The sequence below is a fragment of the Mesorhizobium sp. DCY119 genome, assembly GCF_003590645.1.
Classification (GTDB): Bacteria; Pseudomonadota; Alphaproteobacteria; order Rhizobiales; family Rhizobiaceae; genus Mesorhizobium_M.
Genome location: NZ_CP031834.1, coordinates 2,603,595 through 2,658,800 on the forward strand (window position 1 = coordinate 2,603,595; position 55,206 = coordinate 2,658,800).

The following is a 55,206-nucleotide window of genomic DNA, read 5'->3' on the forward strand; positions in this document are numbered from 1 at the left end:
GGATTGATCGCCGAGAAATTCCTTGAGGGTGGACCGGAAGCCGATTTCGAGGATGATGCTGGCGAAGCCAACGAAGCATAGGCTGCTTTGCGCTTCAGTTGTTTCGACAAGCCGCCGGCCTTTGTGCCGGCGGTTTTATTTTGAGCGGAAGTAACCTTTCGCGGATGCGGATTTACGGTACTTTGGCGTTCTGGACAGGGGTGGGTGCGAAGGCTAAAAGGCCATGTCCATTTTCCGCCTTCAGCACGGGCGGAATTCTCACAAAGGCAAAGACATGAGTGGCGTAAACGAAATCCGGTCGACTTTTCTCGACTATTTCCGAAAGAACGGGCACGAGGTCGTTCCATCGAGCCCGCTCGTGCCGCGCAACGACCCAACGCTCATGTTCGTCAATGCCGGCATGGTTCAGTTCAAGAATGTGTTCACCGGTCTGGAGACGCGTTCCTATTCGCGCGCCACGACCGCCCAGAAGAGCGTGCGCGCCGGCGGCAAGCATAACGACCTCGACAATGTCGGCTATACCGCGCGCCATCTCACCTTCTTCGAGATGCTCGGCAACTTTTCCTTCGGCGACTATTTCAAGGAGCGTGCGATCGAGCTCGCCTGGAATTTGATCACGAAGGACTTCGGACTCTCCAAGGATAAGCTGCTCGTCACCGTCTACCACACGGATGATGAGGCGGTGGGCTATTGGAAGAAGATCGCCGGCTTTTCCGACGACCGCATCATCCGCATCGCGACTTCGGACAATTTCTGGGCGATGGGCGATACCGGGCCGTGCGGGCCATGCTCGGAAATATTCATCGACCGCGGCGAGCACATCTGGGGTGGCCCTCCCGGCAGCCCGGAGGAGGACGGTGATCGCTTCCTTGAGTTCTGGAACCTCGTCTTCATGCAGTACGAGCAGGTGACGAAGGAGGAGCGCGTCGCGCTGCCGCGTCCCTCGATCGACACCGGCATGGGGCTGGAGCGCATGGCCTCGATCCTCCAGGGTGTGGAGAGCGTCTTCGAGACGGACCTGTTCCGCCATCTGATCGACGTCACAGCTTCCGCTCTCGGCCGGGCTCCCGATGCGGACACCGTTGCGTCGTTCCGCGTGATCGCCGACCATTTGCGCTCGTCCTCTTTCCTCGTCGCTGACGGCGTGCTGCCCTCGAATGAGGGCCGTGGTTATGTGCTGCGGCGCATCATGCGCCGGGCTATGCGCCATGCGCAGTTGCTCGGCGCGAACGAGCCGCTGATGTGGAAGCTGGTGCCGGCGCTGGTGCGCGAGATGGGCCAGGCCTATCCTGAACTCAGCCGCGGTGAGGCGCTGATCACAGAGACGCTGAAACTTGAAGAGACGCGTTTCGGGAAGACGCTCGCACGCGGCCTCGGACTGCTCGCCGACGCGACCGAGACGCTTCACGAAGGCGATATGCTGGACGGAGAGACGGCGTTCAAGCTCTATGACACCTACGGTTTCCCGCTCGATCTGACGCAGGATGCACTGCGCCAGCGGAACATCTCGGTGAACCTGGCCGGCTTCACCGAGGCGATGGAGCGGCAGAAGGCCGAGGCGCGCGCCAATTGGGCCGGCTCCGGCGAAGCGGCGACAGAGACCGTCTGGTTCTCCGTCCGCGAAAAGGCGGGGGCGACCGAATTCCTCGGCTACGAGACCGAGCAGGCGGAAGGCATCGTGCTGTCGCTGGTGAAGGATGGAGCGGTCGTGGACGCGGCCAAGGAGGGCGAGCAGGTCGCCGTCATTGTCAACCAGACGCCGTTCTACGGCGAGTCTGGCGGCCAGATGGGCGACACCGGGATTATCTCCGGTGAAGGCTTTTCGATCGAGGTTTCGGATACGCAGAGGAAGGCCGACGGCCTGTTCGTCCACAACGGCAAGGTGACGAAGGGCGTGGTGAAGACAGGCGCTGCCGTCGAACTGAAGGTCGACCATGCGCGTCGCTCACGGTTGCGCGCCAACCATTCGGCAACGCATCTCATCCACGAGGCGCTGCGCGAGGTGCTGGGCACCCATGTTGCGCAGAAAGGCTCTCTGGTTGCGCCCGAGCGGCTGCGCTTCGACATCTCCCATAATAAGCCGATTGCTTTGGAGGAGCTGGAAGAGGTCGAGCGCATGGCGAACGAAATCGTCGTGCAGAACAGCCCGGTCACCACGCGGCTTATGTCCGTTGACGATGCGATTGCCGAAGGCGCGATGGCGCTGTTCGGCGAAAAATACGGCGACGAGGTCAGGGTCGTTTCGATGGGTACCGGTGTTTCCGGCGCCAAAGCGAATCGGCCTTATTCGGTAGAGCTCTGCGGTGGCACGCATGTCAGGTCGACCGGTGACATCGGCCTTGTGCGCATCGTGGCGGACAGTGCGGTCGCTGCCGGCGTGCGCCGCATCGAGGCGCTGACGGGCGAGGCGGCACGCCGCCATCTCGATGAGCAGGATCGGCGGTTGAAGGCAGCTGCAGCAACCCTCAAAGTCGCGCCGGGCGACGTGCCTGCGCGCGTGGAGGCGCTGCTGGATGAGCGCAAGAAGTTGGAGCGTGAACTGACCGAAGCGCGCAAGAAGCTCGCCCTTGGCGGTTCCTCAGCCAATGGCGCTGCCGAAGAACGCGAGATCGTGGCCGGCGTCGGCTTCCTCGGCAAGTCCGTGTCCGGCGTGACGCCGAAGGATCTCAAGCCGCTGGCCGATGCCGGAAAAAGCACGCTGGGTTCGGGCGTTGTCGTTTTCGTCGGCTCCGGCGATGACGGCAAGGCCAGCGTCGTTGTTGGCGTCACGGATGATCTGACCGCGCGCTTCAGCGCGGTTGATCTGGTGCGCGTTGCATCTGCCGCACTCGGCGGGCAGGGCGGTGGTGGCCGCGCCGACATGGCTCAGGCCGGTGGCCCGGACGGCAGCAAGGCGTCCGAGGCCATCGCAGCCGTCAGGGCAGCACTGGCCGGCACCTGACGCAACTTTCATTCGGAATCAAAAAGGCCCGCGGCAGATGCCGCGGGCCTTTTTGATTGAGGGTGGAGCGTACCGGGCGTTTTCACGCCCGTTAAGGTCGAAAGCTCAGGCGGCCATTGCCTTCTTGAGGTTCTCGTCGATCTTGTCGAGGAAGCCGGTGGTCGAAAGCCAGGGCTGGTCGGGACCGATCAGCAGCGAAAGATCCTTGGTCATGTAGCCGGCTTCGACGGTCTGGATGCAGACGCGCTCCAGCGTGTCGGCGAACTTCTTCAGTTCCACGTTGTCGTCGAGCTTGGCGCGATGGGCGAGGCCGCGCGTCCAGGCGAAGATCGAGGCGATCGAGTTGGTCGAGGTCTCTTCGCCCTTCTGGTGCTGGCGATAGTGGCGCGTGACCGTGCCGTGGGCGGCCTCGGCCTCGACGGTCTTGCCATCCGGCGTCATCAGCACCGAGGTCATCAGGCCGAGCGAGCCGAAGCCTTGTGCGACCGTGTCGGACTGGACGTCGCCGTCATAGTTCTTGCAGGCCCAGACATAGCCGCCCGACCACTTCAGGCTCGAGGCGACCATGTCGTCGATCAGGCGGTGTTCGTACCAGATCTTCTTTTCCTTGAACTGCGCCTCGAACTCCTGCTCGTAGACTTCCTGGAAGATGTCCTTGAAGCGGCCGTCATAGGCCTTGAGGATCGTGTTCTTGGTCGAGAGATAGACCGGATAGCCGCGCAGCAAGCCGTAGTTCAGCGAGGCGCGCGCGAATTCGCGGATCGACTCATCCAGATTGTACATGGCCATGGCAACGCCGGAGCCGGGAGCGTCGAACACCTCATGCTCGATCGTCTGGCCGTCTTCGCCGACGAACTTGATCGTGAGCTTGCCCTTGCCCGGGAACCTGAAATCGGTGGCGCGGTACTGGTCGCCGAAAGCATGACGGCCGACGATGATCGGCTTCGTCCAGCCCGGAACCAGCCGCGGCACGTTCTTCATGATGATCGGTTCGCGGAAGATGGTGCCGCCCAGGATGTTGCGGATGGTGCCGTTGGGCGACTTCCACATCTTCTTCAGCTTGAATTCCTCGACGCGCTGCTCGTCCGGCGTGATCGTAGCGCATTTTACGCCGACGCCGTATTTCTTGATCGCGTTCGCTGCATCGATCGTCACCTGGTCGTCGGTCGCATCGCGATGCTCCACGCCGAGATCGAAATATTTCAGATCGATGTCGAGATAGGGGTGGATCAGCTTGTCCTTGATGAACTGCCAGATGATGCGGGTCATCTCGTCGCCATCGAGCTCGACGACCGGATTGTCCACCTTGATTTTCGTCATTGAGAAATGCCTCTTTCTGGGAGAGGAACAGAGTTGTTCCAAGGGCTTCGCGAAGGGTTGCGGCCCGTATAGCAAAGCACCGTTGGCTGCGCAAACGCTACATCGGGAAACGTTCGCTCGTTTGCCAATGATGTCAAAAGCCACCATCATTGGGTCAAGATGTTCGGCTGAAAACGGTTTGCGCGCCGTCCCTTGCAAGGTTTCGTTTCACTGAAAACTGTGCGAGAGAGGCCGAAAACAAACCGGTTTCAGATATGGCAGGCACTGATCGCGAAAAACCACTGATTGCCGAAGGCCCGGCGATCATTCTTGTCGAGCCGCAGCTCGGCGAGAATATCGGCATGGTCGCGCGCGCCATGGCAAATTTTGGCCTGTCCGAACTGCGGCTGGTCAAGCCGCGCGATGGCTGGCCAAGCGAAAAGGCGCGGGCGGCCGCAAGCAAGGCTGACCATGTGATCGACGGCGTCGTCGTCTTCGACGATCTGGAATCGGCGGTCGCCGACCTCAATTTCCTGTTTGCCACCACCGCGCGGGAACGTGACGGCTTCAAGCATGTGCGCGGACCGGTGGAAGCAGGCAGGATGCTGCGCAGCCGCTTCGTTGCGGGCGAGCGCACCGGCATACTCTTCGGACGCGAACGCTTCGGCCTGTCCAACGAAGAAGTGGCTATGGCCGACGAGATCGTGACCTTTCCGGTCAATCCGGCCTTTGCCTCGCTGAACATCGCGCAGGCCGTGTTGCTGATGTCTTATGAGTGGATGAAATCGGGCCTCGAGGATCTTGATGCGACGCCATTCACAAGCCCGGCACAGACGCCGGCCAGCAAGACCCATCTGAACGGCATGCTCGGCCATCTGGAAGCAGCGCTTGATGCGCGCGGGTACTTCCGGCCGCTGGCCAAGAAGCCGAAGATGCTGGACAATATGCGCGCCGTGTTCACGCGCGCCGCCTTCACGCTGGAAGAGATCAAGCTGTTGCGCGGGGTCATTTCCTCGCTCGATTATTTCTCGCCGAAGGTGCCGCGGGGCTCAGGCTACCCTGAGCGCAAGGCCGAGGCCGATCGCGCCACGCATCCCGCAACGCAGAAGGTAGAAAAGGCGCGTGATGACTGATCGCCCGGTGCTGATGTTCGATTCGGGTATCGGCGGGCTGACGGTGCTGCGCGAGGCGCGCGTGCTGATGCCGGATCGGCGTTTCGTCTATGTCGCTGACGATGCCGGCTTTCCCTACGGCGAGTGGGAGGAGGAGGCGCTCAAGCGACGGATCGTCGAGCTGTTCGGCCGCCTCATCGAGGAGCATCGGCCCGAGATCGCCGTCATCGCCTGCAACACGGCTTCCACGCTGGTGATGGCGGAGTTGCGTGCCGCCTATCCGCAGACGCCGTTTGTCGGCACGGTTCCGGCGATAAAGCCGGCGGCCGAGCGCACGCGCTCCGGTTTCGTCTCGGTGCTGGCGACGCCGGGCACGGTCAAGCGCGCCTACACGCGCGACCTGATCCAGTCATTCGCGGCGCAGTGCCATGTACGCCTCGTCGGCAGCCAGAACCTGGCACGCATGGCCGAGGCGCATATTCGCGGCGAGGCGATGGACGACGCGGCGATCCGTGCCGAAATAGAACCCTGCTTCGTGGAGGAAGACGGCAAGCGCACTGACATCGTCGTGCTTGCCTGCACGCACTATCCGTTTCTGGCGAATGTTTTCCGGCGGCTGGCGCCCTGGCCGGTCGACTGGCTCGATCCGGCCGAAGCGATCGCGCGCCGGGCGCTGTCGCTGCTCAACGGGACATCAAGCAACGCTGTCGAGCACGAACCGGACTGCGCCATCTTCACCTCGGCGAAGCCGGATTTTCCGACCCGCCGGCTGATGCAGGGTTTTGGGCTTAAGCCGGTCTGACCGAGGCTTCCCGGTGCATGCGCCGCACCAAACCGGATGCGGCGAGGATGATCGCAAGCGTTGCGACATAGGCGACGATCTGGATACCTTCGGGACGGGCAACGTAGCCGACCAGAATATGCAGCAGGAAACCGACAGGGTTGGTTTGCGGCAGAATGGCTGACGTGTTCCATATGTCGTAGCCGAGCGGCGGCAGAACGCCTGCCTGCACGAGGAAGGCCGCAGCCTGCGCCGCCAGACCGGCGGCAATGAGCAGAAGGATGGCGCCCGTTACCTTGAAGACATGCTTCAAGGGAATGCGAAGTAGCCCGCCGTAGAACAACGCCCCTACGAGTGCGGCTGCCACCACGCCCAGCGCCCCGCCTTGCAGCATCGACCTGGCGTCGAGTTCTCCGTCAATGGCAATGCCATAGAGGAAGAGCACTGTTTCGGAACCTTCTCTCAGGACGGCAACGGCGCAGATGAGGGCGAGCGCTGAGAGCGGACGCAGCCCTTCGCGGACATCCTGGCCGACGGACTTACTTTCGCTGGCCAGCTCCGCGCCATGGGTGCTCATCCATATCTGGTGCCAGCCGAGCATGACGACTGCGAGAAGCAGAACGACAGCGTTGAAGATCTCGGTGCCGTTGCCTTCGAACATGTCGGCAAGCCGGCCTGCAAACAGGGCCAGCAGTGCGGCCCCGGCGAGACCGGCAACTATTCCCGTTGCTACCCAACGGGTGCGACCGGCGATGCCGGCACTGGCGGCAAGCACGATTGCAACGATCAACGCTGCTTCCAGCGTCTCGCGAAAAACGATGATGAAGGTGGAGATCATGGCTTATTCGGCAAACATGTTGCCGAGGGCCGTGTCTTCATGGCGCTCGCCGAAGAAGCCATAGGAGCCTGCCGTCAGCGGGCCGACATGGAATGTCGCCTGCTTGCCGCCCTGGATGACCTTTTCGACGTGGAAATCCTGGCTCTCGAACTCCTCGGCCGTCGGATCGGCGTTCACCACGACAAGGTCGAATTCCGCACCCGCCGGCACTTTCAGCGTCGCGGGCGTGAAACGATGGTCCTTGATCGTAATGGTGAAGGATTGCTGATCGGTTGCGGCGGAAGCGTTTGCGGCTAACGAGACAAGGGCAGTGGCGCCCAGGGATAGGGCAAGCAAACGAGAAAGCTTCATATCGGGGTCCCTCCAGGACCACTCGGGCAGCGCAGGACGAGGGGAAGGCGGTTGCCGAGGGATGGCAGAATATAAAGGTGATGTACGCCGTCAAGTATAGCGCGGATCACTTCTCGTTGAAGTTAGAATGATTCCAATGTGTTAGGCCGGGCATGCAGAGCATGGGCATGGAAAACCATGGGAACCACCGCATTGAGGTGGCGTTATCCGACATCAATCCTCAAGGGAGATATCGAGATGCCAGCAACATCGAAAGCCCAGCAGATGGCAGCGGGCGCCGCCCTTTCGGCCAAACGCGGCGAAACGAAGAAGAGCGAGCTCAAAGGCGCATCGAAAGAGATGTATGAATCCATGAGCGAAAAGCAGCTCGAAGACTTCGCGGAAACGAAGCGAAAGGGCCTGCCGGAAAAGAAGAAATAATCCGACAGGCTGTGATCTGATCAGTAACCGACGGTGAAGCGCTTGCCGGTATGCTTGGCCGTTTCAGCCTCGTCGACCAGAACGACGGCGAGATCTTCAACCGAAATCTTGCTTTCGTTGTTGGCGTCGAAAACCGGCTGATCGCCGCCATAGCGGAATTTTCCGGTGCGTTCGCCGGGCGAAAGGACGAAGGCCGGTGACAGGAACGACCACTCCAGCCCGGTTTCGCTGCGTAGGGCCTTGAGCGAGTCTCGGGCAGCGAGTGCGCCGTCCTTGTAGGCCGCCGGGAAGTCGGGCGAGTCGACGAACTGGCTGCCATCGGGTGCGAGCAGGCTGCCTGCGCCGCCTACCACGATCACGCGGACCTTTGCGGCTTTTGCCGCATCGACAATCGCCTTAGAGCCATTCAGATGTTTGTTGTAGATGTCGGGGTCACCCCAGCCGCCGTTGAAGGCGGAAATCACAACATCCTGACCGATGATTGCCTGCGCGAGCGCTTTGGTGTCGGTCACGTCAACCTGCTTTGCGGTGACGCCGGCAAGCTTTTCCACCTTGTCCGGATTGCGCACGAGCGCCGTTACCGTGTGGCTGCGCGATGAAGCTTCCTTGAGAACGGCCTTGCCGACGAAGCCGGAGGCGCCGATGAGTGCGATCTTCATGATTTTCCTTTCCGCCCACTCTCACCGGATTGGCAAAGGCGGGTATGATCTGTAATCAGGTTACCAACGATAACTATATAGCTTTGATCGCAAGGCAGGAAAAGAACGCATGATTTGGTGCCCAGGTTACATGGAGAGAACCACGTGAATGCCCGCACTCAGACGAAGGAGCGCGTACCGTTGCTGCAGGCTCATCCCGGTTTCGACCGCGACGAGCGCGGCAGCTGCCCCATGCGCGATGTGCTGGACCGTATCGGAGACAGCTGGAGCCTGCTCGTCATCATCAATCTTCAGGAACGCCCGGTGCGCTTCAATGCGCTGAAGCGTTCGATCGAAGGCATATCGCAGCGCATGCTGACGGTGACATTGCGCTCGCTGGAGCGCGACGGCCTTGTTCGACGCACGGTCAAGCCGACGACGCCGCCGGAGGTGGAATATGCGCTGACCGAGGTTGGACAGTCGATTGCGGTGCCGATTGGCGCGCTTGGGCTTTGGGCAGCGCAAAATCGGCATCTTCTGGTGCAGGCAAGGGCAAGATTCGACGCCGAAAACGTCTGACGCGTTGACTTCTGGGAAAACTTCGCCTAATCACCCGCCAGCACCGGGCCGCAACGCCCGGTGTTGACTTTTATGCCGCAAGGTTGGGCTTTTAGCCTCTGGTGAATTTCCCCGCCCTGCATATTGACGTGTCCCGTGGATTTTTCCGGCAAGCTTAGCGGGAATATCCTGTCAGGTCTCGAAAACGGAGGCCAGAGGAGGGCGCGTTTCCTTCACTCGAAACACGAGGTTTCGGGTGCATCATTTTGAAAGGGAATGCGATGAGCAAGCGCGAATCCGCAAAGTACAAGATCGACCGCCGTCTCGGCGAAAATATCTGGGGCCGTCCGAAGTCCCCGGTCAATAAGCGCGAATATGGTCCCGGCCAGCACGGCCAGCGCCGCAAGGGCAAGCTCTCGGACTTCGGTCTGCAGCTGCGCGCCAAGCAGAAGCTGAAGGGCCACTATGGCGACATTTCGGAAAAGCAGTTCCGCAAGACCTATGAGGAAGCGAACCGCCGCAAGGGCGATACGCCGGAAAACCTGATCGGTCTTCTCGAGTCGCGTCTCGACGCGGTCGTCTACCGTGCGAAGTTCGTTCCGACGATTTTCGCTGCGCGCCAGTTCGTCAACCACGGCCACGTCAACGTCAACGGTCGCCGCGTCAATGTCGGCTCGTATCGCTGCAAGGCTGGCGACGTCGTTGAAGTGCGCGAGAAGTCGAAGCAGCTCGTCATCGTGCTGGAATCGGTGCAGCTCGCAGAGCGCGACGTTCCGGATTACATCGAAGTCGATCACAACAAGATGGTTGCGACCTTCGCCCGCGTTCCGGGCCTGGCCGACGTTCCGTTCGCCGTCCAGATGGAGCCGAACCTGGTCGTCGAATTCTATTCGCGCTGATTTCGGTTCGATTTACTCGAATTTGCGAAAAGGCCGCCTTCGGGCGGCCTTTTCTTTATCCGCCTGGTCCTTTAATCCGGTCTGAACTGTAAAAGCTGCGGAAGCCATCGCCATGAACATGATGCTGGAGCCCATCTCCGATCTCGACGGGGATGCCTGTCACGCCATGTTCCGCGACACGCCGTCGTCCGTAGAGTTCAACAAGCTGCGTAAACGGCTGCTGCGGCAGACCCGGCAGGCGATAGACGATTTCGCCATGGTCAAACCTGGCGATCGCTGGCTGGTGGCGCTTTCGGGCGGCAAGGATTCCTACGGGCTGCTTGCCATCCTGCTCGATCTCAAATGGCGCGGTATGCTGCCCGTCGAGCTGATCGCCTGCAATCTCGATCAGGGCCAGCCTAATTTTCCCAAGCACATTCTGCCGGAATATCTCGATCGCCATGGCATCAAGCATCGCATCGAATATCGCGACACCTATTCCATCGTCACCGAGAAGCTGAGCGAGGGCAGCACCTACTGCTCGCTGTGTTCGCGGCTTCGGCGCGGGCATCTTTATCGCATAGCCCGCGAGGAGGGGTGTTCATCACTGGTGCTCGGGCATCACCGCGAAGACATCCTCGAAACCTTCTTCATGAACCTGTTCCATGGCGGTAGGTTGGCTGCGATGCCGCCGAAATTGTTGAACGACGATGGCGACGTGATGCTGCTGCGGCCGCTCAGCTACTGCGCCGAGACGGATCTCCAGAAATTTTCCGACAGCATGAAGTTCCCGATCATCCCTTGCGATCTCTGCGGCAGCCAGGAAGGGCTGCAGCGCAATCTGATGAAGGCGATGCTGGACGATATCGAAAAGCGCATGCCGGGGCGCAAGGACACGATGATCCGCGCACTCGCCAATACACGGCCGAGCCATCTGCTCGACCGCAAGCTTTTCGACTTTGCTGGCTTGGAAGCGACGCAAGGCGCAGGAGCGCCTTCCGCCGAGGGATAACTAAGCGGGCTTGTGATGAGGCTGGAACAACCGGCCTTTTTCAGCAATCAGCACCATTATCAATGCAATCGCGGCAACGCCGCAGAAGCCTGCCGCAAGAGGCGTCGTCGTGCCGTCGAAGGACTGGCCGATTGCCGCGCCGATTATTCCGCCGCCCAGAGTTTGCATGAAGCCCTGGACCGAGGCGGCCGACCCGGCGATGTGACCGACCGGTTCCATCGACAGCGCGTTGAAGTTCGAGCCGATCCAGCCGAACTGGAACATCGCCGCCGCAAATAGCAGGACGAAGCCAACCAGCGGTACCTGGCCGAATAGCGACCAGACGAACCAGATCGTGCTGACGGTCAGAAATCCGATCAGCGCACCATGCGATAGCCGGCGCATGCCGACGCGCATGACCAGCCGGGAATTCAGGAACGAGGAAATCGCCATCATGCCGGCGATCGCAGCGAATATCACCGGGAACCAGACGCCCAGGCCATAAATGCCGACATAGACCTGCTGCGCGGAATTGATGAAGCCGAACAGCGCAGAAAAGATGATCGTCGATGCCAGCGTGTACCAGAGCGAGATGCGGTTGGTGAGCACGATGGCAAATGCCTGTCCGATCGCCGAGATCGTGAACGGACGACGATCCTCGGGGTGAAGCGTTTCGGGGAGGCGGAAGAATGCCCACAGCGAGATGAACAGCGCCCCCACGCCCATGCAGACGAAGATCATGTGCCAGTTGGCGAACAGCATGATCAACTGGCCGATGCTCGGTGCCACGACCGGGATAACCATGAAGACCATGAAAATGAGTGACATGATCTCGGCCATGGCCCTGCCACCGAAGCGGTCGCGAACCATGGACACGGCAATCACGCGCGTCGAGGCGGCGCCAAAACCCTGGATCACGCGCAGTGCAAGAAGCGTTTCGAAATTGGGCGCGATGGCGGCGGCAAGTGCGGCAATGACGTAAATTCCAAGGCCGAAAAGCAAAGGGCCGCGTCGCCCGAACCGGTCGGAAGCGGGGCCGTAGCCGAGCAGGCCCAGCGCCATGCCGCCGAAATAGGCCGAGATCACATATTGCCGGTGGTTTTCATTGTCGACACCGAGGCTTGCGCCGATCTGCTGAAGTCCGGGCAGCATGATATCGATGGCAAGTGCGTTCAGCGCCATCAGTGCCGCGGCAAGGGCGATGAATTCCCATCGCGGAATAGAAAGTTTTTCGGCTTCCGGAGCCGGCGAAACATGTTGGTCCATGGTAAAATCCGTCAGTCAAAAACGAAAATGCGCCGTGGGCCGGCGCACTCGTTGCACAGATCCCGCATTCGCGGGAGATGGATATTTACCGAGGCGGGGCTACCCCCGGTAGATATGGTCTCAGGCGGCCTTGGTGGTGACGCCCTTGCCTTCAAAGAGAGCCTGCAGCTCGCCGGCCTGGAACATCTCGCGGATGATATCGCAACCGCCGACAAACTCGCCCTTGACGTAAAGCTGCGGGATGGTCGGCCAGTTGGAATATTCCTTGATGCCCTGACGCAGTTCGTTGGAGGTCAGCACATCCACGCCCTTGTAGTCGACGCCGATGTAATCAAGAATCTGCACGACCTGTCCGGAAAAGCCGCACTGCGGGAAACCGGGCGTGCCCTTCATGAACAGCACGACGTCGTTGGTCTTGACCTCATTGGCGATGTAATCGTTGATTCCGCTCATCGGGTATCCTTTCACGCCTGTGGGAGCCAGGCTCAAATCATATGAATCAAATAAACCGATAGGCAGCCCGAAACAAGACCGGCAGTTGCCGTGATTCTATGGGCCATGGGCGGAAATCGGTCAATTTTGCTTTAGAAAAGAGCAAGATCGTGCCGATTCCTAATCGCATCCGCAGGACTGTTTGAGGTTCATGAAACGCGCTCTTGCTGCAATTCTGCTTATCGCTGGGCTTGCGGCCCTGGCGATGCTCGTCTGGAGGCGACCCGAATCTCCAGCCGTGCCTCCGGTTTTTCAGAGCCAGGAACTGCCAAAGCCATGCCGCGAGCAGGATTTCGAGGGTATTGGCTACATCGTGTGTGCGATCGATCCGCACGCTTACGATGTCGGGCTGTTCCATGATGGAGCGGACGGAAAACCATTTGGATCAGTGGATGCCTTCACCAGGGTGATGAAGGCGCAGGGCACGCCGGTGGAACTCGCCATGAATGCCGGCATGTATCATCGGGATCTTTCGCCGGTCGGGCTATATGTCGAGGGCGGACACATGACCGCGCCGCTCAATCTTTCGGATGGCGACGGTAATTTCTTCATGAAGCCGAATGGCGTGTTCGCGGTGACGAAAACAGGCCAAGCGTTGGTGATGGAGTCGGAAGCCTACGCTGCCGCGCGGCCGGACGTGCGCCTGGCTACCCAGTCAGGGCCAATGCTTGTGATTGATGGCGTCATTCATGCTCGCTTCGAGCCGAATGGAAGTTCACGCAATGTCCGTAACGGCGTTGGCGTCAGTGCCGACGGCAAGGCGATTTTCGTCATCGCCCGTTCGCCGGTCAGCTTCGGCTCGTTTGCGCGGCTGTTCAGTGACGAGTTGAAATGCCGCAATGCGCTCTATTTCGACGGTTTCATCTCTGCCTTTTCGAACGGCAGCAAGCTTCTCGTTGGGAAGATCGATCCGGCGGGGCCAATTCTGGCGGTGTCAAGAAAACGCTAGCGTTCAATGCCCGAACGCGTCCGACATTGAAATCATTCAGGAATGCTGGTCTGCAGGGCAAGCGCGTGTAGCACACCGCCCATGTTTCCCTTCAGGGCGTCATAGACCATCTGGTGCTGCTGGACGCGGCTCTTGCCGCGAAAGCTCTCGGCCACGACTTCCGCCGCGTAGTGATCGCCATCGCCGGCCAGGTCGCGAATCGTCACCTTGGCATCGGGAATGCCGTCCTTGATGAGTTTTTCGATGTCGTGTGCGTCCATTGCCATAAGGCGGTCTCCCAATACGTCTGTCCCCGTCAGATATGGCGGCTGGGGCAGTGAAGGTCAATCGTTTCGCCCTATGCCATGGGCGTCGTAGAGCGAACCTGGCAACAGCTGCCGGCGCGAACAGCGGGGATCATGCGTCCATGAATTTCGGGAACCAGCCTTCATGCGCATCGGTCAGTTCCGAAACCGCAATCGCGCGAGCCTCGCCGAGTTTCACTTCGCTCCCGCCGGTGGTGCCGATCCACGGCGCGAAAATGCCGGTATCCTTGACGCGTTCCTCGAAGAACCAGTCGACCTTGTCGCGCGGGATCGTCACGAGATAACGCCCCTGATCTTCGCCGAAGAACGTAGGTATCGGCGACAAGCCCTTCAATTGATTGACCGTCGCGCCGATGCCGGAGGCCATGGCCATTTCGGCAACTGCGACGGCAAGGCCGCCGTCGGAAAGGTCGTGCACGGCAGTGACGATGCCGTCCGCGATGAGCGCGCGAACGAAGTCACCGACCTTCTTCTCGTGTGCGAGATCGACCGGCGGCGGGGGGCCGTCGGTGCGGTTGTGGATATCGCGCATATAGACCGACTGAGCCAGATGCGTGCCCCAGGCCGACGGCGCGCCGACAAGCAGGATCGCCTCGTCCTCAGCGGCAAAGCCGATGCGTGCCATCTTCGACCAGTTGCGGATAAGGCCTACGCCGCCAATCGTTGGCGTCGGAAGAATGCCCTGGCCGTTAGTTTCGTTGTAGAGTGATACGTTTCCGGAAACGATCGGAAAACCAAGAACACGGCAGGCTTCGCCGATGCCGCCGACGGCTTTCACCAACTGACCCATGATCTCGGGGCGCTCGGGGTTGCCGAAATTCAGGTTGTCGGTGGCGGCGAGGGGCTCCGCTCCGGTTGCCGTGAGATTGCGCCAGCATTCGGCGACCGCCTGTTTGCCGCCCTCATATGGATCGGCTTCGCAATAGCGCGGGGTGACATCCGAAGAGAAGGCGAGTGCCTTGGTGGCATGGCCTTCGACGCGCACCACGCCGGCATCGCCGCCGGGAAGCTGCAGCGAATTGCCTTGGATCAGCGTGTCATACTGTTCCCAGACCCAGCGGCGGCTCGAAAGATTGGCACTGCCGAGCAGTTTCAGCAGTGCGTCGGCGACATCGGCCTGCGGAATGTCGTCAGCAGCGAGAGGTGCGCGCTTCGCGGGCTCGACCCATGGGCGGTCGTATTCGGGCGCCTGGTCGCCGAGGTCCTTGATCGGCAGGTTTGCGACCTCGTCGCCCTGATGGATGATGCGGAAGCGCAGGTCGTCGGTCGTCTTGCCGACGATGGCGAAATCAAGCCCCCATTTGCGGAAGATAGCCTCGGCTTCTTCTTCCTTTTCCGGGCGCAGCACCATCAGCATGCGCTCCTGGCTCTCCGAGAGCATCATTTCATAGGCCGACATGCGCTCCTCGCGCACCGGCACCTTGTCGAGATCGAGTTCGATGCCGAGATCGCCCTTGGCGCCCATTTCGACGGCCGAGCAGGTGAGGCCGGCAGCGCCCATGTCCTGAATGGCGATGACGGCACCCGAGGCCATCAGCTCGAGGCAGGCCTCGAGCAGGCATTTTTCGGTGAAGGGATCGCCGACCTGAACCGTCGGGCGCTTTTCGTCGATCTTGTCGTCGAATTCGGCGGACGCCATGGTCGCGCCGCCGACGCCATCGCGGCCGGTCTTGGCGCCGAGATAGACGACCGGCAGCCCGACGCCCTTGGCCTCCGACAGGAAGATAGCGTCGGTCTTGGCCAAGCCTGCGGCGAAGGCGTTGACGAGGATGTTGCCGTTATAGCGCGCGTCGAAATTGACCTCGCCGCCGACAGTCGGCACGCCGAAGGAATTGCCGTAGCCACCGACGCCGGAAACGACGCCCGCCACCAGATGTTTCGTCTTGGGATGATCCGGCGCGCCGAAGCGCAGCGCGTTCATTGCCGCGATCGGCCGCGCGCCCATGGTGAAGACGTCGCGCAGGATGCCGCCGACGCCGGTCGCCGCACCCTGATAGGGCTCGATGTAGGAGGGGTGGTTGTGGCTCTCCATCTTGAAGACGACGCAGTCGCCGTCGCCGATATCGACCACGCCGGCATTCTCGCCTGGTCCCTGGATCACGACATCGCCCGTGGTGGGCAGGGTGCGCAGCCACTTCTTCGAAGATTTGTAGGAACAATGCTCGTTCCACATCGCGGAAAATATGCCGAGCTCCGTGAATGTCGGCTCGCGCCCGACCAGATCCAGTATCCGCTGATACTCGTCGGGCTTCAGCCCGTGCGATGCGATCAGCTCGTCGGTGATTTTCACGTCGTTGGAGATGGTCATGATGGCCAGCGGATTCCTTGGGGCGTCGAAAAATAGCTCAATAGCGCAAGCCGCCGCCGGGATATACCGCAAAAGGCCGAAAATTCACCGGGAAGATGGAGCTTTAGCCAAAGCTGTCATAACCCGCACGGCCTTCATCGAGAAGGCGACGGATTGCCGCCAGTCCGTCAGCGACGTCCTGACGGTTTTGCGGGGCCGAAATGCCGACGCGAACACGGTGAAAGACGCGGTCGGAGCGCCCGGCCTTGAACTCGTCCTCATCGTCTATGAGCACGCCCTGCTCGTAAGCGGCGTTCTTGAACGTTCCAGAATGCCATGGCTCCGGCACGGACAGCCAGCAGAAGGGCACGCCATCATTGGAGGTGAAATCATGGCCGGCAAGCGTAGAGCGGGCTATCGCCAGGCGCGCATTGATTTCTGCCAGCGACCGCGCACGGATTGCGGCGGCCTCGCCGGACAGCACGAGCTGCGCGCAGAGCTCTGCAAGCAGAAACGGCATTCCGCCGGTCGTCATCTTGTGCGCGACGCGGACGCGATGCCGGTAATTGGGCGGGCAGGAGATCCAGCCGCCACGAACGCCCGCCGCGACCGACTTGGAAAGGCCGCCAACCACGAAAGTGCGTTCCGGCGCGAATTCGGCAAGAAGCGGCGTCGGGTCGTCGGTCAAGGCACCGTAGAGATCGTCTTCGATCAGAAGGACATTGTATCGCCGCGCGATATCGGCGATCGCCGCGCGCCTTTCCCTGGGCATGATGGCGCCGGTAGGGTTCTGGCCCGTCGGCATCAGAAAGGCCATGGCCGGATGCTTCTGCGCGCAGACGCGCTCGAAATCGTCAGGATCGACGCCGTTCTCATCCGATTCCACCAGGGCCATGCGTCGGCCGACAAGCCCGGCGCTCCTTGCGATCTGCGTGTAGGTCACGTGTTCGAAAAGTATGTAATCGCCAGGAGAGGTGAGGGCCGATATGGCCGAAATCACCGCTGCATGGGCGCCGAGCGTCGGCACGATGCTGTCCGCCTGCGGATTGAAGCCATTGCGCGACAGCCAGCGCCGTCCTGCTTCGAACCAGTGGTCGGGGAATGATCTCGTATAGCTGGCGACCTCCTGCGGGTGATCGCGGGTGATTGCCGACAGGATCGTCTCGATTATCTTGCCCTGTCCGACATCCGGGGCAGCGGTGCTGTCGAAGCGCAGTTTTCCGATCGGCGGCTCTGCGAGGCGCGTGCCCTCCCTTGGCGCGACGGCAGGTATCTCGATGTTGTCGTTCGCATCCAGGCCACGCCCCAACACATATGTTCCACGCCCGACTTCTCCGCTGACAAGGCCGCGCTCGCGCAAAAGCGCATAGGCGCGGCCCACGGTGCCGATGGTTACGCCGATGTCGTAGGCGAGGTTTCTCTGCGGCGGCAGTTTTTCGCCGGCGGGCAATGTGCCGGCACCAATGTCGGATTCGATCCTGTCGGCCAGGCGCAGATAGAGCGGGCCAGAACCTTCGGAGAGATTGGGGAGCCAATTTGTCATGGTGACAATTTTCTACATTGTTTTTTGAATCGAGTCAATGCAGTTGAATTGTATCTACTAACGAGACTCTTTGAGCGAAATTATGGGTACAATAGATACAATCCGGAGTGGCTCAGCCCTTCGGGATTCTTCAGCCGGGAAGTCGGACTATCTCCGCAGGTTCAGCACAACTGTGCTTCGGTTCATCGATTGGCTGGAAATGCGCTTGGAAAAGCGGCGTAGCAGGCTGGCGCTTATGGAACTGACCGACGCGCAGCTTGCCGATATTGGTATTTCAAGAGGCGAAGCCTATCGCGAAGGCATCCGCTCTTTCCTCGATTGAATCGCTGATCGGGGACGTAGGTTTCTGGCGTTTGGTCAGGCCGCGCTGCCGCAGGCATTGTTGCCGCTAGACCAGCGCGTCAGATCGGCGTGGATGCGAGCTCCGATGGGCTCCGACATCAGCGGGCCGAAGGATTCGACCCGGCTCGAATTACCGCGAGCCTGCACGACAAGCAGGGGAAGCCCGCCATAGTTCTTGGCCGGCACCAGCAGGAAGCGCGGTGTGCCGCCGAAGGCATTGAGCTCGTTGGCGAGACGATAGGACTTGAAGGCCGGATCCTTGCTGGCGAACCAGCATTTGTGGGCGGCGATTGCGACGGTTTCCATCGCAAGCAAGGATGCGCTCTTGCCCGAGCCAACCGATGGCGTCGACGGCTTCGATCCGGACTGGCAGGCAGAGAGCGCCAGCAGCGACGAAAGAGCCACCGTCAGAATGCGAAAATTCTTCATGCGCCGACGCCCGCCGTTTCGAATCGTTGATTTTGATCAGTAAGATACAGGAAGAAACGAAGAACTCTACGCTGGGTTCTCAAGCGTCGGCCAGCGCTGGCTGGCTTGACGACCCGCGCAAGGCGCTCTCGAACAGCGCCCGGCCATCGCTGCCGCCATGGGCTGCCTCGATCAGGTTTTCGGGATGCGGCATCAGGCCGAGCACGTTGCCACGGTCATTGACGATGCCGGCGATGTCGTTGATCGAGCCGTTGGGATTGGTGCCTTCTGCGTAGCGGAAGACGACCTGGCCCTCGCCTTCTATGCGGGCAAGCGTGTCTGCATCGGCAAAGTAGTTGCCGTCGTGATGCGCTACGGGGCTGCGGATGATCTGGTTTGGCTTGTAGCCACGGGTGAAGGCCGTGTTGGCATTGGCGACCTGAAGCTTGACCTCGCGGCAGACGAACTTCAGCGACGCGTTGCGCATCAACGCGCCGGGCAGCATGCCGGCCTCTACGAGAATCTGGAAACCGTTGCAGACGCCGATGACCGTAACGCCCTTGGCCGCCTTGTCGGCGATAGCGCGCATCACCGGCATGCGCGCCGCAATGGCGCCACACCGCAGATAGTCGCCATAAGAGAAGCCGCCGGGAATGGCGATCAGGTCGACATCCGGAATTTCGGTGTCGGTCTGCCAGACTGTGACGGGCGCTTTGCCCGAAATCTTGGTCAGCGCCGCGATCATGTCGCGGTCACGATTGAGGCCGGGGAGGACGACGACGGCTGATTTCATGATTGGAGCTACCGAACGATTTGTGGTGCGATGTGTTTGAAGGCGAGCTTGCCGACACGCGCAGCTTCCTTGCGGCTGCCGGCAATATTACGCATCAGAAGCAGCTTGCCGTCCTGATAGATGGTGTAGGTCGCCGCATAGGTGCTATCGGCGATCTTGACGTCGCTGACGAAGCCCACGGCACCCTTGAGGTTGGCGGGTTTGATGCTGTAGCAACTGCTGCCGCGCGAAACTGCGTTCTGCTTGCAGATATCGAGCATCGTCTTGGCGGTCGTCTTGCCGCTTCTGATGTTGCTCTCCGTGCCGGCCGGGCCGCGGGAAAGCTGCAAATCCATGGCGACGAAACCGTCGCATTTCTCGCAGGCGATCGTGAGGCGGTCGCGCTCTTTCTTGACGGACCATTCGCCGGCCGGGAATGCGCCAACGTCGACCTTGCGAAGATCGGACAGCAGCATGTCGGCACTTGCGGATTGCGCACCCGCCAATAAGGCAACAAACGCTGCAGCTGACAGCTTCGTCAGGATGCGCGTTCCTATCGCCAGCCGCGCCTTCATCTACCGCAGTTCCACCGCGTAGTTCTCGATAACGGTGTTAGCCAGAAGCTTGTCGCACATGGCGTTGAGGTCGGCTTCCACCTTCGCCTTGTCGGTGCTGTCGACCTCTATGTCGAAGACTTTGCCTTGGCGGACCGAGCCGACGCCGCCGAAGCCGAGTGCGTCGAGCGCATGTTCGATGGCCTTACCCTGCGGGTCCAGCACGCCATTCTTGAGTGTAACGGTTACACGGGCTTTGATCACGGCCGCTTGTCTCCGGATATTTGCGTGGAAATGATGCGGCGCGAAAGCTGGCTTCCGCGCCGTTATGCTCAGTGTTTTACGAGAACCGGGCCGGTCGGGCGCGGCGTTTCGTTTTCATTCATGATGCCAAGACGGCGGGCGACTTCCTGGTAAGCCTCGACCAGTCCGCCCATGTCGCGGCGGAAACGGTCCTTGTCCATCTTTTCCTGGGTGTTCACGTCCCACAGGCGGCAGCTGTCCGGCGAAATCTCGTCAGCCACGACGATGCGCATCATGTCGCCTTCGTAGAGGCGGCCACATTCGATCTTGAAATCGACGAGCTGGATGCCGACGCCGAGGAAGAGGCCGGAGAGGAAGTCGTTGACGCGGATGGCGAGTGCCATGATGTCATCGATTTCCTGCGGGCTCGCCCAGCCGAAAGCCGTGATGTGCTCTTCCGACACCATCGGATCGTCGAGCGCGTCGGCCTTGTAGTAGAATTCGATGATCGAGCGGGGCAGGACCGTGCCTTCCTCAATGCCGAGGCGCTTGGCCAGCGATCCTGCAGCGATGTTGCGGACCACGACTTCCAGCGGGATGATCTCGACTTCGCGGATCAGCTGCTCGCGCATGTTGAGCCGGCGGATGAAGTGCGTCGGGATGCCCATGCGGTTCAGATGGGTGAAGATGTGCTCGGAAATACGGTTGTTGAGCACGCCTTTGCCGTCCACCACTTCATGCTTCTTCTTGTTGAAGGCGGTAGCGTCGTCCTTGAAAAACTGGATAAGCGTCCCCGGCTCAGGACCCTCATAGAGGATCTTGGCCTTGCCTTCATATATGCGGCGGCGATTTTTCATCTTATTTTTCTCTGGATTCAAGGGCTGTCGGCACGTAACCGGTCCCTTCATATCGCGCGCGAAACGCGGCGGTTGTGGGTTTCATGCGGTCTCTATCGCAAACGCAGCCATTGCTCAATCAGCAAATCCTCTCAATCAACCGCTTTCCCATACGAAATGCCGCACCGCAGGCTATAACAGCGCATATTGACCCGGACGCCGCCTTTTGGTTTGTGCTGGTACAACCCATATTCAACATCACGAATCGATATCAGATCCGGAGGATTTGCCATGAGCAGCATGAAGGACCGCGAAGAAGGCTTCGAAAAGAAGTTCGCGATGGACGAAGAACTGCGGTTCAAGGCGACTGCACGGCGCAATAAGCTGCTGGGCCTGTGGGCTGCCGAGAAGCTTGGCAAGACCGGTGCCGATGCGGACGCCTATGCCAAGGAGGTGGTGATTTCCGATATTGAGGAAGCAGGCGATCACGACGTGTTCCGCAAGATACGCAAGGATTTCGATGCCGCCGGCGTCGAGCAGTCCGACCACCAGATCCGCCGCACCATGGACGAATTGCTGGCGACTGCGGCCGAGCAGATCATGAACTCCTGACGCCTTCCCGGCGTTGGCCCAAATGAACCGCCCGCATGACGGGCGGTTTTTCTTTGCCTTGGCGGAAGTTTCCGGGTGAGATGAACCGGGAAATTTCGAGGAGCCGCTTCATGACATTTTCATCCCGACTGGCCGCTGGCGAGACGCTGATAACCGCATGGTCCGGCATTCCGGATGCGCTCACGGTCGAGATCGTCGCCGCGCAGGGTTTTGATGCGGTGACCCTCGACATGCAGCATGGCGGTCATCACGAAGACAGCGTCCTGCGCGGCATCGTCCCCGTGCTGCGGGCGAACAAGCATCCGGTGGTGCGCATCCCGGTCGGCCGCTTCGATATGGCGAGCCGGGCGCTGGATTTCGGTGCGGAAGCGGTCATCGCCCCTATGGTGAACTCGGTGGAGGATGCGCAGCGCTTTGCTGCGGCCATGAAATATCCGCCGGTCGGCGAAAGGTCGTGGGGGCCGTCCTTCGCGCTGCCACGCGCCGGCGGCAGCGACATGAAGGTCTGGCTGAAGGAAAGCAACGCGAAGACGGTGTCCTTCGCGATGATCGAAACACGCGCTGCACTGGCAGCCCTTGACGGCATTCTGGAAACGCCGGGCATCGACGGCATTTTCGTCGGCCCCGCCGATTTCTCCATCGCATGGACCAATGGTGCTACGGTCGATGCGACCTTGGAAGACATGATGGAAACGGTGGAGAATATTGCCGCCAAAGTCAGGGCTGCCGGCAAGCATGCCGGCATCTTTGTCGTCGATGCAGCCATGAGCGGCCGCTTCGTCGATATGGGCTATCGTTTCCTGGCTCTCGGCACCGAGCATCGATACATCGCCATGGGCGCGGAAGCGCTGCTCAAGACGGCGCGCGGTTCCCTAAGATAGGGATGCGCTAGCCCGGCAGGTTGCTGAGAAAGTTCGCGAATGCCATCGTGCCTTCCGGCCACGGCCCATAACCGGCATCCGCATTGATGTGGCCGGCTTCACCGGCATGAATGAACCTCGAGCCCCAGGCGGCCGCGATGTCCTCGGCCATTTCCTGCGAGCAGAATGGATCGTTGCTGCTGGAGACGACGACCGACGGGAAGGGCAGCGGATCGCGCGGATAGGGCCCGAAGGTCATCAGGTGCTTCGGCCTGATTTCAGGGTTGGCGACATCCGGGGGCGCCACGAAGAAAGCGCCCGCGATCGGCTTTTTGAATTGCGGGATCGCCTGGATGACTGTCGGCACGCCAAGCGAATGAGCGATGAACACCACCGGCTTTTCCGCCTCGTTCACCGCTTTCACGACAGCTGCCGTCCAGTCCTCGACGACCGGCTTCGACCATTCCGCCTGTTCCACGCGCCGCGCGGTGGAAAGCTTCTGCTCCCAGCGTGTCTGCCAATGGTCCGGGCCCGAGTTGGTGTAGCCGGGGACGATGAGAATATCTGCGTCTTTTACCTTCATGCCGCGCATGTAGCGATGGCAGGCTGTGCGTGCAACTCCTTGCTTTGCTCTCGCAATGCTGAACAGCGTGTTTCCTGTTTTGCGGCTTGCGCCGCGTATGACTGCGCACGATGTTTGTCGCAACCAGACGTCGTTGATTTCAGGGGATGGGCTTTTGCAACTCACACGGCGTAATTTTGTCGGCGCTGCCGGCCTGCTCGCTTTCGGGGCAGGGACTGGCAACGGCCGAGCGGAGCCAGACATGAGCGAATTGCCATTTGCCGCCACTACGCCGGTCAGCGTTTCCCGCGTCGGGCTGAAGGCGAAGAACGCCGAGACCCTTGCCGCCTATTATCGGGCGGTGGTCGGTCTTGAAGAACTGTCACGCGATGGATCTGTGATCACGCTGGGCGCCAGCGGCCGTCCTTTGATGGAGATCGAAAACGATGCTGCCGCACGCCAGGAAGACCCACGCAGCGCCGGCCTCTTCCACACCGCGTTTCTGCTGCCATCCCGCGCCGATCTTGGGCGCTGGATAAAGCACGCGATCGCCAGCAACATCGCCGTTGACGGTGCCTCCGACCATCTGGTCAGCGAGGCGCTTTATCTCACCGACCCGGAAGGCAACGGCATAGAAATCTATGCTGATCGCCCGCACGAAAGCTGGAAATGGAATGGTGCGCAGATCGAAATGGCGACGGCGGCGCTGGATATCCCCGGCATCGTCGCCTCCGTGCCGGCCGGCAGCCCTGAATGGAAGAGCGCGCCGGAAAACAGCGTGATCGGCCACGTGCATCTTCGCGTTGGCAAGCCCGCGGAGGCCGAAGATTGGTGGAACTCGGAATTCGGCTTCGACACGGTTGCCAAATATGGTGGCAGCGCTGTCTTCCTGTCTTCCGGCGGCTATCACCATCACATCGGCGCCAATTCCTGGCAGAGCCCGGGTGCCGGAAAGCGCGAAAGCGGCCAAACTGGCCTGACCTGGGTCGAAATGCGCTCGGCCGCCGCCAAGGCGGAAGAAACGCGCGAGGACCCGTGGGGCACGGTTATCAGGACGGTGCCGGACAAGGCCTGAAGCGCGCAAAACGACAAATGAAAAAGGGCCTGCTGCAGGGAATGCGCAGGCCTTTTTTGATGGGAGGTCGTATGCAGTTACAACGATGGCGACTGCATACGGTTCCGTCTTAGCTTTGGCCGAATACCCGTTTGAAGATCGTGTCGACGTGCTTGGTATGATAACCAAGGTCGAATTTTTCGCGGATTTCCTGCTCGGACAAGGCCGCCGTCACTTCCTTGTCGGAAAGCAATTCCTCAAGGAAATCAGCGCCCTGTTCCCAGACCTTCATGGCGTTGCGCTGGACCAGCCGGTATGAGTCTTCGCGCGAGACGCCAGCCTGCGTCAGGGCCAGCAGCACGCGTTGCGAATGGACCAGGCCGCGGAACTTGTTGAGGTTCTTCAGCATGTTTTCGGGATAGATGACCAGCTTCTCGACGACGCCGGCGAGGCGGTTCAGCGCGAAATCGAGCGTTATGGTGGTATCCGGCCCGATGGCGCGCTCGACGCTCGAATGCGAGATATCGCGCTCATGCCACAGCGCCACGTTTTCCAGCGCAGGCGTAACCGACATGCGCACGAGGCGGGCAAGGCCGGTCAGGTTTTCCGTCAAGACCGGGTTGCGCTTGTGCGGCATGGCCGACGACCCCTTCTGGCCGGGCGAGAAGAACTCTTCCGCTTCCAGCACTTCGGTGCGCTGCATATGGCGGATTTCGATGGCGACGTTCTCGATAGACGAGGCGATGACACCGAGCGTGGCGAAGAACATGGCGTGACGATCGCGCGGTATGACCTGTGTCGAGACAGGCTCCGGCACGAGGCCGAGCTTCTCGCAGACATATTCTTCCACCGACGGATCGATGTTGGCGAAGGTGCCGACCGCGCCCGAAATGGCGCCGGTGGCGATTTCCGCGCGCGCTGCCACCAGACGCGCCCGGTTGCGTGTCATCTCGGCATAGAAGCGGGCGAAGGTCAGGCCCATCGTCGTCGGCTCGGCATGGATGCCGTGGCTGCGGCCGATGCGGATGGTGTCCTTGTGTTCGAAGGCGCGCTTCTTCAGGGCGGCGAGAACACGATCGAGGTCGGCCAACAGAAGGTCTGCCGCGCGCACCAGCTGGATGTTCAGCGTCGTATCGAGCACGTCCGACGAGGTCATGCCCTGGTGGACGAAACGCGCGTCGGGCCCGATGAATTCGCCCAAATGGGTGAGGAAGGCGATGACATCGTGCTTGGTGACCGCTTCGATCTCATCGATGCGGGCGACGTCGAACTTCGCCGCGCCACCTTTTTCCCAGATCGTCTTTGCGGCTTCCTTGGGGATGACGCCGATCTCGGCCAGTGCGTCGCAGGCATAGGCCTCGATCTCGAACCAGATGCGGAAGCGCGTTTCCGGCGACCAGATGGCAACCATTTCCGGGCGCGAATAGCGAGGGATCATGTCAGGGCATCCATGTGAGCATTGTTCAGCGGCGTCCTAACAGAGGAGGGCGCATTGCTCAATGCGGACGGCGCGCAAACCACAAAGCCGCGACAAACAGGACGACGAAGCCAACCGGGAAGAACAGGCGAATTCCCAGCACCGTGAATTGATAGAGTGCGGCCAGCCCCGTGAAAATGATCTGGAATGCCCAGATCACGGTGAATGCTTCGGCGTGCCATTGCGCGTAGTAGAGGCGATACTGAATGGCATAAAGCACAGCCGTAACGCCTATCGTCGCGACGGCGAAGGAAACGAATGCGGCGGCGAATGCCGTTTCGGCGCGTTTGCCCTGTGAAAGAAAGGCGGCCGCCCATAGTCCGAGCGGAAAGGCTAAAAATCCCCCGGCTGCGAACAGCGTCGTCACGGTCCGCATCTTTTCCGGCGTTTCCCAGGCATCGAGCATGAGATTGAAAAGGGCACTGCCAGCCATTGCGATGGCCCAAAGAACCGCGCCTATCGACGCGGTCCGAACTGATGGACGGGTACGGCGAAAGCGTGCGAGCAGACGCCTGATGCCTTGATTGCCTGCAACGGCTGTGATGCCGGACGCGCTCACAATCGACCCGTCACAGCGATCCAGCGGTAATCCGGACCTTCGAAGCCGACGCCACGTATGGCGATCAGCACCGCATAGGCTGGCTTGCCGCCTTCGCCAAAAAAGGTCTGGATGCCGCCGATGCTATATCCGAGCGGACAGCCACGGCTCTGCGGGATTGTCTTGTCCTCATGCAGCGTACGCGTCTGGCCGCCGTCGCGTGCGTCGATGCGCGACAGACGAAAGCCGGATGTCTCGCCCATGCCCTCGCAACTCCCGGCTGCGGGCAGAGGGATTTCCTCGAGCCGAACCTCCAGCGGATCGTCAATGGGTGGGAAGACCGGGCGCGGATTGACGACCATGCGATGTGGGTCGGCGTTCAGTTGGGTTACCGCGTTGGAGCCGGCGGCAATGCCGCGATTCAGGCCTGCTCCCTTGACGATCTTGTCGCCGAGTTCGGAAGACTGTTTTCGAGCCGCTTCAAGATTTGCGCTCTCATCGTCGAGCCTGACGCGCACCGGCGAGCCGGGCAGGAACTTGTCGGTCGCGGTGTCGATGTAATAGCGGTTGGAATAGGGAAACCCTGATCCATCCTGCACGCCATATTCCTCGAAAACGAAGATGCCGCCGTCGGCGCTGAAGCCCATGACTTCCAGATTGGCGACATCGCCGGCTCGGGCTACCGGGACGGCGGCCACGGCACCAAGGCAGGCGGCCGCAAATACAGCCTTCACGTTCATGTTCTGCTCCGGTTTCGGCTCGAAGTTTTCCCGAACCATAAGGTCGAAGGTCCTAACACGGCGTATGCATCCAAACCGGCATCTGCGCGTTCACCTTGGTTGTCTATAACAAGGAGATATTGCCGTGGCGAACGTCAACCAGATTAGGGAACATATGGAAGTCATCGGGGCAGACGGTGTTCACGTCGGCACCGTGGACAAGGTCGAAGGTCATCGCATCAAACTGACAAGGAATGACAGCGGCATGGGCGCCCACAAAGGCCATCATCATTATATCTCCACCAGCCTTGTCGCTGAACTGGAAGGCAACAAAGTTCGCCTCTCGGCAAATGCGGATGTCGCGGTGACCTTCGAGGAAGAAGCCGACGGGAAATAGTTTTCCGGCTGGCTCCTAGCGCGACGACCAGACCGGGAACAGGTCATTCTCGGCCGGGGTCGCGGCAAAGATGGCGCGCGCGATGGCCCGCGCCATGGTCGCGCCTGCGGCGGCATAAAGGTCGATGGCGTCGTTCAGTTCCAGCGTCTTCCCGCTGCGGCCGGTTGCGAGTGCAAACACCAGATCGCCGTCGACGGGCGTGTGCGTCGGCCAGATGGCGCGGGCAAAGCCGTCATGCGCGGCGATTGCAAGCCGCTTGGCGGCCGCCTTGGTCATGACTGCATCGGTCGCGATTATCGCGATGGTGGTGTTTTCGCCGGCCTTCAGCCCGTCCCGGAATTTGAGACGAACGTCCTGGGCATCCGCGGGCAGAGGCGCCGGAAAGCCAAGCCCGCCGAACTCGTCGCCCATCTCCCAGGGGGCGGCCCAGAAATGACGGCTGTTGCCAACAGTAACAGACCCGGTCGGGTTTGCGGCGACCAGCGCGCCGATGGTGACGCCATTGGGCAGCAGCGTCGAGGCTGAGCCGAGGCCGCCCTTCAATCCGGCGCTCAACGCGCCTGTTCCGGCACCAGCGGTGCCGATTGAAAAATCCAGCGAGGCGTTCTGCACGGCCTCGTAACCGAGTTCGCGGTACGGCGGATAAAGCCCCCAATCCTTGTCGCCGCCGTTCGGCAGGTCGAAAAGGATCGCAGCCGGCACGATCGGGATTCGAAAATCGCGCGCCGCAAAGCCGATGCCCTTTTCGCGCAGTGCCGCCTGCACCCCGGACGCTGCGTCGAGTCCGAACGCCGAGCCGCCGGACAGCACCACCGCGTTGATGGTTTCGACCGAATTGTGTGCCTCAAGGAGGTCGGTCTCGCGCGTTCCAGGCGCTCCGCCCAGCACCTGCACGCCTGCCACCGCCGGCTCATCGCAGAGAACGACGGAAACGCCGGATTTGAGCTTTGCGTCGTCCGCATTGCCGACGCGCAAGCCGGCGACATCGGTGATCAGATTGCGCGGTCCGGTCTTGAAGGTCATTGCACGTCCAATGGGAGAAAGCGTGAGCCGTCGAAGCGGAACAAACGATAGGGGTTCGCCGAAAGATCGCCCCTGTCATTGAAGCGCACGGGGCCGATCGCGGTGGAGAACTCGCGGCCGGCCAGCGTCCCGGCCAAAGGCTTTCCCGTGTCGGCTGCTTCGGTCACTGCGGCTATGGCAATCTCGGTGGCTGCGTAAGCCGGAAGCACGTAGCCCTCGGGAACTATTCCTTTGGCGCCAAGCTTCTCGATGGCGGCCGGCGTGGCGATATCGGACCATTCAGAAAGGGCGACCATCAACGTGCCTTCGGCGAGCGGCACGTCTCCCGGTGCAGACCGCAAATTCTCGCCACCGGCAAAGGTGATGTCGGTGCCAATCTTTTTTGCGTCGCGGGCCATGATGGCGATGTCGTCGCGGTCGCCGCCGACGAAGACATGCGTCGCCTCGGCTTTGCGCAACCTGCCGACCAGACCGATCTGGTTGTCGAGCTGCGGCCGGAATGTATCGGTGAATACGGGCTTTAGCCCGCTTTGCTCAGCCGCCGTTCGAAAACTTTCGGCCAGTTCGCGGCCGTAGATCGTGCCGTCATCGATGACCGCAAAAAGCTCTTCGCGCCAAAGCCGGGTCAGCAGACGCCCGGCTGCCTCGCGCTCGCTGTCGGCGCGTGGTCCCAGGCGAAACACCGGCCAGCCGGTTTTTTCGCGGCGGTCGGTCAGGCTGTCGGTGCGCACGCCAACCGTGATGACGGGGATGTTTGCCTGCTTCAGGATCGGCAAGGCGGCTTCGATGGACTCCGTGCACAAAAAGCCGACGACAATCTGTACCTTTGCGTCGACAAATCGCTGGGCGGCATTCACGCCGCCTTCGCCCGTGCAGGTGTCGTCGGCGACTTCAAGTGTGATGTCGGGCGCGCTTGCTGCTTCGAGTGCGCCGTTGCGGATCTGCTCGCCGAGAAGCTGGGAAGGGCCGCTGAGCGGAGCGGCCACGCCGATGCGCATTGCCTCCGCCCGAGCCGGGCCGCCGGCGAGCGCCAGCGCGAACAGTGCGCCAATGACAAAGCCTGCAATCCGCATAGGTTTCAACGTTTCCCCCAATGCCGGCAAGGGCATAGCCGGCATCATTTTCCGGCCAAGAGGTAAAGGCTGCCCCTTGATAGCGCAACACGCTAATTCAAGGGTGGCCCAAGTCGCATTGCTTGTGGCGTTATGTCCTTGGCCATATATACCGGACAACTGATTGTCTTGGGGTTTACCGAGTGTTGAAGAAAAACGATATCGAGCCGCAGGCCTACCGGGATGCGATGAGCCATTTTGCCGGAGCCGTCCATGTCGTGACGACAGATGGGCAGGCTGGTAGGCGCGGCGCGACTGTGATTGCGGCCTGTTCGGTGTCGGATACACCGCCGATGATTCTCGTCTGCCTGAACCGCGAAAATCCCAAAAATCAGCTGTTTGTCGAGAACGGCAATTTCGCGTTGAACACGCTGTCTTCCCATCATCAACACGTGGCGGCAGGGTTTTCGGGCATCACGAAGCTGTCGGCTGACGAACGTTTCGCGCTTGCGCAATGGGACACGATTTCCAGCGGCGCGCCGACGCTTGCCGATGCGCTGGCGGTTTTCGATTGCGAACTGGTCGATACCAAGGATCTCGCGACCCATCGTGTGCTTTTTGGCAAGGTGACAGGCTTGCGCATCGGCGATAATTTGGAGCCGCTCGTCTATCACGACCGCGGCTATCACGTCCTTGGCCGATAAGGCCCATGGAGACGCAATGAACGAAGCGACGCCACGCCCGGTTCCCCAATCGATCGACGAAACACTCGAGATGCTGACCGGGGCGGATTATGTCGCCGACCGGGCGCTGGCGACGGTGCTGTTCCTCAGCCTGCGCATGAAACGGCCGCTTTTCCTGGAAGGCGAGGCTGGCGTCGGCAAGACTGAAATCGCCAAGGTTCTGGCACAGGCGCTCGGCCGCCGGTTGATCCGGCTGCAATGCTATGAGGGGCTCGACGTTTCCTCGGCCGTCTACGAATGGAACTATGCCGCGCAGATGATCGAAATCCGCATGGAGGAAGCCGCCGGCAAGGTCGACCGCTCCGACATGGAACGCAACGTCTTCTCCGAAAAATACCTGATCCGCAGGCCAATTCTCGAAGCGCTGACCGGCAAGGATGGCGCAGCGCCGGTGTTCCTTATCGACGAACTCGACCGTACTGATGAAGCGTTCGAGGCGTTCCTTCTCGAAATCCTTTCTGATTTCCAGGTGACGGTGCCGGAGCTGGGCACGATCAAGGCGGAAGAACCGCCCATCGTCATCATCACCACCAACCGCACGCGCGAAATCCATGACGCGCTGAAGCGGCGCTGCCTCTATCATTGGGTCGATTATCCCGATGCAGAGCGCGAACTGGAAATCGTCAACCGAAAGGTGCCGCAGGCCAATGAGCGGCTTTCGGCCGAGGTCGTGCGCTTCATCCAGAAATTGCGCGAAATCGAATTGTTCAAGGTGCCCGGCGTTGCGGAGACCATCGACTGGGCGAGCGCTTTGACCGAACTCGACAAGGTCGCGCTCGATCCCGAAACCATTTCCGACACGATCGGCGTGCTGTTGAAATACCAGGACGACATAGCGCGCATCGAGCAGGGCGAAGGCCGCCGCATCCTCAATGAGGTGAAGGCGGAGCTTTCGGCGGCAGAGTAGACGGCGGGTGATGGACAATTTTCGTTCCACTCCGAAAACCGCCAAGCCCGAAGGGCGCATTGCCGACAACATCGTCTATTTCGCCCGCGCCTTGCGCAAGGCCGGCATGCGCGTCGGGCCGGCTTCGGTCAAGGATGCGATAGAGGCGGTGCTGGTGGCAGGCATCGGCAGCCGCGACGACTTTTACTGGACCCTGCATGCCGTGCTGGTCTCGCGGCACGAAGACCACGCGACATTTGACGAGGCCTTTCGGCTGTTCTGGAAATCGCGCGAACTGATCGAGAAGATGATCGCCATGTTTTCGCCGGTTGCGCCCGACAAGCGCGAGAAGCAGAAGCCGCGCACGGCCGAAAACCGGGTCAGCCAGGCGATGTTCGAGGGCCACGAAAAGAACCAGCCGCCGCGCGAGATTCCCGAGATCGAGATCGATGCGCGCTTCACCGTGTCGGGCAACGAGATGCTGCGCGGCAAGGATTTCGCGCAGATGAGCGCTGCCGAGATAAGCGATGCCAAGCGCGCCATCGCCGCTTTGCAACTGCCTTTCGATATGGTCACGACACGGCGCTTCCGGCCCGACACACGCGGTCGTGTCGATCCGCGCGCCATGATGCGTGCCGCCGCCCGCACCGGCGGCGAGCTTATTCTGCCCAAATTCCGTTCGGCGCGCGAGGTTCATCCGCCGCTGGTGGTTCTGGCCGATATTTCCGGCTCGATGAGCCAGTACACGCGGATTTTCCTGCATTTCCTGCATGCGCTGACCGAGAAGCGCCGGCGTGTTCACACTTTTGTCTTTGGCACGCGGCTGACCAATCTGACCCGCCAGATGCGCCATCGCGATCCCGACGAGGCGCTGGCGGACAGTTCGGCTGCCGTTCAGGACTGGTCCGGCGGCACGCGCATTGGCGATACGCTGCATGAATTCAACCGGCTGTGGTCGCGCCGCGTGCTCGGGCAGGGCGCTGTCGTGCTGCTGATTACCGACGGGTTGGAACGGGACGACGTTGCTGGCCTGAGCGAGGAAATGGAGCGGCTGAAAAAATCCTGCCGGCGGCTGATCTGGCTCAATCCGCTGTTGCGCTTCGACGGTTTCGAGGCCCGCGCCCGTGGCGTTAAGGCGATGCTGCCGCATGTCGACGAGTTTCGACCGGTGCATAATCTCAACGCGCTGTCCGACCTCTGCGCATCGCTGGACAAGGCGACGACACGCGATGTTGATCCCCGCCGCTGGATGGGGATTGGCAGACCGCATGCAGCATGACCATATTTGTCGTCTGACGGTTTCGGAAAAGACCGTGTTCAATGAGAATCTGAGGGAGCGTCATGCAAAACACAGCGCATCTCGATGAAAGCCGCGATCCGCTGATTATCGCGGAAGGCTGGATGAAGGACGGCAAGGACGTCGCCATCGCCACCGTTGTCGAAACCTGGGGCTCGGCGCCGCGTCCGGTCGGCAGTCATCTGGTCATCGACGCAGAAGGCAATTTTCACGGCTCGGTGTCGGGCGGTTGCGTCGAAGGCGCGGTCGTGTCTGAGGCTGCGGATGTGATCGAGGGCGGCAAGCCGCGCATGCTCGAATTCGGCGTTGCCGACGAGACCGCCTGGCAGGTAGGGCTTTCCTGCGGTGGGCACATCAAAGTCTATGTCGAGCGACTGGGATAACGGCGCATGGACCCGCTGCATCTGAAAAAGCTGAACACTGAGCGCCGGGCGCGCCGTGCCGCGATCCTTGTCACCGATCTGGGCGATGGCCGCGACCGCATCGTGCGCGAGGGCGACACGGTTGCGGGCGAACTTGGCGAGGCGATTGCAAAGGCGTTTCGCAGCGGCAATTCCGGTTCGGTCGTGGCCGAAGGCCGGAATTTTTTCCTGAACGTCCATCTGCCACAGCCCCGGCTGGTGGTGATCGGAGCGGTCCATATCAGCCAGGCATTGGCACCGATGGCGCAGATTGCCGGTTATCCGCTTGAAATCATCGATCCGCGCACGGCCTTCGCGACCGACGATCGCTTTCCCGACGTGACGCTGTTTGCCGAATGGCCGGAAGATGTTCTGAAGACGCACCCGCTCGACAGCTACACGGCTTTGGCAGCGCTGACGCATGACCCGAAGATCGATGACTTTGCACTAAAGGCTGCACTCGACGCCGATTGCTTCTATATCGGCGCGTTGGGCAGCCGCAAAACCCATGCAAAGCGAGTCGAACGGCTGATGGCCATGGGCGCGCCGAACGAGGGTATCGAAAAAATCCACGCGCCGATCGGGCTCGACATAGGCTCGGCCAGCCCAGCTGAAATCGCCGTTGCCGTGCTGGCGGAAGTCATTCGCGCCTTCCGTTCGCGCGGGACGGCAAGGTTGCCAAAGGGCCAGGCGGCGTGAAGTTCGGGGCGATCCGCACCGAAGACGCAAAAGGCGCCATACTGGCGCATTCTGTCTCCGTGGGTGAAAGGCGTTTGCGCAAGGCGCATGTGCTGTCGGCCGAAGATATCGCCGCGCTGACTGCAGCCGGGGTTCGCGAACTCGTCGTTGCAAGGCTCGATCCGGGCGACCTCGGCGAGGACCAGGCGGCCGATCGCATCGCCAAAAAGCTCTCGGCCGACAACATCGAGACCAAGCCGGCGGCTACCGGCCGTGTCAATCTTCACGCCGAGGCTTCCGGCGTCTTTACCGTCGACAAGGCGACGATCGATGCGATCAATGCCGTCGATCCCGCAATCACGATTGCAACCGTTGCCCAATATGCCGAGGTCGAGAAAGGCCAGATGGTTGCGACCATCAAGATCATTCCGTTTGCGGTCTCGAGCGATCTGGTCGAGCGGGTAATCGGGCTGGTGAATTCAGCCCAAGTCTTGGCCGTCCATCCATTTCGGCCGAGGCGCATCGGGCTTGTCCAGACCATGCTTCCCGGCCTGAAGGAAAGCGTGCTGAACAAGACGGCGAACATTACGGCCGCGCGCTTCGCCCGATCGCAAAGCCGGATCACGCAGGAGCGGCGAACGCCGCACGAAACCGGTGCGGTGAAGCAGGCCGTCGAAGAGTTGTTGGGCGACAACGACATGGTCGTCGTCTTCGGCGCATCCGCAATGAGCGATTTCGAGGATGTCATTCCAGCAGCGATCGTCCAGGCCGGCGGCAAGGTCGTTCGCGCGGGCATGCCGGTCGATCCCGGCAATCTGCTTGTTCTTGGCGAGGTTGGCGGCAAGCCGGTCATCGGCGCGCCGGGCTGCGCCCGCAGCCCCAAGGAAAACGGTTTCGACTGGGTGCTGGATCGCGTGATTGCGGGTCTGCCGGTTACCGATATGGACATTGCCGGCATGGGTGTCGGCGGCCTGCTGATGGAAATCCCGACACGGCCGCAGCCGCGCGAGATAGGCGAGAAACCGCGCAACCCGAAAGTCTATGTCGTGCTGCTTGCCGCAGGCAGGTCCAGCCGCATGGGCGGGCCGAACAAGCTGATGGCGCTGTTCGACCAGAAGCCGTTGATCAGGCAAAGCGCTGAACGCGCGATTGCGTCTCGAACTGCCGGCACCATCGTCGTCACCGGCCATCAGGCCGACCGGATTGAAAGAACGCTTGCCGGGCTCGATATACGGCTTACGCACAATGCGGATTTCGTGTCGGGGCTCTCTTCTTCGCTGAAAGCCGGCATCGCAGCCTTGCCTGACGATGCTGCCGGTGCGCTGGTGGTGCTTGGCGACATGCCGGCGGTAACCGCTGCCGATCTCGATCATATGGTCGAGGCGTTCAGGCGGTCCGGGGCGCAGTCGATCGTGCGCGCCACGCATGACGGCAAGCGTGGAAATCCGGTCCTTCTGCCGCGTGCGCTTTTCCCTGTGGTGGCGACATTGCAGGGCGACACTGGCGCGCGCCATATCGTCGAGGCCGAGGGTGCCGACGTTATTGATGTGGAGATCGGCGCAGGTGCCGCGATCGACGTCGACACGCGCGACGCCATGGTGGAAGCTGGCGGCATCCTGCAGGAAACCTGAGAAGCGAGGCTCATGATTTTCAAGACCCTGTTGCGCGGAGCGCTGGTGTCCGCGCTGTTTCTGGCGGATGCTCCGTCGCTCGCTGTTGCCGACGGTTTGACGCTTTCTCCCTTCAAGGACGAGCTGTTTGCCTATCCGGGTATCCTGTCCACCGCGCAGGGCGGCGCCTATACCGTGGTCGACTATCGCGAGATGCGCGACATCAATGAGCGCGACGAGATTCCCGAACGGCGCGTGCGCGGCAAATATGTTTCCACCGGCGTTCGCAAGGTCCAGAAGGATCTGGTGCTGAAGACCGACAGCGGCGACATCCGGCACTTCGCGGTGGGTAGCCTTCAGAATGCCAAGCTGATTACGGTCTATCTGCACGGGCAGGGCGGCAGCCGTAAGCAGGGCGTCGATGATTTCACCTTCGGTGGCAATTTCAACCGGGTGAAGAACCTGATGGCCGCGAATGGCGGCCTGTATCTTTCGCCCGATTTCCCGGATTTCGGCGACAAGGGTGCCGCGCAGATTTCCGCGCTGATCGCGCATTACGCCGATCAGTCGCCCGGCGCGCCGGTGTTCGTGGCCTGCGGTTCGATGGGCGGTGCTTTATGCTGGAAGCTTGCCGGTGACAAAGCTATCGCGCCCCGGATATCCGGGCTGCTGCTGCTTGGCTCGCTCTGGGACGACGGCTTTTTGTCGAGCCCGGCGTTCAAGCGCAAGGTGCCGGTTTTCTTCGGGCAGGGCAGCAAGGACCCGGTCTTTCCCATCGACAGCCAGGAGGCATTCTTCCGGTCTATTTCCGCCAAGTCGCCCGGCTATCCAACCCGCTTCGTCCGTTTCGAGACCGGCACGCATGGCACGCCAATCCGCATGACGGACTGGCGCGAGGTTTTGAATTGGATGCTTTCTCTCAAGCGATGACGCTATCCCATTGTTTCGCGTTCATTTTTGAAGCGCGAATTAAGGGGCCGTATTGTAGTCGACGACCGACTCTGGGTTGATTTCACCGTCATAGGAAGCATCAACGTCGTATTGCACGAGCGTAAAATCGCCGTTGCGGAACAGCCATGTGCCGTTTGATGATGCGTCGCCCACGCCGCGCCATTTTCCATTCGACATGATGGTTTTCGTGGCTTCGTCGTAGGATGAGTTGATGAGCTGGTTTTCGCTGCGGTAACCGATGACGTTGATCGCCTCGACCTTGCCTTCGCTGTTCCCGCCTTCGTAATGGATGTCGAGTTCGGGCGTCGCAAAATGCAGTTCGCGCACGCCGTTCGTCTCGTCGGCCAGATAGTAGACGTGGATTTCATTATAGGCGCCGGCCAGGCAGAAAAAGCGGAAAAGCCGCGCCTTCTGTTCAGGGTCGCTTTCGGCGCTGCCGGCGGGATGAAACGAGATTGTGTGCTCCTCGGGCTTTATCGCGTCGTCAGGCTGGCCGGGCGCGAGCGAGGTGCATTGTTTTGAGTGGGTCGCGGCAAATGCGTTCCTGGCCTCTTCCAGAACCGCATCCTTCGGCGCAGGCGTTGGCCCGTCACCGCAAGATGCGGGCAGGGCTTCCTCCAGCGGCTTGTCGCTCGGCTTCAGATCGCCTTTTTCTATGCGCAGGCCGGTAAAGGTCTGTTCCTGTAACTGAGGGTTCACGAGACGCGCGGTGTAGCAACCGGCGAACACGGCCTCGCTGCCGTCTTTCTTGCGGGCAAGGACCGCGGCGGGAATGCTGAAATAGGTGCTGCCGGCGGCCCCTTCGGCGCTGGCTTCGCCAGTGACGACCTGCACCTCTTCGGTGTTCTCGTAACCCTTGACGAAGGCCTCATAATCTTTCGCAGGCTTGGTATCGCCGAAATAGTCCCAGGCGCGGGAATATTCCTGGCGGTTCACTGCATTGTACAGCGACTTGATAAGAGAGGCGGCATCCGAACGGTCGTCGAGATAGGTTGGCTCGGCGGCCATCGCCGAAGCGGCAGCCAGACACGAAGCAAGGGCGGCGAGCACTATTCGTTTCATCCGCGAATCTCCCATTCAGCGGATAGTATCGGCCACGGAATGCGGCGCGGTCGTGACGGCCAAGCATCTGTAGCAAAAGTCGTCCCGGCGCGAGGCGCCGGAAACTATTAGCTATTATTTGAGAGCCATCTCGCGAGCGATACGTGGAAAATCGGCAGGCTTCACGCCGATGTCGGCACGGTCTGCATTGCTCATCGCGTCGAGCATCTGGAACGCGGCGCGATAGCGGTTGTTTTCCCGGTGACGCCGGCTGGTGAACATTTCAGTCAGGAACTTCATGATCAGGACCCTTGGTTGGTCCTCCCACGATCAATATAATCGATTTATATTCCTTGTGCAGGGCAGCATTTGCATGGCTGCCATGTGTTTCGTCGAATCCCGGCTGAAACTTTCTTCCGCGCGGCTCGTATCTTCCTATGCCGGCCGAAAGCCGGTTTTTCCTCGTCGCAAGACGAATTCGGGCTGCACTTCGGTGTGGCCCATTTTTTGGCAGGTGCTGTCTGCATGAAACGGACTGCACCTAAATTTCTCCTCATCACGCCAAGCTATTTTTAACGAGCGCTGTCCTATGGTCGGGAGCGAAATGGCCAGTCGCGCGTTGACGGCAGAGGAGGCTGTCTTGGGAACGAACACCAACCGCGATTTCGCCTCGCTGCTTGACGATCTCTTCGTCAACCCGGCGCCATTCGAGGAGGCATCTCCTCCACCATCGGTTCCGTTCGACTATATGTCCGTTGCCGATGAGCTTCATTCCGGTCGTATCAAAGTCTCGACTGAGACGGCTACCGCCGAATATCGCGACGCTTCCGAGAATTTCGAGGCAGGCTTTGCCGCGTTGCTCTCAAATCTCGATCGATTGGCAGCGGACGAGGTGGCCGAGATCGAAAAGCTGCCGCCGATTGACCCCGAGGCGATTGCCAAGGAACTTGGATTGGCGGCGGCAAAAGCGAGTGCCGATTTCGGACGGCTTCGCCGGAGTTTTGCCTTCCACAATCATCCCGACCGCGTGGCCCCGCATCTGCGCCAGCGCGCCATGGTGCGCATGCAGGTTGCCAACATGCTGATCGACGACGCCAAGCGGCGCGCCGCCAAGCCGACCAAACGCTGACGCCCAGATTTTTACGCATTTGCCCGGACGGTGAGGAAAGCATTTTCCCGGTCGGCGAGGAAATTTGGCCTGCCGCTGCTTGGCGACGGGGCTGTCCCCGGTTTATGCTGAGGCCTCCTTCCCAGCGTGACCACGCAAAATACCCTTCCAGTTCCGGAGATTTTCCATGCAGCAGCGCCGCATTGGCCGCACCGACCTTTCCGTTTCCAAGATCTGCCTTGGCACGATGACATGGGGGCAGCAGAACACCGAGGCCGAAGGTCATGCCCAGATGGACCTCGCTTTCTCGCGCGGCGTGAATTTTCTCGACACGGCCGAACTCTATTCGATCCCGCCAAAGCCCGAGACGCAGGGAAGCACCGAAACCATCGTCGGCAACTGGATGAAGGCGCGCGGCAATCGCGACCGCGTCATCCTCGCCTCCAAGGTGGTCGGCCGCACCTCTAATGAATGGTTCCGGGGAGGGCGGCCGTCGAAGCTGGTGCGCGCCGACATCTTCGATGCGATCGAGAAATCGCTGAAAAGGCTGCAGACCGATTATCTCGATCTCTACCAGATCCATTTTCCGGATCGGCTTATCCCCTGGGGCTCCAACCCGACGCGCATCGGCACCGTGCCGGGCAAGCGCGCCGAGGATGAAACGCCGATCGCCGAGACGCTCGCCGTGTTCGACGAGTTGGTGAAGGCGGGCAAGATCAGGCATCTCGGCCTGTCCAACGAAAGCTCCTGGGGCGTGATGCGCTTTCTCACCGAGAGCGACAAGGGCATCGGCCCGCGGGTCGCTTCGGTGCAGAACGCCTATAACCTCGTCAACCGCACTTTCGAGGTCAATCTGGCTGAGGTCTGCGAGCGCGAGGATGTCAGCCTGCTTGCCTATTCGCCGCTGGCGCAGGGCTATCTGACCGGAAAATACGACCATGGTGCAAAGCCGGAAGGTGCGCGTTCGACGCTGTTCAACCGCGGTCAGCGCTACGAGACGCCCTACGCCGCTGAAGCGCTGCTCGCTTACAACGAGCTTGCGAAAAACTTCGGCATGGAGCCGGCGCTGTTCGCCAGCGCCTATGTGACCAGCCGCTGGTTCGTGACCTCCAACATCATTGGCGCGACCTCGATCCCGCAACTCGAAACGGCGCTGGCGGCAGCCGAAGTGACCTGGACCGACGAGATGCAGAAGGCCGTCGACGACATTCACCAGCGTGTCGGCAATCCGTGCCCCTGAACGACAGATTGTGACGTTCTGGCCAGTGGACCGGCCCGGGCCCGCTCGATAAGTTGCGGGCCATATTCGCGAGAGGAAAAAATCATGACTGATATCTGGTTCCGCACGGGCGAGGCGACGGTGCTTGCAGCCGAAGGACAGGCGACGGACGCGATGCCCGAGGTTCTGATCGGCTCGGTACGCGGGCCGGTGGGGCAGGCTTTCGCCTCGATGATGGGGCAGGTGAAGGGCCATACCCGCATGTTCGTGGTGCGCGACCTGAACCAGCAGGTGAAGCCGGCGACGATGATGACGACAAAGGTCACCATCAAGAACATGGCCTATGCCGAGCTGCTTGGCGGTGTCGTGCAGGCCGCCACCGGCGACGCCATCGTCGATTGCCTTGCCGAGGGCATCCTGCCGAAGGACGAGGCCGACGAGCTCTGCATGATCATCATGATCTGGCTCGATCCGCGCTGCGCCGAGGACGAGAACCTCGACAAGAAGGATCTCTATCGCACCAACTACGAGGCGACCAAGATCGCCATCTCGCGCGCCATGACCGGCAAGCCGACCGCCGACGAGCTGATCGCCAACCGCAAGACGGTGAAGCATTACGCGCTCGACGGCGTCATCGACTACTGAGAGATTGTTTCCTAACTCTACCCTGCCGGCCATCTGACGCGGCAGGGTGGGTTGTCCAACAATCTCCGCTCTGGTCGCTGGACCGCCGCTTAAGCCGCGCTGGCTGTGATTTTGGTGGCCGCAAGGGTCTATGGATGCGCGCATAGCCCTTTCGATCGCCAGAGTTCCTTGTTCATGAGCAGCACTTCCATATCCGCGCCGGCGATCCTCAGATCGCAACGCTGGGCGTTGGCCGCGCTGCTGCTTGGCGGCATCGTCATCGGCTGTTCGCCGATCTTCGTGCGGCTTTCCGAAGTCGGGCCGATGACCACGGCGTTCTGGCGCGTGGCGCTGGGAATGCTGCCGCTTCTCGGCTGGCAGGCCGCCAGCCAGTCGCGCGGCGAGGCCGATGCACGGCCCGCCGGCTTTTCCGATTACATCGCCCTTTGCGTGCCCGGCGTCATGCTGGCCGGCGACCTCGTCGCCTGGCACATTTCGCTTCACCTGACGTCGGTGGCCAATGCGACGCTGCTTGCCAACATGGCGCCGATCTTCGTGACGCTGGGCGGTTGGCTGCTTTTCCGCACGAAAATCAGCCGGATTTTCCTCACCGGGCTCGCTCTGGCGCTGGCCGGCGTCGTCATCCTCAAGGGCGGGCCGGCAGCCCTTGGTGGCGGCGACATCAAGGGCGATGTCATCGCCATCATCGCCGCGGTCTTCTATGCCGGCTACATCCTGTCGCTCGGAAAGGTGCGCAGCCGCTATTCGACGCTGACCGTGATGCTGTGGACGACCGGCTCGGCAGCCATCTGCATGCTGCCGCTGGCGCTGTTCTTCGAGGCCGGCTTCTGGCCCTATACGCTGTTCGGCTGGGCGATCCTGATCGGGCTTGCCTGGCTGTCGCACGCCGGCGGGCAGGGGCTGATCATCTTCGCACTGGCCTGGCTGCCGGCGGCCTTCTCGTCGCTGACGCTGCTGATCCAGCCGGTGGTGGCGACCATATTGGCCTGGCTCCTGCTCAGCGAGACGATCGGCATCATGCAGGCCGTCGGCGGGATCATCGTCCTTGCCGGAATACTGGTCGCGCGGCGCGGCTAGGCTGTGTCCGACATTCAGGTGATGGCTGGCTGCAAATGGCGATTTTATGCGCTTCCGGTGCTCACGTACCAAATGTATTTTTTAGCCGGCCTCGCGTCATCAAACTGCAATAAACAAAGCTTGATCGGCCTATCGATTGCATTAGACGGCGAAACGAATAAACAGGAATCTGAACCAGAATTCCTTTGAAAAGCCGTCGCGCCATGAAGCACCGAATCCTGTTCGGATCGTATCCGATTCCGCGCTTTGCCGGGGTGCCGAGCCACAATTTCATCGTCTGGGTCGATCCCGACGGGAAGCCGCTCTACGAGATCAATGGCGGGGCGAGCAATCCTGACGGCACCTTCAATTATTTTTCGATCTTCGGCCGGCTGACCGCCGTGGAAACCGACTATGCGCACAGCAATCTGGCATACTGCCCGGAATTCCATATCCGCCCGACGTCGCGCACCGTGCTGTTGCTGGAAGCGCCTCATCGCGAGGTCGCGGCGCGCTGGGCGCGGGGCATGAGGACGGTGAACCGCATCGCCGCTTCGGGCCTGCGCTATTCCTTCCTGACCCAGAACAGCAATTCGGTCGCCTCCGCTGTCGCGCGCGGCATGGACCTCGTCGTACCGCGCTCCTCTCTCGGACCGCTGCGCGCCCCCGGCGGACGCCGCCGGCTGGCGCTGGAGCCAATGGTGGCTTAACGGCATCTCTTCCTTCTCCCACAAGGGGAGAATACGTCGGCGCGTTTCATCATCGCCACCCTCCCTCATCCTGAGGTGCGAGCGAAGCGAGCCTCGAAGGACGCACCTGTTCATCGCCACGCCCTGCATCGCAGTCTGGCCATTGTCAAAGAGCCGGGAAAGACGGGCGGCCGAAATCTCGCTCATCTTTTGTATTTTCTGCGATCTTTCGACCGCCCGTCTCGGTGTCTGTCCCGAAGTCGGCCGGTCACAACGCCCGCTCCATGTACATTCCATGGACAAGACGCCGCGGCTTCTCCGCATGGTTTTGGGCAGTGGCATTTGCGCCGTGCTCGTTCCACGCCGACCTGTGTCGGGCCCTCGGGTCCCTGGCTACCACACCAAGGCGGGAGGTCACCGCCACTCCCCCTTGATCCCGGTTCCAGAACCCGGTCCCGCAGGAGCGATGGGGGATTATGCGGGAGGTGTTTTGGGTGGGGAAAGATTGGGCGAGAAAAAATGTGCGGGGTGAATGGAAACAATGGGTTGGCGGGAAATTGGGTGGAAATCTTTCCTCCACAGTTTCCGCTGGTTTCAGCTTCGGCAGTTCTGCACCGTGGCAGCCTTCACAGATGGTCCGGCATGGATCTGTCGCAAGAGCGACCCCCGCATGCGCTTCGCTCATGCTGCGCCCGGGATGACGAACGGCATGTTAGGTCTTCGCTAATCGTCAACGCTGGCTCGCGGCAGTTGCGTCTTTGGCCAGCAACAACGTTTGCGATTGGCTGCGACACCCCCTCTCTTCGTCATCCCGGGCGGAGCACGAGCGAAGCGAAGGGCGCAGACCCGGGGATCCATGCCGGAACGGAGAAGAGCCTCAGCGGTGCAGACTGCAACAGCGGCAAGACCGGGCCGTGCTTGACGATGCTGCGGCCAATGGGTCCCGGATAACCTCCGCTTCGCTACGGTTTCCGGGATGACGAATCGCGTGTTTGGCTCTCGCTAATCGTCAGCGCTGGCGCGCGGTAATTGCGTCTCTGGTATTAAACAACGTTTGCGATTAGCGGCGACACCCCCTCTCTTCGTCATCCCGGGCGGAGCGAAGCGGAGACCCGGGATCCATGCCGGAATGCAAAAGAGCTTCAGTGGTGCAGAACGCGTCGACATCAGGGCCGGGCCGCGCCAGACGATGCGCTGGCCAATGGATCCCGGATAGCCTCCGCGTCGTCCGGTTTCCGGGATGACGATGTCATGGTTGGCACCGCCAGTCACCAAGCCCGCCAAGTCACCTTTGCCTCACCATCAGATTCTTTACAGCACCCTGTCGGCTTGCTCGCAGCTCGTTCGTCTTAAGGATATCGACGGTCCGGCAGAGCGCCGGCAGACACACGGGAGACGACGATGAAGACAATGCTGATTGCAATGATCGCCACTGCAGCCGCCGCTTTTGCCGGCCCGCGCACCGCTGAAGCCGAGGAGGCGAAGCCCAGGACCGGTTATGTCGAGAACAATGGCGTGAATTACTATTACGAGATTCATGGCGAGGGCGAGCCGCTGCTGCTGTTGCATGGCGGGCTCGGTTCGATCGACATGTTCGCGCCGATCATGCCGGCGCTGACCGAGCACCGGCAGGTGATCGCTGTCGACCTGCAGGGTCATGGCCGCACGGCACTTGGCGAACGCGAGATCAGCCTGACGGCGCTGGGCGACGATATGGCGGCGGTGCTGAAGGAGCTCGGCTACGGCAAGGTCGACGTGCTCGGCTATTCCTTCGGTGGTGGCGTCGCCTTCCGGCTTGCCGTGCAGCATCCCGAGACCGTGCGCCGGGTGGCGCTGGTATCGGCGGGTTACGCGGCCAACGGCTTCTATGACGACATGCGCGTCCAGCAGGCGCAGGTCACGGCAGCCGCCGCCGACTTCATGAAGGACACGCCGATGTACAAGTCCTATGTCGCGGTAGCACCCAAGCCGGAGGACTTTCCAAAACTGCTCGGCCAGATGGGCAGCTTCATGCGCCAGGATTACGATTATTCCGAAGACGTCAAGACGCTGAAAATGCCGGTTATGATCGTGTTCGCCGACAGCGACATGTACAAGCCCGAGCATATCGTGAAGTTCTATCAGCTGCTTGGCGGCGGGCTGAAGGATGCCGGCTGGATGCGCGAGACCATGTCGCAGAACCGCCTGGCGATTATCCCCAACCGCACCCACTATGACGTCTTCTTCGCACCCGAACTGGTTTCGACCACGCTGCCGTTCCTCGACGGCCAGACCAAGGTCAAGACGTGGGACGAGGTGGTGGAAGAGGCGAAGAAGTAAGCAAGTTTTACGACGAAAAATGCCCGCGCGTCCGGAAGGAGGCGCGGGCATTTGCTTTAGTCGGGCTGGAATATGTGTGCGTAGAGATAGCTCAGGTTTCGCGCGGCTGTGGCGGTGAGGTGATCTGCATCGCGATACAGCGGGACGCCGTCGCGGGCGGCCGCGCAATGGCCGTTGCTGCAGAAGGCCGGAAGCGGATCGACGATCATCGCATCGTACTTCCTCGCATATGTCTCGATCGTGGAGCGGGCGAGTGCTTGTCTCTTCTCGACGTAACTCCATGGCGGCGCCACGTCCGCCGAGCCGCCTTTGATGGCAGCTTTCGCCAGGGCCTCGGGGATATTGCGGCCCATTTCCGGCACATCCATCACCAGGACGACTTTCGTGCCTTGCCGGGTCAGTTCCGCCAGAGTGCGGTCCAGCGCTGCGGCGATAGGTGCCGAATGATCTTCGAGTGAGGGCGATACCGAAGGATCGAAGTAGATACCCTGATTGGGAAGCTCGGCGTCGTGAACATATTTTGGCCAGTAGGCGACCAGAAAGACGAGCGGAATATGTTGCTCGGCAATCATATCGCGTATGGCCGCGTTGAATTCCCGGCATTTCTCGAAGAGGAGGGGATCAGACAGCTGCACGTCGAAGAGCGGAGGGCAGGATGGACGCGGGGCCGTCAGCCCACGCACGCCAGCCTGACTGGCCGCAGCGTCGATCGCCGGGCCCATCGCCTCTGCATGGGAGTCGCCCCAGACGAGGAATTTTGGCTCGCCGGAGTCGGTTTTTCCGATGTTGCAAAGCTTGCCCGATCGGACGTCCTCGGCGGATGCCTCCTGTCCTTTGCGGTCCGGGGAACATCCGGGCCCCGAAAAGCGGGCGACGTCATATTTGGCGCTATAAATCCGCTGCGCGATCTCAGGCAGGCGCTCGGGCACGCCCTGTTTTTCCACGACGATATCGCCGAGTATCACGGACGCCACCACAGCCGCGATCGCGCCTGCAAACAGCGGTCTTCGGCTGATGAAACCGGACTGATTGCGAAAGGGGCGCTCGATGAAGCGCCACGACAATATGGCAGCCGCGATCGCTCCGAGAACAACCAGCACGCCCTGCACCGGGGAGAGTTCCGGCCACACCAGATAACGCGTGAAGACGATGGCGGGCCAGTGCCAGAGATACAGCGAATAGGAGATCAGTCCGATGAACACCATGGGCCGGGCAGTCAGCAGCCGGCCGGCGGGGCCATTGGTTGCATGGCCATGAATGACGAGCGCTGCGCCTATGCATGGAACCAGCGCGGCAAGGCCCGGAAATGGCGTGCTGTCGTCAAAGGCGATGACCGCATAGACGATCAGGAGAATTCCCAACGCGGCCACTGCCTCGCGGGCCGGCCGGCTGCGGACGGCAGGGAGGACGTTGAAGGCTAGAAGCGAGCCGAGCAGCAGCTCCCAGATACGGAATTGCGTCAGGTAGAATGCCGAGACGGGGTTCGTGTGCACGGCCCATACGCTTGCCGCCAGCGATGCAATGAGCAGCGTGAGCAGTATCGGCGCGATGTAGCGGCGGGCAAACCTGCCGAGCAGGATCAGGACCAGGGGAAAGAAGATGTAGAACTGTTCTTCGACAGCCAGCGACCAGGTGTGAACCAGCGGCTTCATCTGGGTGCCGATGTCGAAATAGCCGCTTTCCCTTTCGAACTGGAAGTTCGAGGTGAAGAAGGCGGCGGCACGGAGACTGCGGGCAAAGTATTCGAATTCCGCCGGCATGAAGAAGAGCCATGCCATGATGCCGCAAGCCGCAAACATCGCGAAAAGTGCAGGGAAGATGCGGCGGATCCGGCGCTCGTAGAAGCGCAGGAGATTGAATTCACCTCGGATGATTTCCCGCATGATCAGGGATGCCATCAGGTATCCGGAAATCACGAAGAACACGTCGACGCCGACGAACCCGCCTTTGAAGCCAGGGATTCCGGCGTGATAGAGAACGACCGGCAGAATTGCGATGGCACGCAGGCCGTCAATGTCCGCACGATATCGCAGATGCCCGGCTTGCCGGTCGAGGATTGGCGTCCGGACCGTGCCGGGCGCGACAGCAACATTCACCCAAATCTCTCCTGGAAACATGCGGGGGCGGAGAGGCTTCTGTTCCTGAAATGTGACTTCAGGTGGGCAGAAGCCTTGCGTTGCCACTGCTTAGCGGCAAATACACGGCAAAAGCGGCGGTTCGGTGTCGTCCGATCTGAGCGGACTTGTGCAATGCAACAACACCGTGCCAGAATTTTTGTCGAGTCTATTTTGGATGTTTCTGCGCGGCTTGCCTGGCGCTAAGAGATCGTTGAGCCTCAACTCGCTGGCTTCTCCACCGCTTGCGCTCGGGTATTGGGCGTCCATCAAGGCGTCCGAAGCGTCGCCAATTCTATGAAATTTGGAAAGAAAAATGAGCCGTTTCTGGAGCAGCCTGACCCACGAGCTGAAGCCATACGTACCGGGCGAACAGCCCCGCATGGCGGATCTGGTCAAGCTCAACACCAATGAAAGTCCGTTTGGTCCTTCGCCGCGCGTGCTGGAAGCAATACGCGGCGAGGCGGCCGATACGCTGCGGCTGTATCCGGACCCGCAGGCCGTCGCGCTGCGGGCTGCCTTGGCCGCCTATCACAAGGTGCAGCCTGAACAGGTGTTCGTCGGCAACGGTTCGGACGAGGTGCTGGCGCACGTCTTCGCTGCCCTGCTGAAGCATGATGCGCCGCTGCTGTTTCCCGACATCACCTACAGTTTCTACCCGGTCTATTGCCGCCTGTTCGGCATCGCCAGCGAGGCCGTTCCGCTCGATCCGGCCATGCAGATCCGCCTTGCCGACTATCGCCGGCCGGCGGGCGCGATCATCATGCCCAATCCGAATGCGCCGACAGGGATTGCGCTGTCACGGGCAGAGATCGTCACCCTGCTGGAGGATCATCCCGACGCGCCCGTGGTGATCGACGAGGCCTATGTGGATTTCGGCGCCGAGTCTGCGGTTCCGCTGGTCGCCGCACATCGGAACCTTCTGGTGGTTCAGACGATGTCCAAGTCGCGGGCTCTGGCGGGCTTGAGGGTCGGCTATGCGATTGGCGATGCCGAGCTGATCGAGGCGCTCAACCGGGTGAAGGACAGCTTCAACTCCTATCCTCTCGGCCGGCCCGCCCAGGCCGGCGCCATCGCCTCGCTGGAGGACGAAGCCTATTTTCAACAGAGCCGGCTTCGCGTGATCGAAGGCCGCGAGCGGCTGAACCGCGGGCTGGTGGGGCTTGGCTTCGACGTACTGCCGTCCGCGGCCAATTTCGTTTTCGCGCGTCATCCCGCGCATGAGGGGGCGGCACTGGCCGCCGCGCTGCGCCAACGGGCGGTAATCGTGCGCCATTTTCCAGCGCCGCGCATCTCTGACTACCTGCGGATAACCGTGGGCACGGAAGAGCAGATCGACCGGCTGTTGTCGGCTCTGTCGGAGATACTGGGCAGTTAGCGCCGCTTCTCGCGGCTGCCCTTCAAGGAACCGTGCAGATCGTCGAGCGCGTCAGGAACCGCTTCTCGCGACCATTGTCGAGCGAGAACATGCCGCCGCGTCCGGGCACGACGTCGATAATGAGATCGGTGTGTTTCCACACCTCGAATTGCGAGGCGCTGATATAGACCGGCGTCTCGCCGATCATGCCCAGAAGCACGTCCTGATCGCCGACGATGAAGTCGTTGCGCGGGTAGCACATGGGTGAGGAGCCGTCGCAGCAGCCGCCGGATTGGTGAAACAGCACCGGACCGTGATCGGCGATGATTTCGGCCAGGAACGCTTGCGCTTCCGGGGTGGATGATACCTTTCCCAGAGAGATTTTTTCCAGCATGAGATTCCTCCCTGACGAAAAGATAGAGCGGCGTGGCCGTTTCGACCACGCCGCCGTACGCCTTAGATCGCCGTGCGTCCATTCGGACGCACAAAGGACGATCTAACACTTTGAATGAGCATCGGAATATTCCGAAAACCGGTTCCACTTTTCGGTCCGATGCTCAGGAGGCGATCAGAAGAAGCCGAGCTTCTTCGGGCTGTAGCTGACCAGCATGTTCTTGGTCTGCTGGTAGTGGTCGAGCATCATCTTGTGCGTTTCGCGGCCGATGCCGGACTGCTTGTAGCCGCCGAAGGCCGCATGTGCCGGATAGGCGTGGTAGCAGTTGGTCCAGACGCGACCGGCCTGGATGGCGCGGCCGAAGCGATAGGCACGCGTGCCGTCGCGGGTCCAGATGCCGGCGCCGAGGCCATAGAGCGTGTCGTTGGCGATCGACAGAGCCTCGTCGTCGTCCTTGAAGGTCGTGACCGAAACCACCGGCCCAAAGATCTCTTCCTGGAAGACGCGCATCTTGTTGTGGCCCTTGAAGATCGTCGGCTTGACGTAGTAGCCGCCAGCCAGATCGCCGGGCAGGTGGTTCTGTTCGCCGCCGGTCAGCACTTCCGCGCCTTCCTGGCGGCCGATGTCGAAATAGCTCAGGATCTTTTCAAGCTGTTCGCTGGACGCCTGTGCGCCGATCATCGTGACCGGGTCGAGCGGGTCACCCTGGACGATCGCCTCGACGCGCTTCAACGCCTTTTCCATGAACTTGTCATAGATCTTCTCGTGCACCAGCGCGCGGCTGGGGCAGGTGCAGACCTCGCCCTGGTTGAGCGCGAACATGACGAAGCCTTCGATGGCCTTGTCGAGGAAATCGTCATCCTCGGAGGCAACATCCTGGAAGAAGATGTTGGGCGACTTGCCGCCGAGTTCGAGAGTCACCGGGATGAGGTTCTGGCTGGCATATTGCATGATCAGCCGGCCGGTCGTCGTCTCGCCGGTGAAGGCGATCTTGGCGATGCGCGGTGACGAGGCCAGCGGCTTGCCGGCTTCGAGGCCGAAGCCGTTGACGATGTTGAGCACGCCTTCCGGCAGGATATCGCCGATAAGGTCGGCCCAGAGCATGATCGTGGCAGGCGTCTGTTCAGCCGGTTTCAGAACAACGCAGTTGCCGGCGGCCAGTGCCGGCGCGAGCTTCCAGCAGGCCATGAGAAGCGGGAAGTTCCACGGAATGATCTGGCCGACGACGCCGAGCGGTTCATGGAAGTGGTAGGCGACGGTATCGTCGTCGATCTGCGAGAGGCTGCCTTCCTGGGCCCGCAATGCGCCGGCGAAATAGCGGAAATGGTCGATGGCGAGGGGAACGTCGGCTGCCGTCGATTCACGGATCGGCTTGCCGTTGTCCCAGGTCTCGGCCAGAGCGAGGAGGTCGAGGTTCTCCTCCATGCGGTCGGCGATCTTGAGCAGCATGTCGGCGCGGGTCGCTGCGGCAGTCTTGCCCCAAGCGTCCTTGGCCTTGTGGGCGGCGTCAAGTGCCGCTTCGATGTCGGACGCATCAGAGCGCGCGACTTCGCCGAGCGGACGGCCGGTCACAGGCGAGATGTTCTCAAAATATTTTCCGGATTTGGGCGCGACCCATTTGCCGCCGATGAAGTTGTCGTAGCGCTTGGCGAAGGGAACCTTGGCCGTGCGGGAAAATTCAACCTTGTTCATGTCTTCCTCCCGAGAAGCGACGCCGCAGGATGTGGCGTTTCGAGAGGCAGGATCGGCGCTGCTTCATGCGTTGTCAGCCCGGGCAGGCGCGATCGCAGCCGCTTAGTGTCGCAAGACTGCGACACCTCGAAGGCACAAAATCAATGCGTGCGCGATACGTCGAGGCGCTTCAGCTTGCGATGCAGCGTGGCGCGGCTGATGCCCAGCACTTGTGCTGCGGCGGTGACGTTGCCGTCGGCGCGGGCAAGCGCCCGCTGCAGGACGCTGCGTTCGGCATGGGCGAGGTTTTCCGGCTCGCCGCGTGTCGCGCCGAACAGATCGACTGCCGGGAGAGGGCGCGTCAGGCAATCCGGCGTGATGCCGAGCGCCTGACGGGCGGAGCGCGTCGCACCGACCACGAGATCGTCGGCATCGACCGCAACAAGTGCACCGACACTCTTGTCGATCGTCGGTGCAAGCAGAATGCGCGCCGTGGGGAACGATAAGCGGAAATTCTCAGCCTCGATGCGGCGCGCGGCGTCGATGACTGCCATCGAGATCAGGTTGGCAAAGCCTTCCGTCAGGTCTGCGCGGCAGGAGGATACGTCGAGTGCGGCGACCAGATTGCCCTCATGATCGTAGATCGGGGCGGTGGTGCAGCTGAGCGCGGTGTTGCGCGTGAAAAAATGCTGGTCGCGGTGGATGGTTAGCGCGCGCTGCTCGACGAGACAGGTGCCGATGCCGTTGGTGCCTTCGCTGTCCTCGCTCCAGACCGAGCCGGTCCACAGGCCCCAGGAGTGGAATGTCTCGTCGTCGGATGGCGCACCGCGGCGCTCGACGGGTACGCCGTCCCGGTCGGCCAGAAGCACGCAGCAACCGACGCCGCCGACGGCCAGATAGAGCCTGTCCAGACTGGGGCCTGCAGCGGCAAGCAGCGGTTCGATCTTCTGTCGCGCTTCCCTCAGCTCCGTCTCGGTCAGGCGCCTGGGGGATTTTCGTTCTGCCGGATCGAGCTGATGCAAGGACGAGGAACGCCGCCACGAAGCGACCAGAGCGGATTTCGCTGCGGCGTCCGAAGTGATCGCGGCCTGGATGCGGTCTGCATGATGGGCGGGTAAGTGTCCGACCATTATTTCCTCCCGAAACTTTAGCCTCTTCTCCTCTGCCTGGATCCGGCGCCCTCCCGGGCCGTATCTTGGTCGCAAGCGATGTTTTGCTTTGCCGACCCCTTGCACGTCAATTCATAGAAAGGATGATGTCCCTGGGCCTCTTCACCGGTCACGAGGTCAGTTGACAGCCGGAGCTGCACGCATGGTTCTCAGTTCGGTGCCTTCGCGCAGTGCCATGCCGAGCGACTGGCACATGTTGGGCTTTGTCGAGAATGAAACTTCGAAGCCGTGCCCGGTGGTGAATGTCACGATGATCTGCGAGCCGTCCGACGCCGTCTCGATCTGCCAGCTATCCAGCGGAAAGGTGTAGCGCAGGCTGTTGTCGCTGTATTTTTTCCGGATCGCATCCTTCAGCAGACGCGGCAGCGTCATGGCTATTGCGCAGGCGTCTGCCGCCGACACCTTCAGGTCGACAGCTTGGCCGTTGCCGTCGATCAAGCCCAGCGAAATCGTGTCGCCGCCTTCCGTGACAGAGCAGGTCGTCAGCGCCCGGGCATCGATCTTCATGAAGGCCTCTCTTTCTATCCAGAAAAATATAACGGGACTCCAGCGTGATGTACAAGAAGCAATTTAACTGTGTTTGAAAGCCAATTTTCAATCGACGTTTCCGTCATGGTGCGCTTGATCGATATATCTATTAAAACATAACAATATGAGTGCTAAATGCCACAATCGGGCGGCTGGTCTTCGTCAGAGCGGCAGGCCACAATGTCCATGTGCCAGCGCTCTCCAAACAAGGGAAGGAAAAACCCGATGAAAATCAGTGCCCGCAATATCCTGAAAGGGAAGGTCGTCAAGATCACCAAGGGTGCGACGACCTCGCATGTCGAAATCGATATCGGCGGCGCGATCGTCACCTCCTCGATCACCAATGCGGCGGTGGATGATCTCAAGCTTGAAACCGGCAAGCAGGCCTATGCCGTCATCAAGGCTTCCGACGTGATGGTCGGCGTCGACTGAGGCATGGTTCGGGAAAACGAGATCAGGCCGAGCGAGGTGGCGGTGAGCCCGCCGCCCGCGACCGATGCCGGACTGGTCTTCATCGGGCGGATCAGCACGCCGTGGACGTCTCGCCTGATGACGCCGCGTCAGGGCAGGGCGGACGGCCCGGTCTGCCGGATCGAGATTTTCGAGCCGTGGGTCGAAGCGCTGGACGGCGTCGAGGAATTCGAGCGGCTGGAGGTGCTTTACTGGCTGCATCAGTCGCGGCGCGATCTGGTGAAGCAAAGCCCTGCCAATGATGGCGCCGCGCGCGGGACTTTCGCGCTGCGATCGCCCGTGCGGCCGAACCCGATCGGCACCTCGATCGTGACGTTGGTCGGCGTGGAGGGCTCGACGCTGCTGGTCCGCGGCATGGACTGCCTCGACGGCACGCCGCTCATTGACCTCAAGCCCGACCGGACGCTTTTCACCCCGATCGCCCCGCCGCAGCCGGGCGATTTCGAGACAGGCTAGCAGGATCAGTCGGCAGCAGAGCAAGGCCAGCTTGCCGGGACAGACAGGCCGGCTGGCAGCTTCGTGGTGCTGTCACCGCAAGCCAGGTCGACCTGTCCCTGCTGCAGATTTTTTGCCGCCGACAGGTCTACACCTTCGATTCGTGTCAGAAACATAAAGGCGCGGTCGAAGTCTATCGGCCCCTCGAAGACCGAGCCGACGAAGCTGGCGCGCGAAAGATTGGCCATGGGAAAACGGGTGCCGGTGAGCACAGCCTTGTCGAAACTGGCGCGGCCGAGCTCGGCCTTCTCGAAATCGGCGCCGGTAAGACGCGCATTGCTGAAATTGGTTCGCTGCAATTCGGAGCTGGCAAATGAAGCGTTTTCGGCCGAAACGTCCGAGAAATCACAGCGATAGCCTTCGACCTTGGCGAGATTTGCCTTGTCGGCGTTGGCCGAGGCAAGCGAAGCGCGCACCAAGGTCGCCTTTTCCAGATTCGCCGACTTGAGATTGGAGCCGCTGAGGTCGGTCTGCGAGAAATCGGTATCAGACAGGTTGGCGTTTTCGAGATTGCTGCTGCCGAGTATCAGCTGCTTCTTGTTGCAGCCGCTCCAGTTCATTCCGGCCACCGGCGAGCTTCTGCAATCCTGCGCGCGAGCCGGGAATGCCGACGCCGCAATCGTTGCGGAAAAGACCAAGGCACAAAGAGCAAGAGAGCGAAAAGCGCTTGCAGGCCCAGGCCGGATAAAACGAAAGGGGCTTGGGAGCGGGGCACCCATATCGGCATGACAAGTATGCTCGGCGCTCAGCGTATTCATCTCATTGCTCCGAGATTCGATGTCGTTTCAGGTGCCAGCGCATAATGTGGGTGTCCCGGAGAGTCCACTCAAGATGCAACTTCGACGCTATTCCATCCGACCGTGCCCTGCAATCGATTGGCGTCCTTGCCGGGCTTATCGAAGCGTTCCAGATGCGACGAAAGTTCCATCTGAGACGGGCTGAAGATGCCGTCTCAACTGCTTTAAAGCTAAAAGATAGTCTATTGACATATAGATATGCCCTGCATAGCTTTCGCCCGAGCTGATACCGGTCTGCGAAGTTGAGGACAAGCTGACGGTGGATGCTGGCTGAGATAGCGGCTCAGTCGGCCAGCTTGTTTGACCAAGTGGAGGAAACCAATGAAATTCTTGCGCCTTGCGATCTCCGCGGCGGTATCGGCCATTGCCCTAGGCACGGCCGCTGCAGAACCTGTGAAAATCGCTTTCCTGACGCCGAAGACCGGGCCGCTGGCCTTTATCGGCGCCATGTACGATCCCACGATCAACTTCGTCCAGAAACCATTCAACGAAGCCGCCGGCGAAACCGGCAACACGCTGGACATTGCCGTTTACGATGATTCCGGAACCACGCAGGGTGCTGCGGATCGCTTCAAGCAGGCGATCGCCGACGGTGCGCGCGTCTTCATCGGTGCAGGAACTTCGCCTTTGGCTGCACAGAACCTGGCGGATATCCGGCGCTGGAACCAGCGCAATCCGGATGATCCGGCCATGCTGCTCATCGTCGGCTCGGAAGGATCGAACTTCATCGGTTCCGATTGCGACTTCTATTCCTTCCACTTCACGACAACACCCTTCATCCGGCAGAACGCCTTGGCAAAGGTCATGAAGGACGAAGGGTCGCTGGGTGAAAAGGTCTACTCGCTCCAGCCCGACTACACGATGGGCCGCGAGATGGAGGCGGCGGTCGGGCAAAATGCTGAGGCCTACGGCTACAAGGTTGTCGGTCAGACGCGCCACGACGTCTTCAAGATCAAGGATTTTTCGCCGTTCATCGAGAAAGTTCGCGCCACCGCGCCCGACACGATCTTTACGGCAAGCAGCGGAAGCGATCTGCGTCTCATCCTCCAGGCGGCATCGGCCTCTGGATTGAAGGCGCGTTTCGCGAGCACCTTCCTTGACGAACCCGGGAACCTGGCCGCCGCAGGCGCGTCTGCGCTTGATAGCCACAGCGCACAACTGTTCAACGCCGAAGCAAGCGGCGAAGCTGGCGAGAAATATCGTGCTGCATTCAACGCAGCTGCTGGCCGTGACCCTGTCGCGTATATGAACAACAGCGTTCAGACGCTGAGCATGCTGAGCGCTGCGATCACCGCGCGGCCAAAGGCGGACAAGGTCGCGGTCAACGACCTCGCCAAGTCCCTGGAAACCGTGCAGGTCGACTGGCCCCACGGCAAGCTTTCGATGCGTGCCGAGGATCATCAGATCCAGCTGCCATTGGTCATCACCAAAGTTTCGAAGAACGCTCGCGACAAGGTGGATGGCACCGATATGGGGTTCGAGCCGGTCAAGGTCCTGAGTGCTGAAGAAACGTCGCTTCCGGTCAGCGCCGACTGCAAAATGAAGCGGCCCTGATCCATCGTAAGAAATTGCGGACGGGAGCCCTCACTCCCGTCCGTTTTGCGCTATGCCGGCAGGCATCTCATAAAATCAGCTGATGCGGCATGAACCGCGCTCAGAATCGGTCGTGCAAAGATGCTCCAGATTGGCGATTGCCGAATTGTCTCGGTCCTCGAGCAGGAGTTCGAGCCGCGTGTCGACTTTCTGTTTCCAGAACTGGATCTCGCTTCTCTTGCTGGAGAGCAGAGCTGGCTGGAACCATCGCATCTGGATTTTTCGAGCGGTGTCGTCCGGCTTGCGATTCAAAGCTTCATTGTCAAAGTGGATGGCCTGACCATTGTCGTCGATACCGGCATCGGCGAAGAAAAGCCGCGGCATCGTCCAGAATGGCACCGGCGAAAGAATACAGGTTTTCTCGATAGCCTTGGCGAACATGGTGCTGCGCCGGAGACCGTCGATCTGGTTGTCTGCACCCATATCCATGTCGATCATGTCGGCTGGAATACGCGATGGATAGACGGCATTTGGCAGCCTACCTTCCCGAATGCGCGCTATCTTATCCCCTTGATCGAGCGCGACCATATGCGCGCTCAAGCCGAGCCGCCCTCATATTATGCGGATAGTGTGGCGCCGCTTCCCGACACTCTGGTCGAATGGATCCAACCGTATCATGAGATCTGCCCGGGACTGACGCTGGTGCCTCTGCCGGGACATTCGCCGGGCATGGTTGGGCTCAGGATAGAGCGAGAGGGAATGAAGGCCATGCTCTGTTCGGACGCATTGCATAGTCCCTTCCAGCTTCGCCTTCCCGAAGTTTCGAGCTCGTTGTGCTCGGACGCCAGTCTGGCGCGGACGACACGCCGCGCACTGCTGTCCGAGTGCGCCGCAGAGGATATGTTGCTGGTTCCTGCCCATTTGCGCGAGCACGCC

At 61.0% G+C, this 55,206-nt stretch carries 60 protein-coding genes (2 of these 60 running past the window's edge); 32 read left to right on the top strand and 28 right to left on the bottom strand.

Translation table 11 applies throughout. The features are described 5' to 3' along the window. Together recA and alaS are read left to right on the top strand one after the other, a co-directional pair. Positions 1–81 carry the 3' end of a recombinase RecA gene (gene recA / locus DZG07_RS12585; protein WP_091912745.1) on the top strand. It extends 1,014 nt beyond the left edge of the window, so 81 of the gene's 1,095 nt are visible here — the last part of the coding sequence; its start codon lies beyond the left edge, outside the window; its stop codon occupies positions 79–81. 193 nt (positions 82–274) lie between these two features. Next, complete coding sequence (alaS, locus tag DZG07_RS12590) at positions 275–2,941, top strand: alanine--tRNA ligase (RefSeq protein WP_119817522.1); 2,667 nt, start codon at positions 275–277, stop codon at positions 2,939–2,941. A 105-nt stretch (positions 2,942–3,046) separates the two neighbouring features. Here alaS and DZG07_RS12595 read toward each other — a convergent pair whose 3' ends face one another. Then, entirely contained in the window at positions 3,047–4,261 is a 1,215-nt protein-coding gene (locus tag DZG07_RS12595) for an NADP-dependent isocitrate dehydrogenase (RefSeq protein WP_091912749.1), read from the bottom strand. Between the two features lie 254 nt (positions 4,262–4,515). On the opposite strand from DZG07_RS12595, the gene DZG07_RS12600 reads away from it, so the two are divergent. Next, positions 4,516–5,373: an RNA methyltransferase gene (locus DZG07_RS12600; protein ID WP_119817525.1), complete on the top strand. Its 858-nt coding sequence runs from the start codon at positions 4,516–4,518 to the stop codon at positions 5,371–5,373. Then, on the top strand, positions 5,366–6,154 hold the full coding sequence (gene murI / locus DZG07_RS12605) for a glutamate racemase (protein WP_119817528.1): 789 nt from the start codon (positions 5,366–5,368) through the stop codon (positions 6,152–6,154). Before DZG07_RS12600 ends, murI begins: the two co-directional genes overlap by 8 nt. On the opposite strand, the gene DZG07_RS12610 is transcribed toward murI, so the two are convergent. Both DZG07_RS12610 and DZG07_RS12615 read right to left on the bottom strand, forming a co-directional pair. Then, positions 6,141–6,971, bottom strand: a complete 831-nt coding sequence (locus tag DZG07_RS12610) for an FTR1 family protein (RefSeq protein WP_119817530.1) — start codon at positions 6,969–6,971, stop codon at positions 6,141–6,143. The genes murI and DZG07_RS12610 overlap by 14 nt on opposite strands. Before the next feature lie 3 nt (positions 6,972–6,974). Next, positions 6,975–7,322 carry a cupredoxin domain-containing protein gene (locus tag DZG07_RS12615; protein ID WP_119817533.1) on the bottom strand — a complete coding sequence of 116 codons (348 nt, stop codon included), beginning with the start codon at positions 7,320–7,322 and terminating at the stop codon, positions 6,975–6,977. Positions 7,323–7,559: 237 nt separating this feature from the next. Between DZG07_RS12615 and DZG07_RS12620 the strand changes: the two genes are divergently transcribed. Then, positions 7,560–7,742: a DUF3008 family protein gene (locus DZG07_RS12620; RefSeq protein WP_119817536.1), complete on the top strand. Its 183-nt coding sequence runs from the start codon at positions 7,560–7,562 to the stop codon at positions 7,740–7,742. A 20-nt stretch (positions 7,743–7,762) separates the two neighbouring features. On the opposite strand, the gene DZG07_RS12625 is transcribed toward DZG07_RS12620, so the two are convergent. Further along, complete coding sequence (locus DZG07_RS12625) at positions 7,763–8,404, bottom strand: NAD(P)-dependent oxidoreductase (RefSeq protein ID WP_197716907.1); 642 nt, start codon at positions 8,402–8,404, stop codon at positions 7,763–7,765. Positions 8,405–8,632: 228 nt separating this feature from the next. On the opposite strand from DZG07_RS12625, the gene DZG07_RS12630 reads away from it, so the two are divergent. The 3 genes from DZG07_RS12630 (at position 8,633) to ttcA (ending at position 10,828) form a co-directional block, all read left to right on the top strand. After that, on the top strand, positions 8,633–8,959 hold the full coding sequence (locus tag DZG07_RS12630; protein ID WP_119821685.1) for a helix-turn-helix domain-containing protein: 327 nt from the start codon (positions 8,633–8,635) through the stop codon (positions 8,957–8,959). A 260-nt stretch (positions 8,960–9,219) separates the two neighbouring features. Beyond that, positions 9,220–9,837, top strand: a complete 618-nt coding sequence (rpsD, locus tag DZG07_RS12635; protein ID WP_119817542.1) for a 30S ribosomal protein S4 — start codon at positions 9,220–9,222, stop codon at positions 9,835–9,837. Between the two features lie 112 nt (positions 9,838–9,949). Then, positions 9,950–10,828, top strand: coding sequence for a tRNA 2-thiocytidine(32) synthetase TtcA (gene ttcA / locus DZG07_RS12640; RefSeq protein WP_119817545.1), 879 nt, complete (start codon positions 9,950–9,952; stop codon positions 10,826–10,828). Here ttcA and DZG07_RS12645 read toward each other — a convergent pair whose 3' ends face one another. Further along, complete coding sequence (locus DZG07_RS12645; RefSeq protein WP_091912767.1) at positions 10,829–12,073, bottom strand: multidrug effflux MFS transporter; 1,245 nt, start codon at positions 12,071–12,073, stop codon at positions 10,829–10,831. A 120-nt stretch (positions 12,074–12,193) separates the two neighbouring features. Next, a complete protein-coding gene (grxD, locus tag DZG07_RS12650) occupies positions 12,194–12,526 on the bottom strand; it encodes a Grx4 family monothiol glutaredoxin (protein WP_091912769.1) in 333 nt (110 codons plus the stop codon). Between the two features lie 277 nt (positions 12,527–12,803). On the opposite strand from grxD, the gene DZG07_RS12655 reads away from it, so the two are divergent. After that, complete coding sequence (locus DZG07_RS12655; RefSeq protein WP_245429483.1) at positions 12,804–13,514, top strand: phosphodiester glycosidase family protein; 711 nt, start codon at positions 12,804–12,806, stop codon at positions 13,512–13,514. Between the two features lie 32 nt (positions 13,515–13,546). Here the strand turns inward: DZG07_RS12655 and DZG07_RS12660 are convergent, their stop codons facing one another. From DZG07_RS12660 to DZG07_RS12670, 3 genes are all read right to left on the bottom strand, one after another. Continuing rightward, positions 13,547–13,780, bottom strand: coding sequence for a BolA family transcriptional regulator (locus tag DZG07_RS12660; protein WP_091912773.1), 234 nt, complete (start codon positions 13,778–13,780; stop codon positions 13,547–13,549). A gap of 130 nt (positions 13,781–13,910) precedes the next feature. After that, on the bottom strand, positions 13,911–16,127 hold the full coding sequence (gene purL, locus DZG07_RS12665; RefSeq protein ID WP_119817551.1) for a phosphoribosylformylglycinamidine synthase subunit PurL: 2,217 nt from the start codon (positions 16,125–16,127) through the stop codon (positions 13,911–13,913). 103 nt (positions 16,128–16,230) lie between these two features. Continuing rightward, complete coding sequence (locus tag DZG07_RS12670) at positions 16,231–17,649, bottom strand: PLP-dependent aminotransferase family protein (protein ID WP_119817554.1); 1,419 nt, start codon at positions 17,647–17,649, stop codon at positions 16,231–16,233. 82 nt (positions 17,650–17,731) lie between these two features. Between DZG07_RS12670 and DZG07_RS24405 the strand changes: the two genes are divergently transcribed. Beyond that, a complete protein-coding gene (locus DZG07_RS24405) occupies positions 17,732–17,971 on the top strand; it encodes a DUF1127 domain-containing protein (RefSeq protein WP_119817557.1) in 240 nt (79 codons plus the stop codon). A gap of 35 nt (positions 17,972–18,006) precedes the next feature. Here DZG07_RS24405 and DZG07_RS12680 read toward each other — a convergent pair whose 3' ends face one another. The 5 genes from DZG07_RS12680 to purC form a co-directional block, all read right to left on the bottom strand. Further along, a complete protein-coding gene (locus DZG07_RS12680; protein ID WP_119817560.1) occupies positions 18,007–18,420 on the bottom strand; it encodes a hypothetical protein in 414 nt (137 codons plus the stop codon). Positions 18,421–18,499: 79 nt separating this feature from the next. Further along, the gene (gene purQ / locus DZG07_RS12685; RefSeq protein WP_091912783.1) at positions 18,500–19,192 is read right to left on the bottom strand and encodes a phosphoribosylformylglycinamidine synthase subunit PurQ; all 693 of its coding nucleotides are present in this window, start codon (positions 19,190–19,192) and stop codon (positions 18,500–18,502) included. Between the two features lie 8 nt (positions 19,193–19,200). Next, positions 19,201–19,746, bottom strand: coding sequence for a hypothetical protein (locus tag DZG07_RS12690; protein WP_119817563.1), 546 nt, complete (start codon positions 19,744–19,746; stop codon positions 19,201–19,203). Continuing rightward, entirely contained in the window at positions 19,747–19,989 is a 243-nt protein-coding gene (purS, locus tag DZG07_RS12695; protein ID WP_119817566.1) for a phosphoribosylformylglycinamidine synthase subunit PurS, read from the bottom strand. It lies immediately after the preceding gene. Positions 19,990–20,057: 68 nt separating this feature from the next. Further along, positions 20,058–20,825, bottom strand: a complete 768-nt coding sequence (gene purC, locus DZG07_RS12700; protein WP_091912789.1) for a phosphoribosylaminoimidazolesuccinocarboxamide synthase — start codon at positions 20,823–20,825, stop codon at positions 20,058–20,060. Between the two features lie 270 nt (positions 20,826–21,095). On the opposite strand from purC, the gene DZG07_RS12705 reads away from it, so the two are divergent. Both DZG07_RS12705 and DZG07_RS12710 read left to right on the top strand, forming a co-directional pair. Beyond that, positions 21,096–21,416 (top strand): DUF1476 domain-containing protein, encoded by a 321-nt coding sequence (locus tag DZG07_RS12705; protein ID WP_091912791.1) that lies wholly within the window; start codon positions 21,096–21,098, stop codon positions 21,414–21,416. Between the two features lie 110 nt (positions 21,417–21,526). Next, positions 21,527–22,297, top strand: coding sequence for an HpcH/HpaI aldolase/citrate lyase family protein (locus tag DZG07_RS12710; RefSeq protein WP_119821687.1), 771 nt, complete (start codon positions 21,527–21,529; stop codon positions 22,295–22,297). Between the two features lie 7 nt (positions 22,298–22,304). On the opposite strand, the gene DZG07_RS12715 is transcribed toward DZG07_RS12710, so the two are convergent. Further along, positions 22,305–22,859 (bottom strand): alpha/beta hydrolase, encoded by a 555-nt coding sequence (locus tag DZG07_RS12715; RefSeq protein WP_119821689.1) that lies wholly within the window; start codon positions 22,857–22,859, stop codon positions 22,305–22,307. Positions 22,860–23,100: 241 nt separating this feature from the next. On the opposite strand from DZG07_RS12715, the gene DZG07_RS12720 reads away from it, so the two are divergent. Further along, positions 23,101–23,913 (top strand): VOC family protein, encoded by an 813-nt coding sequence (locus DZG07_RS12720; protein WP_119817568.1) that lies wholly within the window; start codon positions 23,101–23,103, stop codon positions 23,911–23,913. Positions 23,914–24,022: 109 nt separating this feature from the next. On the opposite strand, the gene purB is transcribed toward DZG07_RS12720, so the two are convergent. The 3 genes from purB to DZG07_RS12735 are packed head-to-tail and all read right to left on the bottom strand — an operon-like array spanning position 24,023 to position 26,647. Continuing rightward, the gene (gene purB, locus DZG07_RS12725; RefSeq protein ID WP_119817571.1) at positions 24,023–25,330 is read right to left on the bottom strand and encodes an adenylosuccinate lyase; all 1,308 of its coding nucleotides are present in this window, start codon (positions 25,328–25,330) and stop codon (positions 24,023–24,025) included. A gap of 58 nt (positions 25,331–25,388) precedes the next feature. Continuing rightward, on the bottom strand, positions 25,389–25,928 hold the full coding sequence (locus tag DZG07_RS12730; RefSeq protein ID WP_245429484.1) for a hypothetical protein: 540 nt from the start codon (positions 25,926–25,928) through the stop codon (positions 25,389–25,391). Then, positions 25,925–26,647: a DUF2259 domain-containing protein gene (locus DZG07_RS12735; protein WP_119821691.1), complete on the bottom strand. Its 723-nt coding sequence runs from the start codon at positions 26,645–26,647 to the stop codon at positions 25,925–25,927. Before DZG07_RS12735 ends, DZG07_RS12730 begins: the two co-directional genes overlap by 4 nt. A 124-nt stretch (positions 26,648–26,771) precedes the next feature. Here DZG07_RS12735 and DZG07_RS12740 point away from each other — a divergent pair, with 124 nt between their 5' ends. After that, positions 26,772–27,023 (top strand): DUF2171 domain-containing protein, encoded by a 252-nt coding sequence (locus DZG07_RS12740; protein ID WP_091912799.1) that lies wholly within the window; start codon positions 26,772–26,774, stop codon positions 27,021–27,023. 15 nt (positions 27,024–27,038) lie between these two features. On the opposite strand, the gene DZG07_RS12745 is transcribed toward DZG07_RS12740, so the two are convergent. Beyond that, positions 27,039–28,046 (bottom strand): P1 family peptidase, encoded by a 1,008-nt coding sequence (locus DZG07_RS12745; protein WP_119817577.1) that lies wholly within the window; start codon positions 28,044–28,046, stop codon positions 27,039–27,041. Beyond that, complete coding sequence (locus DZG07_RS12750; RefSeq protein WP_162931611.1) at positions 28,043–29,119, bottom strand: branched-chain amino acid ABC transporter substrate-binding protein; 1,077 nt, start codon at positions 29,117–29,119, stop codon at positions 28,043–28,045. The genes DZG07_RS12745 and DZG07_RS12750 overlap by 4 nt, the downstream gene beginning before the upstream one ends. A gap of 182 nt (positions 29,120–29,301) precedes the next feature. Here DZG07_RS12750 and DZG07_RS12755 point away from each other — a divergent pair, with 182 nt between their 5' ends. The 7 genes from DZG07_RS12755 to DZG07_RS12785 all read left to right on the top strand — a co-directional run bounded on the left by DZG07_RS12755 (position 29,302) and on the right by DZG07_RS12785 (position 35,643). Then, positions 29,302–29,802, top strand: a complete 501-nt coding sequence (locus DZG07_RS12755) for a flavin reductase (RefSeq protein WP_119817580.1) — start codon at positions 29,302–29,304, stop codon at positions 29,800–29,802. Positions 29,803–29,818: 16 nt separating this feature from the next. Next, positions 29,819–30,748, top strand: a complete 930-nt coding sequence (locus tag DZG07_RS12760; protein WP_119817583.1) for a MoxR family ATPase — start codon at positions 29,819–29,821, stop codon at positions 30,746–30,748. 10 nt (positions 30,749–30,758) lie between these two features. Further along, positions 30,759–32,006, top strand: a complete 1,248-nt coding sequence (locus tag DZG07_RS12765; RefSeq protein ID WP_091912809.1) for a VWA domain-containing protein — start codon at positions 30,759–30,761, stop codon at positions 32,004–32,006. Between the two features lie 62 nt (positions 32,007–32,068). Continuing rightward, positions 32,069–32,407, top strand: coding sequence for an XdhC family protein (locus DZG07_RS12770; RefSeq protein WP_119817586.1), 339 nt, complete (start codon positions 32,069–32,071; stop codon positions 32,405–32,407). Between the two features lie 6 nt (positions 32,408–32,413). Continuing rightward, positions 32,414–33,124: an XdhC family protein gene (locus tag DZG07_RS12775; RefSeq protein ID WP_119817588.1), complete on the top strand. Its 711-nt coding sequence runs from the start codon at positions 32,414–32,416 to the stop codon at positions 33,122–33,124. Continuing rightward, positions 33,121–34,734 carry a molybdopterin-binding/glycosyltransferase family 2 protein gene (locus tag DZG07_RS12780; protein ID WP_119817591.1) on the top strand — a complete coding sequence of 538 codons (1,614 nt, stop codon included), beginning with the start codon at positions 33,121–33,123 and terminating at the stop codon, positions 34,732–34,734. Before DZG07_RS12775 ends, DZG07_RS12780 begins: the two co-directional genes overlap by 4 nt. Positions 34,735–34,746: 12 nt before the next feature. Beyond that, entirely contained in the window at positions 34,747–35,643 is an 897-nt protein-coding gene (locus DZG07_RS12785; RefSeq protein ID WP_119817594.1) for an alpha/beta fold hydrolase, read from the top strand. Positions 35,644–35,682: 39 nt separating this feature from the next. Here the strand turns inward: DZG07_RS12785 and DZG07_RS12790 are convergent, their stop codons facing one another. Both DZG07_RS12790 and DZG07_RS23860 read right to left on the bottom strand, forming a co-directional pair. Beyond that, entirely contained in the window at positions 35,683–36,726 is a 1,044-nt protein-coding gene (locus DZG07_RS12790) for a DUF1176 domain-containing protein (protein WP_119817597.1), read from the bottom strand. A gap of 114 nt (positions 36,727–36,840) precedes the next feature. Then, complete coding sequence (locus tag DZG07_RS23860; protein ID WP_091912821.1) at positions 36,841–37,005, bottom strand: hypothetical protein; 165 nt, start codon at positions 37,003–37,005, stop codon at positions 36,841–36,843. A 340-nt stretch (positions 37,006–37,345) separates the two neighbouring features. Between DZG07_RS23860 and DZG07_RS12795 the strand changes: the two genes are divergently transcribed. The 6 genes from DZG07_RS12795 to DZG07_RS12820 all read left to right on the top strand — a co-directional run bounded on the left by DZG07_RS12795 (position 37,346) and on the right by DZG07_RS12820 (position 43,741). Further along, a complete protein-coding gene (locus tag DZG07_RS12795) occupies positions 37,346–37,834 on the top strand; it encodes a hypothetical protein (protein ID WP_091912823.1) in 489 nt (162 codons plus the stop codon). A gap of 166 nt (positions 37,835–38,000) precedes the next feature. Then, positions 38,001–39,053 carry an aldo/keto reductase gene (locus tag DZG07_RS12800; RefSeq protein WP_119817600.1) on the top strand — a complete coding sequence of 351 codons (1,053 nt, stop codon included), beginning with the start codon at positions 38,001–38,003 and terminating at the stop codon, positions 39,051–39,053. Positions 39,054–39,137: 84 nt separating this feature from the next. After that, a complete protein-coding gene (fae, locus tag DZG07_RS12805) occupies positions 39,138–39,677 on the top strand; it encodes a formaldehyde-activating enzyme (RefSeq protein ID WP_091912827.1) in 540 nt (179 codons plus the stop codon). A 174-nt stretch (positions 39,678–39,851) separates the two neighbouring features. Then, positions 39,852–40,754, top strand: coding sequence for a DMT family transporter (locus tag DZG07_RS12810; protein WP_162931613.1), 903 nt, complete (start codon positions 39,852–39,854; stop codon positions 40,752–40,754). Positions 40,755–40,957: 203 nt separating this feature from the next. Then, on the top strand, positions 40,958–41,443 hold the full coding sequence (locus tag DZG07_RS12815; RefSeq protein WP_091912831.1) for a hypothetical protein: 486 nt from the start codon (positions 40,958–40,960) through the stop codon (positions 41,441–41,443). A gap of 1,380 nt (positions 41,444–42,823) precedes the next feature. Continuing rightward, on the top strand, positions 42,824–43,741 hold the full coding sequence (locus DZG07_RS12820; RefSeq protein WP_119817605.1) for an alpha/beta hydrolase: 918 nt from the start codon (positions 42,824–42,826) through the stop codon (positions 43,739–43,741). A 56-nt stretch (positions 43,742–43,797) separates the two neighbouring features. Here the strand turns inward: DZG07_RS12820 and DZG07_RS12825 are convergent, their stop codons facing one another. Next, a complete protein-coding gene (locus DZG07_RS12825; RefSeq protein ID WP_245429485.1) occupies positions 43,798–45,837 on the bottom strand; it encodes an acyltransferase family protein in 2,040 nt (679 codons plus the stop codon). Positions 45,838–46,171: 334 nt separating this feature from the next. On the opposite strand from DZG07_RS12825, the gene hisC reads away from it, so the two are divergent. Further along, complete coding sequence (gene hisC / locus DZG07_RS12830) at positions 46,172–47,233, top strand: histidinol-phosphate transaminase (RefSeq protein WP_119817611.1); 1,062 nt, start codon at positions 46,172–46,174, stop codon at positions 47,231–47,233. Positions 47,234–47,255: 22 nt separating this feature from the next. On the opposite strand, the gene DZG07_RS12835 is transcribed toward hisC, so the two are convergent. From DZG07_RS12835 to DZG07_RS12850, 4 genes are all read right to left on the bottom strand, one after another. Further along, positions 47,256–47,606: a DUF779 domain-containing protein gene (locus tag DZG07_RS12835; protein ID WP_119817614.1), complete on the bottom strand. Its 351-nt coding sequence runs from the start codon at positions 47,604–47,606 to the stop codon at positions 47,256–47,258. A 174-nt stretch (positions 47,607–47,780) separates the two neighbouring features. Further along, on the bottom strand, positions 47,781–49,298 hold the full coding sequence (adh, locus tag DZG07_RS12840; protein ID WP_119817617.1) for an aldehyde dehydrogenase: 1,518 nt from the start codon (positions 49,296–49,298) through the stop codon (positions 47,781–47,783). 140 nt (positions 49,299–49,438) lie between these two features. After that, the gene (locus DZG07_RS12845; RefSeq protein WP_119817620.1) at positions 49,439–50,407 is read right to left on the bottom strand and encodes a helix-turn-helix domain-containing protein; all 969 of its coding nucleotides are present in this window, start codon (positions 50,405–50,407) and stop codon (positions 49,439–49,441) included. Positions 50,408–50,563: 156 nt separating this feature from the next. Next, positions 50,564–50,953, bottom strand: a complete 390-nt coding sequence (locus DZG07_RS12850) for a hypothetical protein (RefSeq protein WP_119817623.1) — start codon at positions 50,951–50,953, stop codon at positions 50,564–50,566. Positions 50,954–51,199: 246 nt separating this feature from the next. On the opposite strand from DZG07_RS12850, the gene DZG07_RS12855 reads away from it, so the two are divergent. Together DZG07_RS12855 and tsaA are read left to right on the top strand one after the other, a co-directional pair. Then, positions 51,200–51,406 (top strand): molybdopterin-binding protein, encoded by a 207-nt coding sequence (locus tag DZG07_RS12855; RefSeq protein WP_091913421.1) that lies wholly within the window; start codon positions 51,200–51,202, stop codon positions 51,404–51,406. Between the two features lie 3 nt (positions 51,407–51,409). Continuing rightward, entirely contained in the window at positions 51,410–51,901 is a 492-nt protein-coding gene (tsaA, locus tag DZG07_RS12860; protein WP_119817625.1) for a tRNA (N6-threonylcarbamoyladenosine(37)-N6)-methyltransferase TrmO, read from the top strand. Positions 51,902–51,906: 5 nt separating this feature from the next. Here the strand turns inward: tsaA and DZG07_RS12865 are convergent, their stop codons facing one another. Then, the gene (locus tag DZG07_RS12865; RefSeq protein ID WP_119821695.1) at positions 51,907–52,659 is read right to left on the bottom strand and encodes a pentapeptide repeat-containing protein; all 753 of its coding nucleotides are present in this window, start codon (positions 52,657–52,659) and stop codon (positions 51,907–51,909) included. Between the two features lie 399 nt (positions 52,660–53,058). On the opposite strand from DZG07_RS12865, the gene DZG07_RS12870 reads away from it, so the two are divergent. Further along, the gene (locus tag DZG07_RS12870; protein ID WP_091913424.1) at positions 53,059–54,291 is read left to right on the top strand and encodes an ABC transporter substrate-binding protein; all 1,233 of its coding nucleotides are present in this window, start codon (positions 53,059–53,061) and stop codon (positions 54,289–54,291) included. 120 nt (positions 54,292–54,411) lie between these two features. Beyond that, positions 54,412–55,206, top strand: the 5' portion of a protein-coding gene (locus DZG07_RS12875) for an MBL fold metallo-hydrolase (RefSeq protein WP_119817628.1). Its footprint extends 63 nt past the window's final position; the window shows 795 of its 858 coding nt (coding positions 1–795); it begins with the start codon at positions 54,412–54,414; its stop codon lies off the right edge, out of view.

Excerpts from the sequence above, each read along its gene's own strand:
- alaS (WP_119817522.1), top strand. The coding sequence starts at position 275 with ATGAGTGGCGTAAACGAAATCCGGTCGACTTTTCTCGACTATTTCCGA.
- DZG07_RS12595 (WP_091912749.1), bottom strand. The coding sequence starts at position 4,261 with ATGACGAAAATCAAGGTGGACAATCCGGTCGTCGAGCTCGATGGCGAC.
- DZG07_RS12600 (WP_119817525.1), top strand. The coding sequence starts at position 4,516 with ATGGCAGGCACTGATCGCGAAAAACCACTGATTGCCGAAGGCCCGGCG.
- murI (WP_119817528.1), top strand. The coding sequence starts at position 5,366 with ATGACTGATCGCCCGGTGCTGATGTTCGATTCGGGTATCGGCGGGCTG.
- DZG07_RS12610 (WP_119817530.1), bottom strand. The coding sequence starts at position 6,971 with ATGATCTCCACCTTCATCATCGTTTTTCGCGAGACGCTGGAAGCAGCG.
- DZG07_RS12615 (WP_119817533.1), bottom strand. The coding sequence starts at position 7,322 with ATGAAGCTTTCTCGTTTGCTTGCCCTATCCCTGGGCGCCACTGCCCTT.
- DZG07_RS12620 (WP_119817536.1), top strand. The coding sequence starts at position 7,560 with ATGCCAGCAACATCGAAAGCCCAGCAGATGGCAGCGGGCGCCGCCCTT.
- DZG07_RS12630 (WP_119821685.1), top strand. The coding sequence starts at position 8,633 with ATGCGCGATGTGCTGGACCGTATCGGAGACAGCTGGAGCCTGCTCGTC.
- rpsD (WP_119817542.1), top strand. The coding sequence starts at position 9,220 with ATGAGCAAGCGCGAATCCGCAAAGTACAAGATCGACCGCCGTCTCGGC.
- ttcA (WP_119817545.1), top strand. The coding sequence starts at position 9,950 with ATGAACATGATGCTGGAGCCCATCTCCGATCTCGACGGGGATGCCTGT.
- DZG07_RS12645 (WP_091912767.1), bottom strand. The coding sequence starts at position 12,073 with ATGGACCAACATGTTTCGCCGGCTCCGGAAGCCGAAAAACTTTCTATT.
- grxD (WP_091912769.1), bottom strand. The coding sequence starts at position 12,526 with ATGAGCGGAATCAACGATTACATCGCCAATGAGGTCAAGACCAACGAC.
- DZG07_RS12660 (WP_091912773.1), bottom strand. The coding sequence starts at position 13,780 with ATGGCAATGGACGCACACGACATCGAAAAACTCATCAAGGACGGCATT.
- purL (WP_119817551.1), bottom strand. The coding sequence starts at position 16,127 with ATGACCATCTCCAACGACGTGAAAATCACCGACGAGCTGATCGCATCG.
- DZG07_RS12670 (WP_119817554.1), bottom strand. The coding sequence starts at position 17,649 with ATGACAAATTGGCTCCCCAATCTCTCCGAAGGTTCTGGCCCGCTCTAT.
- DZG07_RS24405 (WP_119817557.1), top strand. The coding sequence starts at position 17,732 with ATGGGTACAATAGATACAATCCGGAGTGGCTCAGCCCTTCGGGATTCT.
- DZG07_RS12680 (WP_119817560.1), bottom strand. The coding sequence starts at position 18,420 with ATGAAGAATTTTCGCATTCTGACGGTGGCTCTTTCGTCGCTGCTGGCG.
- purQ (WP_091912783.1), bottom strand. The coding sequence starts at position 19,192 with ATGAAATCAGCCGTCGTCGTCCTCCCCGGCCTCAATCGTGACCGCGAC.
- DZG07_RS12690 (WP_119817563.1), bottom strand. The coding sequence starts at position 19,746 with ATGAAGGCGCGGCTGGCGATAGGAACGCGCATCCTGACGAAGCTGTCA.
- purC (WP_091912789.1), bottom strand. The coding sequence starts at position 20,825 with ATGAAAAATCGCCGCCGCATATATGAAGGCAAGGCCAAGATCCTCTAT.
- DZG07_RS12705 (WP_091912791.1), top strand. The coding sequence starts at position 21,096 with ATGAGCAGCATGAAGGACCGCGAAGAAGGCTTCGAAAAGAAGTTCGCG.
- DZG07_RS12710 (WP_119821687.1), top strand. The coding sequence starts at position 21,527 with ATGACATTTTCATCCCGACTGGCCGCTGGCGAGACGCTGATAACCGCA.
- DZG07_RS12715 (WP_119821689.1), bottom strand. The coding sequence starts at position 22,859 with ATGAAGGTAAAAGACGCAGATATTCTCATCGTCCCCGGCTACACCAAC.
- DZG07_RS12720 (WP_119817568.1), top strand. The coding sequence starts at position 23,101 with ATGAGCGAATTGCCATTTGCCGCCACTACGCCGGTCAGCGTTTCCCGC.
- purB (WP_119817571.1), bottom strand. The coding sequence starts at position 25,330 with ATGATCCCTCGCTATTCGCGCCCGGAAATGGTTGCCATCTGGTCGCCG.
- DZG07_RS12735 (WP_119821691.1), bottom strand. The coding sequence starts at position 26,647 with ATGAACGTGAAGGCTGTATTTGCGGCCGCCTGCCTTGGTGCCGTGGCC.
- DZG07_RS12745 (WP_119817577.1), bottom strand. The coding sequence starts at position 28,046 with ATGACCTTCAAGACCGGACCGCGCAATCTGATCACCGATGTCGCCGGC.
- DZG07_RS12750 (WP_162931611.1), bottom strand. The coding sequence starts at position 29,119 with ATGCGGATTGCAGGCTTTGTCATTGGCGCACTGTTCGCGCTGGCGCTC.
- DZG07_RS12760 (WP_119817583.1), top strand. The coding sequence starts at position 29,819 with ATGAACGAAGCGACGCCACGCCCGGTTCCCCAATCGATCGACGAAACA.
- DZG07_RS12765 (WP_091912809.1), top strand. The coding sequence starts at position 30,759 with ATGGACAATTTTCGTTCCACTCCGAAAACCGCCAAGCCCGAAGGGCGC.
- DZG07_RS12770 (WP_119817586.1), top strand. The coding sequence starts at position 32,069 with ATGCAAAACACAGCGCATCTCGATGAAAGCCGCGATCCGCTGATTATC.
- DZG07_RS12775 (WP_119817588.1), top strand. The coding sequence starts at position 32,414 with ATGGACCCGCTGCATCTGAAAAAGCTGAACACTGAGCGCCGGGCGCGC.
- DZG07_RS12785 (WP_119817594.1), top strand. The coding sequence starts at position 34,747 with ATGATTTTCAAGACCCTGTTGCGCGGAGCGCTGGTGTCCGCGCTGTTT.
- DZG07_RS12790 (WP_119817597.1), bottom strand. The coding sequence starts at position 36,726 with ATGAAACGAATAGTGCTCGCCGCCCTTGCTTCGTGTCTGGCTGCCGCT.
- DZG07_RS23860 (WP_091912821.1), bottom strand. The coding sequence starts at position 37,005 with ATGAAGTTCCTGACTGAAATGTTCACCAGCCGGCGTCACCGGGAAAAC.
- DZG07_RS12800 (WP_119817600.1), top strand. The coding sequence starts at position 38,001 with ATGCAGCAGCGCCGCATTGGCCGCACCGACCTTTCCGTTTCCAAGATC.
- fae (WP_091912827.1), top strand. The coding sequence starts at position 39,138 with ATGACTGATATCTGGTTCCGCACGGGCGAGGCGACGGTGCTTGCAGCC.
- DZG07_RS12810 (WP_162931613.1), top strand. The coding sequence starts at position 39,852 with ATGAGCAGCACTTCCATATCCGCGCCGGCGATCCTCAGATCGCAACGC.
- DZG07_RS12815 (WP_091912831.1), top strand. The coding sequence starts at position 40,958 with ATGAAGCACCGAATCCTGTTCGGATCGTATCCGATTCCGCGCTTTGCC.
- DZG07_RS12820 (WP_119817605.1), top strand. The coding sequence starts at position 42,824 with ATGAAGACAATGCTGATTGCAATGATCGCCACTGCAGCCGCCGCTTTT.
- hisC (WP_119817611.1), top strand. The coding sequence starts at position 46,172 with ATGAGCCGTTTCTGGAGCAGCCTGACCCACGAGCTGAAGCCATACGTA.
- DZG07_RS12835 (WP_119817614.1), bottom strand. The coding sequence starts at position 47,606 with ATGCTGGAAAAAATCTCTCTGGGAAAGGTATCATCCACCCCGGAAGCG.
- adh (WP_119817617.1), bottom strand. The coding sequence starts at position 49,298 with ATGAACAAGGTTGAATTTTCCCGCACGGCCAAGGTTCCCTTCGCCAAG.
- DZG07_RS12845 (WP_119817620.1), bottom strand. The coding sequence starts at position 50,407 with ATGGTCGGACACTTACCCGCCCATCATGCAGACCGCATCCAGGCCGCG.
- DZG07_RS12850 (WP_119817623.1), bottom strand. The coding sequence starts at position 50,953 with ATGAAGATCGATGCCCGGGCGCTGACGACCTGCTCTGTCACGGAAGGC.
- DZG07_RS12855 (WP_091913421.1), top strand. The coding sequence starts at position 51,200 with ATGAAAATCAGTGCCCGCAATATCCTGAAAGGGAAGGTCGTCAAGATC.
- tsaA (WP_119817625.1), top strand. The coding sequence starts at position 51,410 with ATGGTTCGGGAAAACGAGATCAGGCCGAGCGAGGTGGCGGTGAGCCCG.
- DZG07_RS12865 (WP_119821695.1), bottom strand. The coding sequence starts at position 52,659 with ATGGGTGCCCCGCTCCCAAGCCCCTTTCGTTTTATCCGGCCTGGGCCT.
- DZG07_RS12870 (WP_091913424.1), top strand. The coding sequence starts at position 53,059 with ATGAAATTCTTGCGCCTTGCGATCTCCGCGGCGGTATCGGCCATTGCC.